The 57,671-nt window shown below is 68.9% G+C and carries 50 protein-coding genes and 1 tRNA gene (2 of these 51 running past the window's edge); 31 read left to right on the forward strand and 20 right to left on the reverse strand.

Features of this window, described 5'->3' with window-relative positions; all coding sequences use genetic code 11:
* Positions 1-366 carry the 3' end of an ABC transporter permease gene (locus tag EV668_RS10595; RefSeq protein ID WP_133769705.1) on the forward strand. Its footprint begins 528 nt before the window's first position, so the window shows 366 of its 894 coding nt (coding positions 529-894); its start codon lies beyond the left edge, outside the window; its stop codon occupies positions 364-366.
* Positions 367-374: 8 nt separating this feature from the next.
* On the opposite strand, the gene paaX is transcribed toward EV668_RS10595, so the two are convergent.
* Entirely contained in the window at positions 375-1,235 is an 861-nt protein-coding gene (gene paaX / locus EV668_RS10600) for a phenylacetic acid degradation operon negative regulatory protein PaaX (protein WP_133769706.1), read from the reverse strand.
* Positions 1,236-1,519: 284 nt separating this feature from the next.
* On the opposite strand from paaX, the gene EV668_RS25585 reads away from it, so the two are divergent.
* Together EV668_RS25585 and EV668_RS10610 are read left to right on the forward strand one after the other, a co-directional pair.
* On the forward strand, positions 1,520-4,180 hold the full coding sequence (locus EV668_RS25585; RefSeq protein ID WP_133769707.1) for a M10 family metallopeptidase: 2,661 nt from the start codon (positions 1,520-1,522) through the stop codon (positions 4,178-4,180).
* A gap of 185 nt (positions 4,181-4,365) precedes the next feature.
* A complete protein-coding gene (locus tag EV668_RS10610) occupies positions 4,366-7,068 on the forward strand; it encodes a M10 family metallopeptidase (RefSeq protein ID WP_133769708.1) in 2,703 nt (900 codons plus the stop codon).
* Positions 7,069-7,100: 32 nt separating this feature from the next.
* On the opposite strand, the gene EV668_RS10615 is transcribed toward EV668_RS10610, so the two are convergent.
* Positions 7,101-7,177: transfer RNA gene (locus EV668_RS10615), tRNA-Arg, on the reverse strand.
* A gap of 518 nt (positions 7,178-7,695) precedes the next feature.
* On the opposite strand from EV668_RS10615, the gene EV668_RS10620 reads away from it, so the two are divergent.
* The gene (locus tag EV668_RS10620) at positions 7,696-8,736 is read left to right on the forward strand and encodes a DUF4167 domain-containing protein (RefSeq protein ID WP_133770172.1); all 1,041 of its coding nucleotides are present in this window, start codon (positions 7,696-7,698) and stop codon (positions 8,734-8,736) included.
* A gap of 107 nt (positions 8,737-8,843) precedes the next feature.
* On the opposite strand, the gene EV668_RS10625 is transcribed toward EV668_RS10620, so the two are convergent.
* Positions 8,844-9,344, reverse strand: a complete 501-nt coding sequence (locus tag EV668_RS10625) for a hypothetical protein (protein WP_133769709.1) — start codon at positions 9,342-9,344, stop codon at positions 8,844-8,846.
* A 208-nt stretch (positions 9,345-9,552) separates the two neighbouring features.
* The gene (locus tag EV668_RS10630) at positions 9,553-10,218 is read right to left on the reverse strand and encodes a glutathione S-transferase family protein (protein ID WP_133769710.1); all 666 of its coding nucleotides are present in this window, start codon (positions 10,216-10,218) and stop codon (positions 9,553-9,555) included.
* A 113-nt stretch (positions 10,219-10,331) separates the two neighbouring features.
* Between EV668_RS10630 and EV668_RS10635 the strand changes: the two genes are divergently transcribed.
* Positions 10,332-14,435 (forward strand): nSTAND1 domain-containing NTPase, encoded by a 4,104-nt coding sequence (locus tag EV668_RS10635; protein ID WP_133769711.1) that lies wholly within the window; start codon positions 10,332-10,334, stop codon positions 14,433-14,435.
* Positions 14,436-14,481: 46 nt separating this feature from the next.
* On the opposite strand, the gene thpR is transcribed toward EV668_RS10635, so the two are convergent.
* Positions 14,482-15,054 carry an RNA 2',3'-cyclic phosphodiesterase gene (gene thpR, locus EV668_RS10640; RefSeq protein WP_133769712.1) on the reverse strand — a complete coding sequence of 191 codons (573 nt, stop codon included), beginning with the start codon at positions 15,052-15,054 and terminating at the stop codon, positions 14,482-14,484.
* A gap of 134 nt (positions 15,055-15,188) precedes the next feature.
* Here thpR and EV668_RS10645 point away from each other — a divergent pair, with 134 nt between their 5' ends.
* The 4 genes from EV668_RS10645 (at position 15,189) to EV668_RS10660 (ending at position 20,940) form a co-directional block, all read left to right on the forward strand.
* Positions 15,189-15,623 carry a hypothetical protein gene (locus EV668_RS10645; protein ID WP_133769713.1) on the forward strand — a complete coding sequence of 145 codons (435 nt, stop codon included), beginning with the start codon at positions 15,189-15,191 and terminating at the stop codon, positions 15,621-15,623.
* Positions 15,624-15,697: 74 nt separating this feature from the next.
* Complete coding sequence (locus tag EV668_RS10650) at positions 15,698-17,386, forward strand: HlyD family efflux transporter periplasmic adaptor subunit (protein ID WP_133769714.1); 1,689 nt, start codon at positions 15,698-15,700, stop codon at positions 17,384-17,386.
* A gap of 7 nt (positions 17,387-17,393) precedes the next feature.
* On the forward strand, positions 17,394-20,510 hold the full coding sequence (locus tag EV668_RS10655) for an efflux RND transporter permease subunit (protein ID WP_133769715.1): 3,117 nt from the start codon (positions 17,394-17,396) through the stop codon (positions 20,508-20,510).
* Positions 20,511-20,532: 22 nt separating this feature from the next.
* Entirely contained in the window at positions 20,533-20,940 is a 408-nt protein-coding gene (locus EV668_RS10660; protein ID WP_133769716.1) for a hypothetical protein, read from the forward strand.
* A 15-nt stretch (positions 20,941-20,955) separates the two neighbouring features.
* Here EV668_RS10660 and EV668_RS10665 read toward each other — a convergent pair whose 3' ends face one another.
* From EV668_RS10665 to EV668_RS10675, 3 genes are all read right to left on the reverse strand, one after another.
* Positions 20,956-21,669, reverse strand: a complete 714-nt coding sequence (locus EV668_RS10665; RefSeq protein WP_133769717.1) for an LssY C-terminal domain-containing protein — start codon at positions 21,667-21,669, stop codon at positions 20,956-20,958.
* 223 nt (positions 21,670-21,892) lie between these two features.
* Positions 21,893-23,506 carry a phosphoenolpyruvate carboxykinase gene (locus EV668_RS10670; protein ID WP_133769718.1) on the reverse strand — a complete coding sequence of 538 codons (1,614 nt, stop codon included), beginning with the start codon at positions 23,504-23,506 and terminating at the stop codon, positions 21,893-21,895.
* A 108-nt stretch (positions 23,507-23,614) separates the two neighbouring features.
* Positions 23,615-24,415: a HugZ family pyridoxamine 5'-phosphate oxidase gene (locus EV668_RS10675; RefSeq protein WP_133769719.1), complete on the reverse strand. Its 801-nt coding sequence runs from the start codon at positions 24,413-24,415 to the stop codon at positions 23,615-23,617.
* Between the two features lie 220 nt (positions 24,416-24,635).
* Here EV668_RS10675 and EV668_RS10680 point away from each other — a divergent pair, with 220 nt between their 5' ends.
* The 13 genes from EV668_RS10680 to EV668_RS10740 all read left to right on the forward strand — a co-directional run bounded on the left by EV668_RS10680 (position 24,636) and on the right by EV668_RS10740 (position 35,505).
* Positions 24,636-25,334 (forward strand): response regulator transcription factor, encoded by a 699-nt coding sequence (locus EV668_RS10680; RefSeq protein WP_133769720.1) that lies wholly within the window; start codon positions 24,636-24,638, stop codon positions 25,332-25,334.
* 139 nt (positions 25,335-25,473) lie between these two features.
* On the forward strand, positions 25,474-27,204 hold the full coding sequence (locus tag EV668_RS10685) for a stimulus-sensing domain-containing protein (protein WP_133770174.1): 1,731 nt from the start codon (positions 25,474-25,476) through the stop codon (positions 27,202-27,204).
* Positions 27,201-27,686 carry an HPr kinase/phosphorylase gene (locus EV668_RS10690; RefSeq protein ID WP_133769721.1) on the forward strand — a complete coding sequence of 162 codons (486 nt, stop codon included), beginning with the start codon at positions 27,201-27,203 and terminating at the stop codon, positions 27,684-27,686. Before EV668_RS10685 ends, EV668_RS10690 begins: the two co-directional genes overlap by 4 nt.
* A 74-nt stretch (positions 27,687-27,760) precedes the next feature.
* Entirely contained in the window at positions 27,761-28,162 is a 402-nt protein-coding gene (locus EV668_RS10695) for a PTS sugar transporter subunit IIA (protein ID WP_133769722.1), read from the forward strand.
* Positions 28,163-28,173: 11 nt separating this feature from the next.
* A complete protein-coding gene (locus EV668_RS10700; protein ID WP_133769723.1) occupies positions 28,174-28,485 on the forward strand; it encodes an HPr family phosphocarrier protein in 312 nt (103 codons plus the stop codon).
* A 48-nt stretch (positions 28,486-28,533) separates the two neighbouring features.
* A complete protein-coding gene (locus EV668_RS10705; protein WP_133769724.1) occupies positions 28,534-29,181 on the forward strand; it encodes a MarC family protein in 648 nt (215 codons plus the stop codon).
* A 78-nt stretch (positions 29,182-29,259) separates the two neighbouring features.
* Positions 29,260-29,964 carry a peroxidase-related enzyme gene (locus EV668_RS10710; protein ID WP_133769725.1) on the forward strand — a complete coding sequence of 235 codons (705 nt, stop codon included), beginning with the start codon at positions 29,260-29,262 and terminating at the stop codon, positions 29,962-29,964.
* A gap of 72 nt (positions 29,965-30,036) precedes the next feature.
* Positions 30,037-31,050, forward strand: coding sequence for an ABC transporter substrate-binding protein (locus EV668_RS10715; RefSeq protein WP_133769726.1), 1,014 nt, complete (start codon positions 30,037-30,039; stop codon positions 31,048-31,050).
* 164 nt (positions 31,051-31,214) lie between these two features.
* Positions 31,215-31,967, forward strand: coding sequence for an ABC transporter permease (locus tag EV668_RS10720; RefSeq protein ID WP_133769727.1), 753 nt, complete (start codon positions 31,215-31,217; stop codon positions 31,965-31,967).
* Positions 31,964-32,761, forward strand: a complete 798-nt coding sequence (locus EV668_RS10725) for an ABC transporter ATP-binding protein (protein ID WP_133769728.1) — start codon at positions 31,964-31,966, stop codon at positions 32,759-32,761. The genes EV668_RS10720 and EV668_RS10725 overlap by 4 nt, the downstream gene beginning before the upstream one ends.
* Before the next feature lie 100 nt (positions 32,762-32,861).
* Positions 32,862-33,344 carry a VOC family protein gene (locus EV668_RS10730; protein ID WP_133769729.1) on the forward strand — a complete coding sequence of 161 codons (483 nt, stop codon included), beginning with the start codon at positions 32,862-32,864 and terminating at the stop codon, positions 33,342-33,344.
* Between the two features lie 318 nt (positions 33,345-33,662).
* Positions 33,663-34,001: a P-II family nitrogen regulator gene (locus EV668_RS10735; RefSeq protein WP_133769730.1), complete on the forward strand. Its 339-nt coding sequence runs from the start codon at positions 33,663-33,665 to the stop codon at positions 33,999-34,001.
* A 37-nt stretch (positions 34,002-34,038) separates the two neighbouring features.
* Complete coding sequence (locus EV668_RS10740) at positions 34,039-35,505, forward strand: ammonium transporter (RefSeq protein WP_133769731.1); 1,467 nt, start codon at positions 34,039-34,041, stop codon at positions 35,503-35,505.
* Positions 35,506-35,582: 77 nt separating this feature from the next.
* Here EV668_RS10740 and EV668_RS10745 read toward each other — a convergent pair whose 3' ends face one another.
* Positions 35,583-35,921, reverse strand: coding sequence for a type II toxin-antitoxin system PemK/MazF family toxin (locus EV668_RS10745; RefSeq protein WP_133769732.1), 339 nt, complete (start codon positions 35,919-35,921; stop codon positions 35,583-35,585).
* The gene (locus EV668_RS10750; protein ID WP_133769733.1) at positions 35,918-36,175 is read right to left on the reverse strand and encodes an AbrB/MazE/SpoVT family DNA-binding domain-containing protein; all 258 of its coding nucleotides are present in this window, start codon (positions 36,173-36,175) and stop codon (positions 35,918-35,920) included. The genes EV668_RS10745 and EV668_RS10750 overlap by 4 nt, the downstream gene beginning before the upstream one ends.
* Before the next feature lie 276 nt (positions 36,176-36,451).
* Between EV668_RS10750 and acnA the strand changes: the two genes are divergently transcribed.
* Complete coding sequence (gene acnA, locus EV668_RS10755) at positions 36,452-39,154, forward strand: aconitate hydratase AcnA (RefSeq protein ID WP_133769734.1); 2,703 nt, start codon at positions 36,452-36,454, stop codon at positions 39,152-39,154.
* Positions 39,155-39,348: 194 nt separating this feature from the next.
* Positions 39,349-40,335, forward strand: a complete 987-nt coding sequence (locus EV668_RS10760) for a DUF3829 domain-containing protein (RefSeq protein WP_133769735.1) — start codon at positions 39,349-39,351, stop codon at positions 40,333-40,335.
* 34 nt (positions 40,336-40,369) lie between these two features.
* Here EV668_RS10760 and EV668_RS10765 read toward each other — a convergent pair whose 3' ends face one another.
* Entirely contained in the window at positions 40,370-41,083 is a 714-nt protein-coding gene (locus EV668_RS10765) for an alanyl-tRNA editing protein (RefSeq protein ID WP_133769736.1), read from the reverse strand.
* 221 nt (positions 41,084-41,304) lie between these two features.
* On the reverse strand, positions 41,305-42,153 hold the full coding sequence (locus tag EV668_RS10770) for a fumarylacetoacetate hydrolase family protein (RefSeq protein ID WP_133769737.1): 849 nt from the start codon (positions 42,151-42,153) through the stop codon (positions 41,305-41,307).
* Between the two features lie 128 nt (positions 42,154-42,281).
* Here EV668_RS10770 and EV668_RS10775 point away from each other — a divergent pair, with 128 nt between their 5' ends.
* The 3 genes from EV668_RS10775 (at position 42,282) to EV668_RS10785 (ending at position 45,808) form a co-directional block, all read left to right on the forward strand.
* A complete protein-coding gene (locus EV668_RS10775) occupies positions 42,282-43,913 on the forward strand; it encodes an acyl-CoA synthetase (RefSeq protein WP_133769738.1) in 1,632 nt (543 codons plus the stop codon).
* 69 nt (positions 43,914-43,982) lie between these two features.
* On the forward strand, positions 43,983-45,143 hold the full coding sequence (locus tag EV668_RS10780; protein WP_133769739.1) for an ABC transporter substrate-binding protein: 1,161 nt from the start codon (positions 43,983-43,985) through the stop codon (positions 45,141-45,143).
* 194 nt (positions 45,144-45,337) lie between these two features.
* On the forward strand, positions 45,338-45,808 hold the full coding sequence (locus EV668_RS10785) for a hypothetical protein (RefSeq protein WP_133769740.1): 471 nt from the start codon (positions 45,338-45,340) through the stop codon (positions 45,806-45,808).
* A gap of 47 nt (positions 45,809-45,855) precedes the next feature.
* Here the strand turns inward: EV668_RS10785 and EV668_RS10790 are convergent, their stop codons facing one another.
* Positions 45,856-47,073: an LL-diaminopimelate aminotransferase gene (locus EV668_RS10790; protein ID WP_133769741.1), complete on the reverse strand. Its 1,218-nt coding sequence runs from the start codon at positions 47,071-47,073 to the stop codon at positions 45,856-45,858.
* 74 nt (positions 47,074-47,147) lie between these two features.
* A complete protein-coding gene (locus EV668_RS10795; protein WP_133769742.1) occupies positions 47,148-47,411 on the reverse strand; it encodes a hypothetical protein in 264 nt (87 codons plus the stop codon).
* 162 nt (positions 47,412-47,573) lie between these two features.
* On the opposite strand from EV668_RS10795, the gene EV668_RS10800 reads away from it, so the two are divergent.
* On the forward strand, positions 47,574-49,415 hold the full coding sequence (locus tag EV668_RS10800; RefSeq protein ID WP_133769743.1) for a PHA/PHB synthase family protein: 1,842 nt from the start codon (positions 47,574-47,576) through the stop codon (positions 49,413-49,415).
* Between the two features lie 13 nt (positions 49,416-49,428).
* On the opposite strand, the gene EV668_RS10805 is transcribed toward EV668_RS10800, so the two are convergent.
* The gene (locus tag EV668_RS10805) at positions 49,429-50,178 is read right to left on the reverse strand and encodes a glutamine amidotransferase (RefSeq protein WP_133769744.1); all 750 of its coding nucleotides are present in this window, start codon (positions 50,176-50,178) and stop codon (positions 49,429-49,431) included.
* A gap of 335 nt (positions 50,179-50,513) precedes the next feature.
* On the opposite strand from EV668_RS10805, the gene EV668_RS10810 reads away from it, so the two are divergent.
* Positions 50,514-50,909, forward strand: coding sequence for a response regulator (locus EV668_RS10810; RefSeq protein WP_133769745.1), 396 nt, complete (start codon positions 50,514-50,516; stop codon positions 50,907-50,909).
* A gap of 29 nt (positions 50,910-50,938) precedes the next feature.
* Here EV668_RS10810 and EV668_RS10815 read toward each other — a convergent pair whose 3' ends face one another.
* Complete coding sequence (locus EV668_RS10815; RefSeq protein WP_425359601.1) at positions 50,939-53,101, reverse strand: adenylate/guanylate cyclase domain-containing protein; 2,163 nt, start codon at positions 53,099-53,101, stop codon at positions 50,939-50,941.
* A gap of 128 nt (positions 53,102-53,229) precedes the next feature.
* Between EV668_RS10815 and EV668_RS10820 the strand changes: the two genes are divergently transcribed.
* The gene (locus EV668_RS10820; RefSeq protein ID WP_133769746.1) at positions 53,230-54,096 is read left to right on the forward strand and encodes an EcsC family protein; all 867 of its coding nucleotides are present in this window, start codon (positions 53,230-53,232) and stop codon (positions 54,094-54,096) included.
* 6 nt (positions 54,097-54,102) lie between these two features.
* Here EV668_RS10820 and EV668_RS10825 read toward each other — a convergent pair whose 3' ends face one another.
* From EV668_RS10825 to efp, 4 genes are read right to left on the reverse strand one after another with little or no spacing between them, the layout of a single operon-like run.
* On the reverse strand, positions 54,103-55,275 hold the full coding sequence (locus EV668_RS10825) for an aminotransferase (protein ID WP_133769747.1): 1,173 nt from the start codon (positions 55,273-55,275) through the stop codon (positions 54,103-54,105).
* Position 55,276: 1 nt separating this feature from the next.
* On the reverse strand, positions 55,277-55,660 hold the full coding sequence (locus EV668_RS10830) for a hypothetical protein (RefSeq protein ID WP_133769748.1): 384 nt from the start codon (positions 55,658-55,660) through the stop codon (positions 55,277-55,279).
* 39 nt (positions 55,661-55,699) lie between these two features.
* A complete protein-coding gene (locus EV668_RS10835; protein ID WP_133769749.1) occupies positions 55,700-56,011 on the reverse strand; it encodes a hypothetical protein in 312 nt (103 codons plus the stop codon).
* A gap of 21 nt (positions 56,012-56,032) precedes the next feature.
* Positions 56,033-56,599 carry an elongation factor P gene (efp, locus tag EV668_RS10840; RefSeq protein ID WP_133769750.1) on the reverse strand — a complete coding sequence of 189 codons (567 nt, stop codon included), beginning with the start codon at positions 56,597-56,599 and terminating at the stop codon, positions 56,033-56,035.
* Between the two features lie 122 nt (positions 56,600-56,721).
* Between efp and epmA the strand changes: the two genes are divergently transcribed.
* Positions 56,722-57,671 carry the 5' portion of an EF-P lysine aminoacylase EpmA gene (gene epmA, locus EV668_RS10845; protein ID WP_133769751.1) on the forward strand. It continues 88 nt past the right edge of the window, so the window shows 950 of its 1,038 coding nt (coding positions 1-950); its start codon is at positions 56,722-56,724; its stop codon lies off the right edge, out of view.

Here is a 57,671-nt window from a genome sequence, read left to right on the forward strand (position 1 = left end):
CGCGGCTCGGCGCTCGTGGAATCGCGGCGCGAATACATCCAGGCGGCGCGCTGCCTCGCCCTGCCGAGGGGCCGCATCGTGTTCCGCCATCTCCTGCCGAACTGCCTCGGCCCGCTCATCGTGGTCGCCACCGTCCAGATCGCCCACGCCATCGCGCTCGAGGCGACGCTGTCCTTCCTCGGCGTCGGCGTGCCGGTCACGGAGCCCTCGCTCGGGCTCCTGATCGCGCATGGCTACAACTATCTGCTGTCCGGCAAGTACTGGATCTCGGTCTTCCCGGGCGTCGCGCTCGTGATTGCGATCGTCGCGATCAACCTCGCCGGCGACCGGCTGCGCGAGGTGCTGAACCCGCGCGGCGCGCGGTAGGCCCTCCGCTATTCCTCCTGGAACCGCCGGCGCAGCACGTCGCCCGCCGGAGGAAGCGGTCCGTTCTCGTCGAGCCCGTTCTCGTCGAGCCAGGCTTCGGAGGGCTCCAGCACCATCGCATAGAGCTCGGCCGAAAGCCGCCTCGCCAATTCTCCGGGCCAGTGCTCGGGCAGGAGGTCGAGAGGCAGGCCCGGATCGCGCAGGATCACCCGGCGATAGAAATGGATCGTCAGGATCCGCGCCGCGAAGGCCTCGGACGGCGTCAGCACGAGCCCGGCCGCGATCTCGTCGCGCAGAGGGGCGAACATGTCGAGGAATCGGCGGTAGGAGGCCGCCATCCGGTCGACGGGCCAGGCCTCGGCAGCAAGGCGCCGCCGGGCCGCCGCATCGACCCTCGCCTCCAGGCGGATCGCGGCGGATGCCGCCTCCGGCACCGGCGGCGTCCCGGGCGCGATCCAGAGGCCGGGGACGGCCTGGCCGAAACCCGTCTCGCCCAAAGCCGCCCCGGCCTCGCGATCGGAGACGACGAGGCAGGTGAGGCGGCCATCCCAGACCGGATGGCGAGGCACGTAGATCTGCCGCGTCGCGGCCTCGAAAGTGGCCCGGCCATGCGAGGCTAGGCGATAGAAGCTGTTCCGCCCCGCCCGCCGCCGTTCGAGCCAGCCATCCGCCGTGAGCCGCGACATCGCCGTGCGGACGGCACCGTCCTCGATCGCGACACCGCGGAAGAAGGCGAGCAGCGTGCCGAGCCAGACCGATCCACCACGGGGCGCGATGGCATCGCCGAAGATCGTCACCACGAGCGAGCCCGTGCGGGAGGGCTCGCGGCGCAGCCCCGCCATGATCCCGTCGAGGGCGACCGAAGCCATCAGGCGGGGCTCCTTGGCCCGGGCGGTCTCGTCATCCAGCCGTCGCTCCGTGCGGCGGGATGACGGCCCCGCCTCTTGCGCCATCTACCGTCCCGATGCGCCCGACGCGAGAGGGCCGGCCCGCGCGGGCCGGTCCGTCACCGGACGGAAAAAAGAAGCCGCACGCCATCATCTCGAAACACGCGCATCTGAACCATCCGTCATCTTCGCTCGACTGATGTCCGACTGTATTGAACCGCAAAGGCGCGCAGCATCGCGGCGCCTGTTCCGGGAGGCCTGATGCCATGGCGACGCTCTCGATCACCCCGCAGCAGATCGATAACGGGCTTCTCTACCCGAACTTCTACTGGCCGGCCGGCACGATTACCTACAGTGTCCCCGACGGCGACACGCTCTGGGCCTCGAATTACGGCTCGTCCGAACCGACGACCGGCTATTCGGAGTTCAACGCCGCCCAGGCGGCCCAGTTCGTCGCCGCGATCGAGCTGTGGGACAGCTACATCGCCAATTCCATGGTCCGGGTCGATGACGGTGCGACCTATGGCGATATCCGGGGCGCCTTCACCGACATCGCCGATCCGCAGGTCGGCGGCCAAGCCAACGCGCCGCCCTTCCAGGGCAACCGCTCCTCCGCCCGCGAGGGCGACGTCTGGATCGACACGACCAGGACCGGATCGGGCTTCGCCACCGGCACGCAGGATTTCCAGCTCCTCCTGCACGAGATCGGGCACGCGCTCGGGCTGAAGCATCCGTTCGAGACGCCGACACTGCCGGCCGAATACGACAACCACGCCTATACGGTGATGAGCTACACGCCGGCCGACCACCGGATCATCTTCAGCGGGGGCGGCGGCAGCATCTTCTGGTCGCAGGCGCCGACCGCCGACAAGACGCCGATGGTGCTCGACATCGCGGCGATCCAGAGCCGCTACGGGGCCGATACGCAGACGGGCGCAGGCTCCACGACCTACGCCTTCACCGATGCCGATCTCGAAGCCCGGCAGGCCATCTACGATGCGAGCGGCAACGACACGATCGACCTCTCGGCCCTGAGCCGTGGCTCGACGCTGGACCTTCGCCCCGGCTCCTATTCGGACCTCGCCTATTACGCCAAGGCCGACCAGATCGCCGACACGAAGGCGCGCTTTCCCGGCTTCGAGTCCTTCATCGAGAACGGCTTCAACCAGCCGGGCGTCGCGGTCTACGAATGGACGCGCAATGTCGGCATCGCCTTCTCGACCGTGATCGAGAACGCCATGGGGAGCGCCTTCGCCGACACGATCATCGGCAACAGCGCCGCGAACCGGATCGGCGGCGGCCTCGGCCGCGACGTGCTGACGGGCGGTGGCGGCAGCGACAATTTCCACGGCACCGCCGCCGCCCTCGCGGGCGACCGCATCACCGATCTGTCGAACGGCGAGACCATCACGCTCGACGGCTCGACGGCCTCGATCACCGCCGTCTCGCTCGCCTCCGGCACGCTGACGGTCTCGTATCGGGCGAGCGCCGGCGGCTCGGTGCAGTCCTTCGCCATGACCGTCTCGGGCGGCGTCAGCGGCGTCTCCTTCTCGGGCCGCACCATCACCTTCGGCGAGGCCGACCGGAACGACACCTTCGTCGGCCAGGCCGGGAACCAGACCTATGACGGCGGGGCCGGGATCGACACGGTCAATTACGCGGCCGCCTCCGGCGCGCTCACGGTCGATCTCGCGCTGACGGGTTTCCAGAGCGTCGGCGGCGGCTTCGGCAGCGACCGCCTGCTCTCGATCGAGAACCTGCGCGGCGGGACCGGCAGTGACAGGCTGTCGGGCAGCGCCTCCGCCAACACGATCTGGGGCGGCGCCGGCAACGACACCATCCTCGGCCGCAACGGCGCCGACATCCTGTGGGGCGAGGCGGGCAACGACATCCTGGACGGCGGCGCGGGCGCCGACCGGATGTTCGGCGGGGCGGGCAACGACACCTACATCGTCGATGCCGCCAGCGATTCCGTCCGCGAGGACAGGATCGCCGGGACCGATGATGGCGGCATCGATCTCGTGAAGGCGAGCGTCACCCATACGCTCCGGGCTTTCGTCGAGAACCTCACCCTCACGGGCTCCGGCGCCATCTTCGGCACCGGCAACGCCCTCGCCAACACGATCATCGGCAACGATGCCGCGAACCGCCTCTACGGCAAGGATGGCAACGACAGGCTCGACGGCCGCGCCGGCAACGATCTGCTGCGCGGCGGCAACGGAAACGACACCCTGACGGGCGGCGCGGGCGCCGACGACATGGATGGCGAGAACGGCTCCGACACCTATTACGTCGATGCGAGCGACACCGTTCGCGACAGGGGCGCGAGCGGCATCGACACCGTGATCGCGAGTTCGACCTTCTCGCTGAAGGGCGGCGACGGCATCGAGAACCTCCGGCTCGCGACGAATGCGACGTCGGGAAACCTCACCGGCAACGAACTCGGCAACGCCATCACCGCCTATGGCGGCAACAACGTGCTCCTGGGCCTCGCCGGCAACGACACCATTCGGGCCGGAGCCGGCAACGACACCCTCCGCGGGGGCCTCGGGGCGGACAGGCTCTACGGCGAGGCCGGGGCGGACACCTTCGTCTTCGCCAAGGGCGAAAGCCTCGCCGTGGCGGGGGCCACCGACATCATCCACGACTTCACGACGCGGGTCGACCACATCGACCTCGCGATCGTCAGCGGCTCGGCCGCGGCGGCGTTCTACACCGAGGTGAAGGTGGCGTCGGACAGCTTCACCGCCCTCAAGAACGCCGCCGAGGCCGCCATGTCGGGCTCGCAGCGCATCGTCTTCGTCGCCGGCACGACAGACGGCTGGCTGTTCTGGAGCACGAACGGCTCGGACGGCACCGTCGAGGAGGCCGTGCGCCTCACGGGCCGGAACAGCCTCGCGGGGTTCGATCGCGCGGATCTGATCTGACGATCCCGCGCGCAGCGCGGCAGCGACCAACGATTGTGTCCTTTGGGCGACTCGTCGGATCCATGACGCATGTCCACGACCACAGCGCTTTCGAAGTCGATGACGGAGGAATACTGACAATTCGACACGCTCTCCGGGCGCCCCGAGCGTGATCGCGCCGACTTCAGCGCCCGGGACTGCCGCATATGGTCCTCCCCGACATCACGCAGAGCCTCATCGACCGAGGCCTGCTCTATTCGGACTACTACTGGAGCGGCAGCGTCATCACCTACAGCATCCCGAATGGCGGGACCTCGTGGATCCCCGGCTACGAGGAGGCTGCCGCGGGCGCATCCTATTCGGAGTTCACGGCAGCCCAGGCGGCACGGTTCGTCAGCGCCATCGAATTGTGGGATAGCTACATCGCCACGTCCCTGGTGCAGGTCGATGACGGCAGCACCTACGGCGACATCCGCATCGCCTATACCGACATCGCCGATGTGAGAACCTGGGGCTACGCCTATATCCCGCCCTATGCCGGAGGTAGCTCGGTCAAGCCCGGAGACATCTGGGTCGATACGGCCAACAAGGGATCGCTCTACGCGGAAGGCAGCTACGATTACATGGCCCTCCTGCACGAGATCGGCCATACGCTCGGTCTCAAGCACCCGCACGAGTGGCCGGTCTTGTCGGCTGAGTTCGACAGCACGGCCTATACGCTGATGAGCTACAACAGCTCGTTCGAATGGCGGGTCTCCTTCAGCGCCACCGGCTATTCCTACGGCAGGGTGGACTCAGCGACGCCCATGGTGCTCGACATCGCCGCGATCCAGAGCCGATACGGCGCAGACCTCGCCACGGCCGCGGGCACCAACATCTACCGCATCACCGACGAGATGACCCTCAGCCGGCGCGCGATCTACGATGCGGGCGGCACCGATACGATCGACCTCTCGGCCCTGAGCCGCGGCTCGCGCCTGGACATGCGCCCCGGAGCTTCCTCGGACCTCGGCTATTTCTCGAAGGCCGACCAGATCGCGGCGGCTAAGGCTGCCTATCCGGGCATGTCGTCCCGCTTCATCGAACAGGCCTTCGACAACCAGAAGTATCTTCCCTACGAATGGACCAACAATCTCGGCATCGCCTTCTCGACCCTGATCGAGAAGGCGGTCGGCAGCCGGTTCAACGATAGGATCTTCGGCAACGAAGCCGCCAACACGATCGATGGCGGCCTCGGCGCCGACATTCTCTACGGTCGTCAAGGTCTCGACTGGTTCCACGGAACGATCGCGGCGCTCGACAACACGACCTTCGGGGATATCGCGCCGGGCGAGACGATCACCTTCAACGATCGTGGCGCGACGGTCACGCGAATCCGGCAGTCCGACCCCTTCACCGAGGGCGACGTCTTCACCGAAATCTATGTCCGTACGTCGCCGAACGGTCCCGAGCAGAAGGTGAAGCTCTTTGGCCTCGACACGGCCACGCTCTTCTTCGAGGGCGCGACCGTGACGGTAGGCGGCACGGCGGACGACGAGATCTTCGTCGGCCGGGTCGGCAACGATCTCTATTCGGGCGGCGGCGGCGGCGACACGGTCGATTATAGCGCGGCGAGAGGCGGCCTGCGCGTCGATCTCGGCTCGACGGCCGCCCAGAGCGTCGGCGGCGGCTTCGGCGTGGACAAGCTCCTCTCGATCTGGAACCTGATCGGCGGCGCAGGCGCCGACCGCCTGACCGGCAGCGACGCCTGGAACGAGATCAGCGGCGGAGACGGCGCCGACCTCATCGCGGGACGCGGCGGCAACGACACCCTCATCGGCGGAGCCGGCAACGATACGCTCGACGGGGGGACCGGAGCGGACGCGATGTTCGGCGGAGCCGGCAACGACATCTATGTTGTCGACGACATCAGCACGGATACCCCCTTCTTCGGCATCGTCGGGGACACCGTCCGCGAGGACACCGTGGCCGGGATCGACGACGGCGGCAGGGATCTCGTCCAGGCGAGCGTGAGCTTCACGCTCGGACGGTTCGTCGAGAATCTGACCCTGACCGGAACGGCCGCGATCGACGGCAGCGGGAACGAACTCGCCAATGTGATCATCGGCAACCGGGGCGCCAATCACCTGTTCGGGTTCGACGGGGACGACATCCTCGATGGCGGTGCCGGCGACGATACGCTTCGTGGCGGCGCCGGCCGCGACAGCCTCACGGGCGGTGCCGGCAAGGACGATCTGGACGGCGGCGAGGATGGCGACACCTACTACGTCGACGGCGCCGACATCGTGATGGATAGCGGCCAGAGCGGGATCGATCTCGTCGTGTCCCGAGGCGGATTCGTGCTCAAGACGGGCAGCGGCATCGAGAATCTGCGGTCGGTCGAGACGGCGGCGAACGCCAACCTGACGGGCAACGAGCTCGACAACGCGATCACGGCCTACGGCGCCAACAACCTGCTCTACGGGGCAGCCGGCAACGACACGATCCGGGCCGGAGCCGGCGATGACGTCCTACGCGGCGGCCTCGGCTCGGACAGGCTCTGGGGTGAGCAGGGCGCCGATACTTTCCTGTTCGTGCGAGGCGAAAGCCTCGCCATCACGGGGCGAGACGGGGCCGACGCGATCTTCGACTTCGCCACGGGCGAGGATCGGATCGACCTCAACATCTTCAGCGGCAGTGCGCCGGAAGCAGCCTATGCAGAGGTCGAATTTGCGTCCTCCGGCTTCACCGCCCTGAAGAAGGCCGCGGAAGCCGCGATGACGGGAGGCGTGAAGGCGGTCTTCGTCGCCGGCACGACCGACGGCTGGCTGTTCTGGAGCACGAACGGCTCGGACGGGACGGCCGACGAGGCCGTGCGGCTCATGGGGCTGAACAGCATCGCGGGGTTCGATCGCGCAGATCTGATCTGAGAGCGCGCGGAGGATCGTCGATCCTGGCGAGATGGCGCACCCGGCACGATTCGAACGTGCGACCCCCGGACTCGAATTCCGGTGCTCTATCCAACTAAGCTACGGGTGCCTTCCCCATGGGGTAGGCCGGCAGAGGCGGTTTGGTCAATCCGGACCGCACCGCCGATGCGCGCGACGGCGCCTTGCGACTCGCGCGGCGAAGCACCATTTTCCCGAAGTCAGGCAGCCGCATCCGGCCGCATCGTACGATTTGCAGCATCGGTGTCGCGCCACTGCGACGAGAAATCCAATGCATTTCCGAGGGCTAGGCTCAAAAATCGCTTGTTGCCCGCCCGGCGAGCCGCTAGTTTACAGCCTGTCAACGACAATGCTTCAGGTTCACGGCGGCGCTCCGAGCGGGAAGCCGAGGCCGTCGGGGGTATGTTTGCGGTCAAGCCGAGAGACGGGATGTCCGGCATGACCATTCGAATCCGACACTGATGGGCGATCGTGGGCCGGAACGGCTGATCGGCGCAGAGGTGGACAGGACAGCGCGGTCGGCGAGTCCGGACCGCGTGACGGCTCGCGCTTGCGAGAGCAACCAGCGAAGGTCTGAAGAGATCGATGAGACCAGGTCAGAACAGGCGGATGCGCGGACGCAGCCGCAGCAAGGGTCCGAATCCGCTCACACGGAGCTACGAATCGAACGGACCAGACGTGAAGATCCGCGGCACCGCGCAGCACGTCGCCGATAAATACGCCCAACTCGCGCGCGACGCCCAGGCCAGCGGCGATCCGGTCGCGGCGGAGAACTATTTCCAGCACGCCGAGCATTACTACCGACTCATCGCCGCCGCGCAGGAGCAGTATCGCCAGCAATTCGGAGGCGGGCTGCGTGACGAGGACGGCGAGGAAGGCGACGAGGACGGCGGATTCGGCGCTCCCGGCGGCCCCGGCGACGAGTTCGGCGAGCCCGGCGGCTTCCCGGGGGGACAGGGCTTCGATCAACGCCAGGGCGGCGACCGGCAGGGCCAGCCATCCCGCTACGACCGCGGCGACCGTCAGAACCAGAGCCGCCAGCGCTTCGACCGGAACGGCGAGCGCTACGACCGCAACACGCAGAACGGCTCCGGCGAGCGCCAGGGCGGGTATGACCGCCAGGGCGGTGGATACGAGCGTCAGGGCGGCGGCTACGACCGTCAGAACGGCTACGATCGCCAGGGCGGAGACCGTCCCCCGCATCAGGACCGGCGCGATCGCCAGGCCCGGGACGACCGCGGGCCGCGCGACGACCGGCCTCGGGAAGAGCGCGCGCCGCGCGAAGACCGCGCACCCCGGGAAGAGCGGGCTCCGCGTGACGAGCGAGGCTCTCAGGAGGGCTATGCGCCTCGCGAGGCGCGTCCGCCCCGCGAGGGCCGGGCCGAACGCCGCGAGCGCGAGCCGCGCTACGAGGATGCCGCGGGCGGCGACGAGGATCAGGCGGGCACGAACCTGCCGGCCTTCCTGACGAATCCCGTCCGGCCGCCGATCAGCGTCGACGAGGTCGCCGAGAGCGCCGGCCTCGCCCCCCCTCCCCCTCCGGCGGAGGCCGCCGAAGGCGAGGCCACGGGGATCAAGCCGCGCCGCCGGCGCACGCGCAAGGCGGAACCGACCGCCGAGGCGGCGGAGCAGACGGCCGACGGGGCCTGATCCCGGACATCTCCAGCGCAACGAAAAAGGGCCGGCGGCAACGCTGGCCCTTTTCACATGAGGCGAGGCTTTTGGGGCGAGGCTTTCGCCCGGCTGCGCGGCGCCGATTACTTCGGCGGCCCGAGGCTGCGCAGGATCTTGCCGAAGGCCGCGTCATGCGCCTTGTCGCCGTCCGGCGAGGCCCAATAGGAGATGAGGACGAGGTTGCCCGACGGCAGCCCCGGATTGATCGCAAGATACCGGAGCACGGTCGGATCGCCTTTCCAGGTCGCCGGGAAGGCCGTCGCCTGGACCTTGACCCCTCCCTCCTCGCTCCGCGAGATCGTGGGCTCGCCCGTCACCTTCACGCCCTGCTTGGCAAAATAGCGCTCGTGTTCACCCGAGACGGCGGCCTGGTCGGCCGGCAGGTAGACCTCGATCCAGAAGAAGACCTCCTCGTCGGGGCTGCGGACCTCGACCCCGCGCCTGGTGGCGCTGGTCTTCCAATCGCCCGGGATGTCGACCCCCGCGATCGGATTGCCAGACGGCAGATTGACCTGCCGCGCCCAGGCCGGTCCCGCGAGAACGGCGACAAGCAGCAAAGCCGGACCTGACAGCAACCAGCGCATCGAGACCCCCTTCGACATGGAGGAGCAAGCTATGGCACGGGCGACGGCGTCGGCAAAGCGAATACTTGCCATCTCAGACCATCGACTATCATGATCTACAGATTCGAGGCCGATACTCGGATCAACACCCCATCTCGAAGTCGATCCTGAGATCTTCCGAAGATTGCCCGAGCTACACCGGAAGCGCCCGCGAGCGTCGGCGGGCCTCTCAGCCGGCTCGCAGGTCGGTCGCCGCGACGCCCTGTTCGCGCCCGGCCCTGTCCTGCGCCTCGCGCGCGGCGCGATAGGCCGGGCGCCCCGCAAGGCGTTCCCAATAGGCCGCGACACCCGGCGTGAAGCCGGCGGCGAGACCGGTGATATCGGCGAGCAGCAGGGCATAGCCGACCGACACGTCCGCCATCGTGAAGCGGTCGCCGCACAGGGTCTCGCGCCCGTCGCCGAGAGCGCTCTCGACCGCCCGCAGCCGCGCCGTGAACCAGCGGCCGTAATCGGCGACGGCCTGAGGCAGGCGCCGCTCCGAGGGCTCGAACCGGCCGTAGCGGAGCACGATCGCCTGCGGGAAGGTGAGCGTCGCCTCGCCGAAATGGAGCCAGTTCAGGTAGGCGCCGTAATCGGCCTCGACCGGATCGAGCGCGAGCGGGCTCTGCCCGTCGCGCGTCGCGAGATAGTGGCAGATCGCCGCCGACTCGGTCATCCGGACGTGGCCGTCGACGAGAAGCGGCACGGTGCCGAGCGGGTTCTCGTCGAGATAGGCGCGCGCCAGGGCGCGCGGCGGGAAGGGCAGCATCCGCAGCTCGTAGGGCAGGCCGAGCTCTTCCAGCGCCCAGAGGACGCGGAACGAGCGCGTATCGGTCGCGTGGTGGAGGGTGATCACGGGCGCCTGCCTCGTCTCATGGCCGCAACGTCGAGGACTCACACGAGCAATGCAGGCACAGTAGAGAGGGAGCCGGACGGGGTCGAGCGCGTGGAAGATCGTCGGCGAAGAGAATGAGCGAGCGCGTCTTCCGCCTCTTCCTGTCCTCGCCCGGCGACGTCGCGATCGAGCGCCGGCGCATCGCGGGCGTGGTGAGCCGCCTCAACGGCGAATGCGCCGGCCGCGCGCGGATCGACGTGATCCGCTGGGAGACCGAGACCTATCAGGCCCACGCGACCTTCCAGGCGCAGATCCCGCAATCGGTCGAATGCGACCTCGTCCTGACGTTGTTCAAGTGGCGGCTCGGCACGGAGCTGCCTCCCGATTTCGAGCGGATGCCGACGGGCGAGACCTATCCCAGCGGCACGGCCTACGAGCTCCTCACCGCGATGGAGGCCCGCAGGCAGGGCGCGGAGACGCCGGACGTCTTCGTCTACCGCTACACCGGCTCGGCGCCTCGCCCCGCCATCGACGATCCCGACCGGGAGCGGGTCGAGCAGGAATGGCGGCGCCTGCAAGGCTTCTTCGAGCGCTGGTTCCTGACGCCGGAGGGACATTTCCGGGCGGCCTTCCAGACCTATGCCACGGAAGACGATCTCGACGACCAGATCGAGCACCTGCTGCGTCGCTGGCTGACCGAGAAGGTCGCCGCGGGACGCATCCTCGCCTGGCCGGACGCGATCAAGGGCTCGCCCTTCCCCGGCCTCGAATCCTACGGCCGGCGTCATGCCGCCGTGTTCTTCGGCCGCGGCCGCGATGTCGCGCGCGCCGTCGAGCAATGGCGCGACGTGGCCGAGCGGGGCCACCCCGTCCTGCTCGTCGTCGGCGCGAGCGGCTCGGGCAAGTCCTCGCTCGCGAAGGCGGGCCTCCTGCCTCGCGTGACGACGCCGGGCGTCATCGAGAGCGTCGATCTGTGGCGGGCGGCCTCGTTCCGGCCGGGCGACAGCCCCGACGGCCCGCTCACGGCGCTCGCCGCGAGCCTTCTCACCGATGTGCGGGACCTGCCGGCCGCCGAGGAGGGACGCGGCCCCGCCCTGCCCGAACTCGCCGCCGGCGGCCTCGGCGACGCGACGGCTCTCGCCTCCCTCCTCGCGTCGGATCCGGCCGCGGGCGCGGCGGCCGTCGTCGATGCACTCGATGCCATCGGAGCCGCCGAACAGGCCCGGGAGAAGCGGGCTCGCCCCGTCAGGGCCGATCTCGTCGTCGTCCTGGACCAGCTCGACGAAGTCTTCGCGCCGAGCCTCGATCCCGCCTCGCGCGACGATTTCGTCGCCGCGCTCACGGCGCTCGCCGCGACGGGCCGGGTCTGGATCGTGGCGACCCTGCGGGCCGACCTCTACGCCGCGATGCTCGAGCATCCCGGCCTCAAGGCGCTGAAGGAGGCGGGCGCGACCTACGATCTCGCCCCGCCCGGTCCCGCGGAACTCGCCGAGATCGTGCGGCGCCCGGCCGAGGCCGCCGACCTCGTCTTCGGCACGGACCCCGCCACCGGAGAAAGCGTCGACGAGCGCCTCCTCGCGGAAGCCGACCGACCGGACATGCTGCCGCTCGTCCAGCTCGCCCTCGCTCGCCTCTACGAAGGGCGGCGAGAGGAGGCGAATCCGGAGGGCGAGCGGACCGTCCTTCCCTTCGACGTCTATGCCGGGCTCGGCGGCCTCACGGGCATCATCGACGAGGTGGGTGAACGCGCCCTGGCGGGCCTGTCGCCGGCAGCCGTGAGGAGCCTGCCGCAACTGACGCGCTCGCTCGCGCGGCTCGAGACCGAGGGCGGCCTCGCCGGCACCCTCACCGTGACGCCGAGGCCTCTCGCCGAGATCGCGCCCGACGAGGCGCGCCGGGCGCTCGTCGCGGCCCTCGTCGGCGCCCGCCTGCTCACGCTGTCCGATACCGGCGACGGCAGCCTCGTTCGCCTCGCCCATCAGCGGGTGCTGACCGACTGGGGCCGAACGCGCGAGATCGTCCAGGGCAGCGCCGATTTCTACCGCATCCACGGCGAGATCGAGCGGCGGCGCCTGCGCTGGGAGGAGAACCGGCGCGCCGACCTTCTGCTGCCGCGCGGTCTGCCGCTGGCGGAAGCGGAGGACGTGGTCGCCCGTTACGGAGAGGAGATCGCGCCCGAGACCCGGGCCTTCGTCCGCGCCTCGCGCGCCCGCGCCGGCCGGGCACAGATGCTGACCGGCGCCGCGGCCGTGATCTTCGCCCTCGTCGCCATCGGCGCCCTGTTCCAATGGACGATCGCGCGGCAGCAGACGCAGCTCGCCCAGACCAATTTCGGCGTCGCGCGCGAGGCCGTGCGCGGCGTCGTCTTCGATGTGGTCCAGGGCCTGTCCGACGTCTCCGGCATGCGGCTCGATTCGCTCCGCACCATCCTTTCGACGGTGCGGAAGGCGGCCGACAAGCTCGCCGGCACGTCGCCGGGCGATCCGGACCTGCTGCGCACGCGGGCGGCGATGTTCGACAACTTCGCCCGCATGTATGCCGGAATCGGCGACATCCCGGCCGCTCGCACCAGTGCGGACGACGCTGTCGCCATCCTGCGCGACCTCGCCAAGACGCGGCCCGAGGACGTCCGCGTCGAAAGCGACCTCGGCATCGTCATCGTGACCCGCGGCACGATCGACGCGCAGAGCGGCGACGTCTCACGCGCCCGCCAGCATTTCGAGGAGGCGCTCCGGCTCGCTCGGATCGGAGCGCAGCGCGGGGCCGCCGACCCGGAACTGCGCAAACGCGTCATGGTCCCGCTCGACAGGCTCGGCGACGCCCGGCTGACCCTCGGCGATTATCGCGGCGCACGAGACGCGTATCGGGAGCAGGTCGAGGTCGCCCGCCGCGAACTCGGGATCGACCCGACATCGGCGGCGCTCCGCGACGGCCTCGCGAAGGCGCTGTTCAATCTCGGCTATCTCGGGATGGAGAGCGGCGATCTCGACCTCGCGGCGACGTCCTACGAGGAGGCCGCACGGATCGCCCGCGCGCTGGCCGACGAGTTTCCGGCGAGCCCCGGCATGCAGCGCGGCCTGTCATCGATGCTCGGCAATCTCGGCAAGCTCGATGCGCGGCTCGGCCGGGCGAGGGAGGCCATCGCGCGCTACGACGAGTCGGTCGCGATCGAGCGCCGCCTCGTCCGTGAAGACCCGCAGAACGCCGAGCGGCAGCGCACGCTCGCCATCTCCCTCGAATTCCGCGGCGAGGGTGCGAGCGCGCTGTCGGATTGGCCGACCGCTCTGAAGGTCCATTCCGAGCAGCTCGAGATCTTCCGCGGGCTGGTCGCCCGGAACTCGCTCGATCTGCGCAACCAGCGCTCGCTGGCCATCGCGCTCGCCGAGATCGGGGCCGTGCGGCGCGAGATGGGCGAGGAGCCCGCGGCGCGGGCCGCCTTCGAGGAGCGGCTCGCCATCACGCGGCGGCTCGCGGAAACCCAGCCCGACAATGCGGAGGCCAAGACCGACCTCACCATCGCCCTGCGGGACATGGCCGAGACCCGCGAGCGGGCCGGCGAGGCCGCAGGGGGGCTCGCCCTGCGCCAGGAGGGCCTCGTCCTCGCGCGCGCCCTGGCGAAGCTCGACCCCGACAACGTCAAGCCGATGCAGCTCCTTCAGGAATTGCTGCGGGCGCTCGCGCAGATCCAGACCGAAGCCGGCGACGACGCGGGCACGCTCGCCTCCTTCGAGGAAGAGGCGGGCGTCCTTCGCCGGATGATCGTGCTCCGTCCCGGCGAGGCGAATCTCCGCGCGCTCCTGGGCACCGCGCTCCTTCAGATCGGTGCCCATAAGGGCGGGCTCGACGACCGCGCGGGGACGTTCGCGGCGCTCGACGAATCGGTGTCCGTGCTGCGCGACCTCGTCGCCATGGGCGATCCGCGCGGCCCGCGCTTTCTCGATTACGTCCTGGACGTCAGCGCGCGGATGGGTGCTGCGTTCGGGGACACGGCCCGGTCGCTCGACGCCTATCGCGCGCTCCTCGCCCTCCGGCGCGAGCGGCTTGCCCGCGAAGGCGGCCCGCAGCGCCGCATCGAGCTCGCCGGAGCGGCCATCGCCGTCGCCAAGCTGGCGCCTGACGACGCATTGCTGCGGGAGGCCGTCGCACTCCTCGACGGGCTTCCGGAGGCCGACCGGACGGACGACAGCCGCAAGCTCCGGGCGGAGGCGGACACCCTGCTGGACAAGGCGCCGGGCTGAGGCGCCGGGCTGAGGCGCCCGGCCGACGACGGCGAGCCGGTCGCCGCTACCAGGCCGGAGCCGCGGCCATCGCAGGCTGAACCGAATCGAACGGATACGCCGCCTCGATCACGTAGGGGCCGCCGCCGACCGAATCCCGGGAGGAGAGCAGGACGAAGCGCTCCGCCGTGAAGCGCAGCGTCGGGAAGAACCCGGCCCGTGCGATGAAGGTGGCGACCTCGGCGGCCCTCACGTCGCGCAGGCGCGCCAAGGTGACGTGCGGCGTGTATTTCCGGCCCTCGGGCTCGAGCCCGGCCTGCCGTGCCAGCTTTTCCTGTGCCGTCTGGAAGCGGGCGAGATCGGTGCTGGGGGCGACCCGGGCGAACAGGGACCGGGGCCTGTCCCCGCCGAAGCTGCCGAGAGCGTCGAGGGTCACGTCGATCGGCCCGCGCCGCCGCGATTCGGCGAGAAGCGCGAAGAGATCGCGCGCGGTGGCTCCGTCCACATCGCCGAAGAAGCGCAAGGTGACGTGATAGTTCTCTCGGTCGATCCAGCGCGCACCCGGCAGGCCGCCGCGCAGCATCGTCAGCGCGTCCGCCGCAGCGTCGGGGATTTCGAGGGCGGTGAACAGGCGCGGCATGGCATCCTCCGGGGCTGATCCCGCCTATCGGACCTGCAAAAGACGCCCGCAAGACGGCGTCGGGGTGAGCGGGCGCACGTGCCGCAGATGACGGCCGTGGCGGAAATCTCCCGAATCCCGTATCGCATGTCCTCATGGCATGGTCCGGGCAGATGCGGCTTGCGACGGCGCGACTTCTCGCGCTGGTCTCGGCCGTCATGCTCGCCCTCGCTCCGATCGGAAGCGCCTACGCGCATGCCGGTCACGACCATGCCGGTCCGGGCCACGCCTCCCATGTCCGGGACGCGGCGCCGCCCGCCGGATCGATCTCCGCCCATGCGGGTTGCGAGACGCTCGCCGCCGCCGACAGCGGGGCCGATCTCTCCGCGTCGCCCGACGGATCGGGCCCCTCGACGCCGGCAGCCCATCCCGATTGCTGCTGGACCTGGCACGTCTCCGCCATCCCAGCCGCCACCGGCCTCGCGACCAAGCTCCCTCTTCGCGGCTCTCCGATCATCGCCGCTGACCGTACCGCTCCGCCGGACGCGGTGCGCGAGCGCCTGCCCGAGCCCCCGAGACCCTCCGCCTGACGAACGGGGCGCCCCGTGCGCCCCATGCCGCCGCACGTGCCGCGGCGGTTCCGGTCCAGGTGGAGATGGTTTCGATGCGATTTCTCGTCCGCGCCGCCCTGATGGCGGCCGTTTTGGCCACCGCCCCGTTCGGCGGGGGTGGCGCGCATGCCCATGAGGGGCACGATCACGGCGACCAGCCGGCGACGGCGACCCCGATCGCGCCTCGTGGCTCGTCCGTCACCGACACGCTCGAACTCGTCGCCGTCGCCCGTTCGGGCACGCTGACGATCCATCTCGACCGCTTCGCCACCAACGAGCCGGTCTCCGGCGCGACCGTCGAGGTCGAGGCCCCGGACGGTTCGACCGGCACCGCCAGCGCGACCGAGCCGGGCAGCTACCGGATCGCCGCGCCGTGGAGCGAGAAGGCAGGCGAGCACGAGATCACCATCGTCGTGACGGCGGACGGCTCGACCGACGTCTTCCCCGTCATGCTCGATATCCACGAGCCCGAGGGCGCCGCCGCTCCCACCGCGAAGACGTCGTGGTTCACGACGCCCGCCTTCGCGACCGAGATCGGGAAGCGGGTCGGGCAGGACGGCGTGCTCGCCGTCGCCATCGGCAGCTTCCTCGCCGGCATCGTCGTCGCCCTCCTGCTGCGCCGCCGCTCGCGCTCCGCCGCGGCCCTCGTCGCCGTCCTCGCCCTCGCCACCCCCGTCACGCTCGTGCGGGCCCACGGCAATCACGAGGCCGCGACGCCCGCATCGGGGCCGAAGCTCGGCTCGCGCGATCAGGCCCAGCGGATGCAGGACGGCAATCTCTTCGTCCCGAAGCCGACGCAGCACCTCCTGGCGGTGCGCACCCTCGTGACGGAGGAGGCGACCCATCGCACCGCCGTCGAACTGCCCGGCCGCATCATCGCCGATCCGAACGGCAGCGGGCTCGTCCAGTCCGCCCAGGGCGGGCGCCTCAGCGCGCCGCCCGACGGCTTTCCCCGGCTCGGAGCGCCGGTGAAGAAGGGCGACATCCTCGCCTACGCGACGCCGCCCGTGCAGCTCGTGGACAGCTCCGACATGATGCAGCGGCAGGGCGAGCTCGACCAGCAGATCGCCATCCTCGAGAAGCGCGTCGTGCGCTTCCAGGCCCTCGCGAAGAGCAACATCGTCAGCCAGGTCCAGCTCGACGAGGCGCGGGAGGAACTGCGCGGCCTGCGCGAGCGCCGGGAAGGCCTCGACCGGATCCGGACGGCGCCGGAAGCGCTGATCTCGCCGATCGACGGCATCGTCGCCGAGGTGAATGCAGTCGCCGGCCAGATCGCCCAGCCCAGCGCGATCGTCTTCCAGGTCATCGATCCGAAGCGGCTCCTGGTGGAGGCCCTGAGCTTCGAGGCCCCCTCCGAACTCGGCGATGCGACCGGACGCCTGGCGACGGGGGATGCCTTCAAGCTGCGCCTGCTCGGCGCGGGGCTCGCCGACCGAAACCAGGCCGTCCCGGTCCATTTCGCGATCGAGGGCGACGCCTCCGGCCTGCGGATCGGCAAGTTCGTCACCGTCACCGCCAGCCGCGCCGACGGCAAGGCGGGCATCGCCGTCCCGCGGGCGAGCATCGTGCGCGGCGGGAACGGCCAGAGCCTCGTCTTCGAGAAGACCGCACCCGAAACGTTCGAGCCACGCGAGGTGCGGATCGACCCGCTGGACGGCGAGCGGGTCATCGTCGCGGCCGGCATCGGGGCGGGCAAGCGCGTCGTGACCGACGGCGCCGAACTGCTCAATCAGGTCCGGTGAACGCGCCATGTTCACCTTCCTCGTCACCCAATCGCTCCGGAACCGCCTCCTCGTCTGCGCGCTCTCCGGCGCGCTGGTGCTGCTCGGCCTGTTCTCGGTCACGAAGCTGCCCGTCGACGTCCTGCCGGACCTCAACCGTCCGACCGTGACCATCATGACCGAGGCCGAAGGCCTCGCGCCGCAGGAGGTCGAGCAACTCGTCAGCTTCCCGATCGAATCGCAGATGAACGGCCTGCCGGGCGTCACGCGCGTCCGTTCGGTCTCCGGCGTCGGCCTCTCGATCGTCTATGTCGAGTTCGGCTGGGACACGGAGATCTACCGGAACCGCCAGCAGGTCGCCGAACGCCTCGCGATGCTGAGGTCGCAGCTGCCGCCGACGGTCAGCCCGAGCATGGGACCGGTCTCGTCCCTGATGGGCCAGATCCTTCTCGTCGCCCTGACCTCGGACACGCTCTCGCCGATGGAGTTGCGGGACATCGCCGATTTCACGATCCGGCCGCGCCTCCTCTCCATCCCGGGCGTCGCACAGGTCATCCCGATGGGCGGCGAGGTGCGTCAGTACCGGATCGCTCCGCAGCCGGCGGCGCTCCGCGCGCTCGGCGTCACCTATCCGCAGGTCGAGCAGGCCCTCGCCTCCTTCGGCGCCAATGCGGGCGGCGGCTTCACGGACCAGCATTCGCGCGAATACCTGATCCGCAATATCGGCCGGACGCTCAGCCTCGACGATCTGCGCGGCCTCGTGGTCGCGCGCACGGCGACCGGCCCCGTCTATCTGCACCAGGTCGCGACGGTCGATTTCGGCGCCCGGACGAAGCGCGGCGATTCCGGGTTCATGGGCCGCCCCGCGGTCACGATCTCCGTCGAGAAGCAGCCATCGGTCGACACGATCAAGCTGACCGAGGAGGTCGAGCAGGCGCTCCGCGAGATCAGCGCCACGCTGCCCGCCGGCACGAAGACCGACCAGATCATGTTCCGGCAGGCGAACTTCATCGAGAGCTCGATCTCGAATGTCGAGCGCGTGCTGGTCGAGGCGGTGGTGGTCGTCGCCATCATCCTGTTCGCGTTCCTGCTGAACGTCCGGACGACGGCGATCTCGCTGACCGCGATCCCGGTCTCGGTCCTCGCCACCGCGGTGATCTTCTATTTCGCGGGCCTGTCCATCAACACGATGACGCTCGGCGGCCTCGCCATCGCGGTCGGCGAACTCGTCGACGACGCCGTGGTCGACGTCGAGAACATCTTCCGGCGGCTGCGGGAGAACCGCGAGCGCGAGAAGCCCGAACCCGTCTTCGACATCGTCGTGCGCGCTTCACAGGAGGTGCGGTCCGGCATCGTCTACGCGACGATGATCGTGGTCCTCGTCTTCGTGCCGCTCTTCGCGCTGTCGGGGATCGAGGGGCGGCTCTTCGCGCCGCTCGGGCAGGCCTACATCATCTCGATCCTGGCCAGCCTCGTCGTCTCCATCACCCTCACGCCGGTGATGGCCTATTACCTCCTGCCGAGCATCCTCCATAAGCACCGCGAGGAGAGCCGCTTCATCGCCTGGCTGAAGCGCGGCAACCGCGCGCTGCTGGAAGCCGTCTTCGGCATGCCGAAGCGGGTGATCGGCCTCGCCGCCGCGGCGGTGGTCGTCGCGGCGATCGGCGCCGTCTTCCTGCCGCGCGCCTTCCTGCCGCCCTTCAACGAGGGCACGCTCACGATCAACGTCACCTTCCAGCCGGGCATCTCGCTCGCCGAATCGAGCCGCGTCGCCGCCATCGCCGAGAAGCTGATCGCGGAGATGCCGGACGTGACGACGGTCGGCCGCCGCACGGGGCGCGCCGAGCTCGACGAGCATGCCGAAGGCGTCCACGTCTCCGAGATCGAGGTGAACCTCAAACCGGGAGCGAGGCCGAAGGTCGAGTTCATCGCCGATGTCCGCGACCGGCTCTCCTCCCTCCCGGTCGCGATGAATGTCGGCCAGCCGATCTCCCACCGGCTCGACCACATGCTCTCGGGCGTCCGGGCGGAGATCGCCCTCAAGATCTTCGGCGAGGACCTCGACACCCTGCGCTCCCTCGCCGAAAGCCTGCGCGCGAAGATGGCCGGCATTCCCGGCATCACGGACCTTCAGGTCGAGCGTCAGGTTCGCATCCCGCAGCTCGAGATCCGGGTCGATTACGGCCGGGCCTCGCTCTACGGCATCCAGCCGGCCGTCGTCGTCGACCAGTTGAGCCGCCTGTCGAACGGCAGCGTCGTCTCGCGCGTCGTCGATGGCTTCCGGCGCTACGACGTCGTGATGCGGCTGCCGGATTCGGAGCGCACCACCCAGCGCCTCGGCGACCTCCTGATCGAGACGCCGACCGGATGGGTGCCGGCCCGGCAGGTCGCCGAGTTCCGCGAGACGGACGGGCCGAACCAGATCCTGCGCGAGAACTCGCGCCGCCGGATCGCCGTCCAGGCCAACAGCGACGGCAAGACCGACATGGCGAAGATCGTGGCCGACATCCGCGGCGCGATCGCCGAGACGACGCTCCCGGCCGGCTACGCCGTCGCGCTGGAGGGCAACTTCCAGGCCCAGGAGGAGGCGAGCCGGACGATCGGCGTCCTCTCCCTCCTGTCCTTCGGGCTGATCTTCGCGATCCTCTACAGCCGCTTCAAATCGGCCGTCTACGCGCTGATCATCCTCTGCAGCGTCCCTCTCGCGCTGATCGGGGCCGTCGCCGCGCTCTGGATCGTCGGCCAGCCGCTCTCCGTCGCCTCCATGGTCGGCTTCATTACGCTGACCGGCATCGCGGCGCGGAACGGCATCCTGAAGGTCGCCCACTACATCAACCTGCATCTGCAGGAAGGCATGCCCTTCGGCCGCGAACTCGTCATCCGGGGCTCGCTGGAACGGCTGACGCCGGTCCTGATGACGGCGCTCTCGGCCGGCGTCGCGCTCGTGCCCCTCCTCATCGGGGCCGACGAGCCGGGGAAGGAGATCCTGCACCCGGTCGCGGTCACGATCTTCGGCGGCCTCATCAGCGCGACCCTGCTCGACACCGTGCTGACGCCGATCCTGTTCCTGCTGTTCGGACGCAAGTCGCTCGAGCGGCTCGCCGAGAGCCGGGCCGCCGGCCTCACCCCGGCCGAAGCCTTCTGACGATCATCCCAAGGAGAGAACCATGCGCTTCCCGATCCTGACCCTCGCGGCCGCTCTTGCGGTCGCAACGCCGCTCGCGGCCCTCGCCCACGGTCCCGCGAAGGGCGGCAAGACCGTCGCCCTCCCCGCGACCGGCCCCAATGGCGGCGCGATGGCCTCGGCCGACGGCCACCCGATCGAGATGGTCGCCTCCGATACGGAACTGACCTTCTACATCCAGGACGAGGACGGAAAGCCCATGGCGACCAAGGGGCTCACCGGCCGAGCCATCGTCACGCAGGGGGGCAAGAACGCGACGGTGAGCCTCGCCGCTTCCGAGCCGAACCAGCTCAAGGGGCCGCTCGCGGCTCCGCTCGCCGCCGGCGCGAAGATCGTGTTCTCGGCCCGCATCCACGGCCACGGCATGCAGGCCCGTTTCGAGAAGAAATAGGCCCGGAGCCATCCCTCACGGATAGGGCTTCAGGACCGCGATCTTCGCCTCTCCATCGGTGAAGTAGCGGTCCCCGCCGCCGTTGCGGCGGTCCTGCGTCGCGCCCGAGCCGGGGATCTCGTAGCTGCGCTCGACCGCCCCGGCGGCGGTCAGGTCGGCGATGACGAGATCGCGCTCGGCATCGACGTCCGGCCCGATATGGTGCGTGATCTGCCCCGTATCGTGGCTGACGCCCGATCCGACATCGAGGCTCGCCGAGCCGAGCCAGGTGTCGCGCCCGTCCTGCTTGTCGGGCATCAGCCAGAACCGCACGTGGTGACGGCGGTTCGGGCTCGTGCCGATCTCCTTCTCGAAGGTCAGCGTCTGCGGGCGCCCTTGAAACAGGAGGGTCGAGACCGGCGCGTCGGGAAAGGGCTTTCGGAAGAGGACGTCGAGCCCGATCTCGACCGAGGTCGCGAGCGTGATCGGATCGGCCGTGTCCCAGCCCGCCTCGGCGAAGGCGCGGATCACCGCGGCCTTGTCCCCGACGAGCCCGACATTGATCGGATCGCCCGGAATGCCGGCCGTCGTCTGCGTCAGCATCGGGTTCTGTGCGCCGCCCCAGAAGCGCTCCGCCGTCTTCCACAGCTCCGGCGCGACGAGATAGGCGGCGAAGCCGTAGGCGAGGAAGATGATCCCCAGGAGGCGCGTCCTGCGAAAGCGCCTCGCCCTCTCCCGGCTATCGCTCATCGCCGCCACCCTGAAGGCGACGCGGGGGAAACATAACGTTCCTCATGCCGAGGCGGCGACCGACGGTCGCCCTCGCGGCACGCATCCGATCGTCGGTCGGTCGAGGCTCGGCACCCAAGTCGACCGTTGCCGGCTTGGGTGCCCTTCGGAGCGCATCTCGGGAACACCCGGGGTGCGGGCCGAGCGACTCAGGATGAGGAGGGAGAATGTCTCCCTCCCCGCGTCAGGCCGCGATGGACATGTGCGGCTCGGCCGCCCGGACGTCCGCGTCGACATGGTCGGCGAAGCGCTTGAAGTTCTGCTGGAACATCTCGAGCAACTGCTTGGCGGTCTCGGCGAAGGCCGCTTTGTCCTGCCAGGTCTTGACCGGGTAGAGGATGTGCGGCTCGACGCCCGGCACCGAGGTGGGAACGGCGAAGCCGAAATAGGGGTCGCGCCGGAAATCGGCCTTGGCGAGAGAGCCGTCGAGGGCCGCCGTCAGCAGCCGCCGCGTCACGCGGATCGGCATGCGGCGGCCGCCCGTCGCGACACCACCGCCCGTCCAGCCCGTGTTCACGAGCCAGCAATCGACGTGGTGCCGGCCGATCAGCTCGCGCAGCAGGTTGCCGTAGACGGAGGGATGGCGCGGCATGAAGGGAGCGCCGAAACAGGTCGAGAAGGTGGCTTCCGGTCCCTTCAGGCCCTTCTCGGTGCCGGCGACCTTCGCCGTGTAGCCGGAGAGGAAGTGATACATCGCCTCGGCGGGCGTCAGCTTCGCGATGGGAGGCAGCACGCCGAAGGCGTCGGCCGTCAGCATCACGATGTTCTTCGGATGGCCCGCGCGGCCGGTCTCCGAGGCATTCGCGATGAAGTGGATCGGATAGGCGCAGCGCGTGTTCTCGGTCTTCGAGGCGTCGTCGAAATCCGGAACGCGGGTCACGGGATCGAAGACCACGTTCTCGAGCACCGTGCCGAAGCGCTCCGTCGTCCCGAAGATCTCGGGCTCGGCCTCGCGCGAGAGGCGGATGGTCTTCGCGTAGCAGCCGCCCTCGAAATTGAAGATGCCGGCATTGCTCCAGCCGTGCTCGTCGTCGCCGATGAGCGGGCGGTTGGGGTCGTTCGAGAGCGTCGTCTTGCCGGTGCCGGAGAGGCCGAAGAAGATGGCGGAGGAGCCGTCCTCGGCCTTGTTGGCCGAGCAATGCATCGGCATCACCTTCTTCGTCGGCAGGGTGTAGTTCAGATAGGTGAAGACCGACTTCTTCATCTCGCCGGCATAGGAGGTGCCGCCGATCAGGACGATGTTGTTGGTGAAGTCGCAGGCGATCACCGTCTCGGAGCGGCAGCCGTGGCGGGCGGGATCAGCCTTGAAGCTCGGGAAGTCGACGATCGTCAGCGTCGGCTTGAAATCGGGCAGGTCGGCGGCGTCGGGCCGGATCAGAAGATTGCGGATGAAGAGGGAGTGCCAAGCATATTCGGTATAGACCCGCGTCTTGACGCGGTGGGCCGGATCGGCCCCGCCGTGCAGGTCCTGCGCGAAGAGGTCCCTGCCCTCGGCATGCTTGCGGAAATCGGCGAGGAGCAGGTCGAACTGCTCGCGGGTGATGGCGCCGTTATTCTCCCACCATACCTCGCTCTCGGTGTCGGCATCGCGGACGATGAACTTGTCCTTCGGCGACCGGCCGGTGTGGATCCCGGTCTCCGCGGCGAGCGCGCCGCCGTGAATGAGGCTCGCCTCTCGCCGGGCGAGGGCTTGCTCGACGAGCGCGGGCGCCTCCAGGTTCCAGGAGACGGATTTCAGGCCGCGGAAGCCGAAGCTGTCCGAGCCCGAACCCGCATTGTAGACGCCGATATTCTCCAACTGCGTTCCCTCCGGATGGAGTCCATGACCATTCGGACCTTCGCCCGAGCTTGGGACCAGCCTTTAGCCGGCTACCCCCCCTGTCTTCAAGGGAACGTCACACGACATTCAACGCAGAGGCTCATTCTCGGTCTTCCCCCTCGCCTTCCCGGCGAGGGCCACGAGGCTCCGGCGCAGCGCTCCGGGATCACGCACCGGCTCAGGAAAAAGCAGCCTCGCCGTCTCCTGACCGCAGACGAGGTCCATCCCTTCCGGATCGACCCCGCTCGCCCGCCAGGGGCCGGGTGCCTGACCGAGCAGCGCCGTCGCGTAGAGCGACAGGGCGTCGGCGTGGTCGGCGTTCATATGCTCGACCGCTCCCGACTCGGCCTCGATCAGCGCCTCCGCACCCGCGAGGTCGAGCAGCACGTCGGTGAGAGGACCCTGTGCGGCCCTGGCGAAGCCGCCATTCGGATGGATGGATTCGACGGCGAGGCGGAAGAAGGAGAAATCGGGGAAATCCGCATAGAGCGCCGCCTTCGGATGGCGGGCGAGGAAGCGCCGCCGCACTCTCGGATCGTCGGTCCGCACGGCCTTCCCGACCACGCTGACGCGGGCCGAGGCCGCCATGGGATCGCCCTTGCCGAGCGTCGCGAAGAGGACGGACGCCCTCGGATCGGCGTCGATATTCCGTGTGTGCAGCGACAGCGTCGAGGCGAGGAAGATCGGCGTGCCGTCGACGTCGGTCGCGATGTTGATCAGGGTTGCGAGCGGATACCCGCTTTGCGGATCGAGCGTCGCGAGCGCGGCGGTGCGGCCGCGGCGAAGCGTCTCGCGCGAGACGGCGACGGGGTCGAAATCCGCGGGCGCCGAGCCGCCCAGTTCGACGCCCCGCGGCGTGATGGCCGGGGAACCCGCCTCTTTGCTCATCGATCCTTCTCCCGAAATCCGCTACAGGGGCCAGCGCCCTGACGGACTCGTTTCGACAAGAAGCCGTGGAACATCAAGCGGCGGCGCGATTTGGCAAGCTCGTTTCACTGGCCTATGGAGCGCAGGCAAATCGCGTGTGGACAAGAACGGCACCGCGAGACGCCGTGCCTTCCCTGCGCCATTCTGGCCACTCGCGCTCGAATTGGTTCGAGGTTCCCCAATGCCCACGATCGCCCTGGTCGACGACGACCGCAACATCCTCGCTTCCGTGTCGATCGCGCTGGAAGCCGAGGGCTACCGGATCCAGACCTACACCGACGGCGCCTCCGCCTTCGACGGGCTGCGCCAATCCCCGGCCGACCTCGCCATCCTCGACATCAAGATGCCGCGCATGGACGGGATGGAGCTGCTCCGGCGCCTGCGCCAGAAGTCGGACATGCCGGTGATCTTCCTGACCTCGAAGGACGAGGAGATCGACGAGCTGTTCGGCCTCAAGATGGGCGCCGACGACTTCATCCGGAAGCCCTTCTCGCAACGCCTCCTGGTCGAGCGGGTGAAGGCCGTCCTCCGCCGCGGCGCCCCGAAGGACGCCTCCGCGCCGAAGGAGACCGGCGCGACGGCGCTGGAACGGGGCCATCTCAAGATGGACCCCGAGCGGCATACCTGCACCTGGAAGGACGAGCCCGTCACGCTGACCGTGACCGAGTTCCTGATCCTCCAGGCCCTCGCTCAGCGTCCGGGCGTGGTAAAGAGCCGCAACGCCCTGATGGATGCGGCCTATGACGATCAGGTCTATGTCGACGACCGCACGATCGACAGCCACATCAAACGGCTCCGCAAGAAGTTCAAAGTGACCGATTCCGCTTTCGACATGATCGAGACGCTGTACGGTGTCGGTTATCGCTTCAAGGAGGCCTGAGCCGGATCAGGCCTCGGCGGAGCGGGAGGAGCCGGCGGCGGACGACCGTTCCGAGCTCTTCGCCGATCCCGCGCCCGATCGGTTCGCGCCGGACGACCGCGACGACGAGCCCGAGGAACGCGGGGCGTCGCACGGGCGCGTGCAAGCCGACGAACCCGTGGCCGAGGGGCGCTCATGGCTGAGGCAGGTGGGTTCGGCCCTGGCCCGCCAGGCCTCGTCGAGCCTCACGCGGCGCATCGTCGTCCTCAATCTCGCGGGTCTCGCGGCGCTGCTGCTGAGCGTGATGACGCTCAACACCTTCCGGCAGGGGCTGATCGACACGCGCGTCCAGAGCCTCCTGGTCCAGGGCGAGATCATCGCCGGCGCGATCGCCTCCTCGGCCACCGTCGATTCGGGGACCGTCGTGACCGATCCCGACCGCCTGCTCCAGCAGCAGGCCGGCGACCCCGTGGCACCGGCCGAGGAACTCCCCTCCCCGCTCGAATTCTCGATCAATCCCGAGCGGGTCGCGCCGCTGCTGCGCCATCTCGTCGGGCCGACCGGCACGCGGGCGCGGATCTACGACCGCGACGGCATCCTCACGCTCGATTCGCGCAATCTCTACTCGCGCGGCGACTTCTCGAGGCCGGAGCGCCCGCCCGCGACCTCCGCGGATCCGACCACGATCGAGCGCATCTGGCGGAGGCTGGTCCGCACCTTCCGGCGCGAGCGGCAGCGCTACGACGATATCGGCCCCTCCGACGCCAAGACCCTGCCCGAGGTTCAGCGAGCCCTGTCCGGAAGCCCGGGCGAGAGCGTGCGGCTCAACAATCGCGGCGAGACGATCGTGTCCGTGGCGGTGCCGATCAAGCGGCAGCGCGGCGTCCGGGGGGCCCTTCTCCTCTCGACGCAGGGTGGGGACATCGACTCGATCATCGCCTCGGAGCGTTTCGCCCTGCTGCAGATGTTCCTGGTGGCGGCGGTGATCCTGATCGGGCTGTCGCTGTTCCTGGCCGGCACGATCGCGGGGCCCGTCCGGCGCCTGGCGGAAGCGGCCGAGCGCGTTCGCCACGGCATCAAGGCGCGGCAGGAGATCCCGGACTTCACGCGCCGCCCCGACGAGATCGGCCACCTGTCGGGCGCCCTCCGCGACATGACCGAGGCGCTCTACAGCCGCATCGATTCGATCGAATCCTTCGCGGCCGACGTCGCGCACGAGCTGAAGAACCCGCTCACGTCTCTGCGCAGCGCCGTCGAGACGCTCCCCCTCGTGCGGGACGACAATGCCCGTGCCCGGCTTCTCTCCATCATCCAGCACGACGTCCGGCGGCTCGACCGGCTCATCAGCGACATCTCCGACGCCTCGCGCCTCGATGCCGAGCTGGCACGGGCCGATTACGGCCCGATCGACATGCACCTCCTCGTGCAGACGCTCGTCAGCATCGCCAACGAACGCAGGCGCCCCCACGATGCGACGATCGAACTGGCGCCCCTGCCCCGTCACACGAGCGGCCCGCAGGACTACACCGTCGAGGGCCACGACAGCCGGCTCGGACAGGTGCTCAGCAACCTGATCGACAATGCCCGCTCGTTCTCCCCGCCCGATGGGACCGTCCGGGTCGGCCTGAGGCGCGACAAGGAGGAGATCGAGGTCACGGTCGAGGATGACGGTCCCGGCATCCCCCCTCACGCGCTGGAGCGCATCTTCGAGCGCTTCTACACCGATCGCCCCGATCACGGCTTCGGCCAGAATTCGGGCCTCGGCCTGTCGATCTCCCGGCAGATCGTCGAGGCCCATCGCGGAACGATTCGGGCCGCGAACCGGCGGACGGAAGGGCCCCGGCGGGGTGCCAGGTTCACGGTGCGTCTACCTGCCGCACGGGCGTCATGAACGGCCCGGCCGGCCGCGATTCCGCCGTCTCGCTGCATGCCGGCTGCGTCGTCCTGGGCGAAGCGGGGCTGCTCATCCGGGGTCCGTCCGGCGCGGGGAAATCGAGCCTGGGCCGGCGGATCGTCGCCCTCCATCGGGCCGCGGGAGGCTTCGCCCGCATCGTCGCCGACGACCGCGTTCTGGTCACTTTGCGCCATGGCAGACTGATCGGACGGCCCGATCCCGCTCTTGCAGGCGTCGAGGAGATCCGCGGCCTCGGCATTCGCGCCGTCGATCACGAGCCGGCCGCGGTGCTTCGCCTGATCGTCGACCTCGTGGCCGAGCCCCCGAGTCGGATGCCGGAGGCTGCGGACCTGACGGCCAATGTGCTGGGAATCCCCCTCCCCCGCATCGCGGTCCGGCTCTCGGATGCGGCCGACGTTGTGAACGCGACACTTTCGTGGCAAGCACGACACGGTGATGACCTAACTTTGAGCATTTAGTCGCATCGCCCTTGCGCCGCGGGTTGCGCTGCACAAAAATGCTTCTCTCGCCTGCGGGTGTGGAACACGCTTTCATGATCGGTATGGTGCTCGTTACCCACGGGCAACTGGCGACGGAATTCAGATCCGCGCTGGAGCATGTGGTCGGTCCCCAGGATCAGCTCGAGACCGTCACGATCGGTCCCGAGGATGACATGGAAAGCCGTCGCCAGGACATCATGGCGGCGGTCTGCCGGGTCAATTCCGGCGAAGGGGTCGTCGTCCTGACGGACATGTTCGGCGGCACGCCGTCGAACCTTGCCTTGTCCTGCATGAACGGCAGCTCCGTCGAGGTTGTCGCCGGCATCAATCTGCCCATGCTCATCAAGCTCGCCTCGGTGCGGGACGAGGAGGTCCTCAAGGACGCCGCGCTCCAGGCCCAGGAAGCGGGCCGCAAATACATCAACGTCGCCTCGCGCGTCCTCGCCGGAAAGTAGTCGTCGCGACGATGGAGACCTGCCCCTCCCCGGAGGACGAAGTGCCCGACGGCCTCGCCTACCGGCGTCTCCTCATCGTCAACAAGAAGGGCCTGCATGCCCGCGCTTCGGCGAAGTTCGTGCAGGTGGTCGACCAGTTCGACGCGAACGTCACCGTCACCCGTCACGGGGAAACGGTCGGCGGCCGATCCATCATGGGGCTGCTGACGCTCGGAGCCGCCAAGGGCACGACGATCACCGTGACGGCCGAGGGAACCGAAGCGGAGGCCAGCCTCGCCGCCATCGAGAACCTCGTCGCGACCCGCTTCGGCGAGGACGAGTAACCGCCCGGCGTCTCGGGCCGCCTGCCCCGCCATTACCCGAGGGCCAGGATGCACGACGCGGCTCAGAACTTCCTCCTCGCCTTCTCCGCGCTGTTCTCGATCGTCAACCCGATCGGCGGCGCGCTGATCTACGCCCAGATCACCGCCGACCGCTCGCATCAGGACCGTGTCCGGCTGGCGCGGCGCATCGGCCTCTATTCCGCTTTCGTCATGCTCGGCGCGCTCTGGGCAGGCGCCTGGATCCTCGGCTTCTTCGGCGTGACGCTGGCAGCCCTGCGGCTAGCCGGCGGGCTCGTCGTCGCCTTCTTCGCCTGGCAATTGCTGCAGGCGCCCGAGGAGCGCGAAGAGAAGAAGCAGGAACAGGCGCTCGCGGCGCAGGGCGTCGAGGACGTCGCCTTCTTCCCGCTGACGATGCCGTTCACCACCGGTCCCGGGACGATCTCGGTCGCGGTCGCTCTCGGCTCGAACCTGCCGTCCGGCAAGCTCGACCACATCCCTCATGTGCTCGGCGCCTCGGCGGCGGCGGTCGCCATGGCCGTCATCATCGCGCTGGCCTATGCCTCCGCCGACCGCATCGTCGCGCTGCTCGGGCAGTCCGGCGCACGGGTCGTCGCCCGGCTCGCAGCCTTCATCCTGCTCTGCGTCGGCGTCCAGATCATGCTCAGCGGCGCCGCCGACTTCGTGAAAGGCCTCTGACCCCGGCGCGGCCTCGACAGCCGGGCCGGTTCCGGGCGATGATTCCTCAAGGGAGCGGACGCACCGCAGGAGCCATCCATGGCCAAACGCAAGACCTCATCGGCCGTCGCAGCGGTTAAGCCGCCCGGCACGGCGACCACGAGCAAGGGAACGCCCGCCAAAGGTCCCGCCAAAGGTGCCGCCAAGAGGCCGGACGTCGGCCTCAAGCCCGCGTCCCAGGTCGACACCCGAGTGACCGCGCTCGATCTGCCGCGCGCCGAACTCTCGCCTGCGATGCAGGCCTATTTCGACAAATGCGACGAGAAGCTCGGCTTCGTACCGAACGTCCTGGCAGCCTATGCGCTCGACAACGCCAAGCTCGAGGCGTTCGCGGCCCTCTACAACGACCTGATGCTCGCGCCGTCGGGCCTGTCGAAGCTGGAGCGCGAGATGATCGCCGTCGTCGTCTCCAGCCACAACCGTTGCTATTACTGCCTCACCGCGCATGGCGCGGCCGTCCGGCAATTGTCGGGCGATCCCGTCCTCGGCGAATTGATGGTGATGAACTACCGCGCGGCCGAGCTCGCACCGCGCCACAGGGCCATGCTCGATTTCGCCGCCAAGCTGACCACCGCGCCCGAGACGATCGAGGAGGCCGACCGCGAGGCGCTGAGGAAGGCGGGTTTCGACGAGCGCGGCATCTGGGACATCGGCGCGGTGACGGCCTTCTTCAACATGTCGAACCGCATGGCCTCCGCGGTCGACATGCGGCCGAACGCCGAATACCACGCGCAGAGCCGCTAATTACATTTATTTATTGTAGTATATCCGATATCCCACAGCATGCTAGGTAATTCTCGCTTACGGGAATTCGTCATGCTGTTCACTCGGCTTCTCGCGGCCACGCTCACGGTGGCCGCAACCTTCGCTTCGCTCTCCGCCGCCGCGCAGACGCCGGTGCGGGTCGGCGTGATCCCGATCGTCGGTGCCTCGCCCCTCTTCGTCGCCAACGGCTCGGGCGCGCTCAAGGCGGCCGGCATGGATGTCAGGGTCACGACCTTCGAATCCGGCCCGAACATGATCCAGGCGCTCGCCTCGGGCACGATCGACGTCTACGTCGCGGGGATCATGCCGCTCGCCGTCGCCAACTCGAAGGGCGTCAGGTCGAAGGTCGTCACCGCGACGGCGGTCGAGGAAATGGTCTTCGTCGCCGGGCCGAAGCTCGCGCCGTACTTCAAGGACGGCGTGCCCCCGGCGGAAGCGCTCAAGGCCTATCGCGCCAAGGAGGGCAAGGCCGCACGCCTTGCTGCCCAGCCCCCGGGCTCCGTGCCCAACACGACGCTCCAGCACTGGCTGTGGGAGGTCGCGAAGGCGGACAAGGCGGATGCCGACATCGTGTCGATGGGAATCGACGCGACGCAACAAGCCGTCCTCGTCGGCGCGGTCGAAGGGGCGGCCATCCGGGAACCGGCGCTGACCATCGTCCAGGGGCGCAATCCCAACATCAAGCTGATCGCCACGGGCGGCCAGATGTTCCCGTCCCAGCCGGGCACGGTCGTCGCCGTCACGCCGGCCTTCGCCGCTGCGCATCCCGCCGCCGTCCAGGCTCTCGTCACCGCGCTCGTCCAGGCGGAGAGGACGCTGAAGGAGAAGCCATCGGAGGCGGCACCGCATGTCGCGGCGGCGCTCGGCAAGGGCATCGTCGATCCCGCGACGATCGCCAAGGCGCTGACCTCGCCCGCCTCGCGCTTCATCAGCGACCCGCGCGCCATCGTCGAGGCCACCGCCAAGATGCAGGCCTATCAGGTCTCGATCGGCACGCTCGACAAGGAGGCCCCGCTCGACGGCTTGTTCGAGCCGAAATACTACCTCGAAGCCGTGAAGAAGTGAGGTTCGGCACCTTTCCCAGAGTAATGTCTTGCGCAACCGTCATTGCGAGCGAAGCGAAGCAACCCAGCCTTGGCGCAGGCGGCCGCTAGGTTGCTTCGTCGGCTGCGCCTCCTCGCAATGACGGTCCCGCAAATCCCTCCGCAAGAGGCAGGGCACCGTTTTCCATGACCCGCCTGACCCGCACCGCGCTCGCTGCGGCCGGCCTCGCCGTCTTCCTGGCCGTCTGGGAGGCGCTCCCGCGGCTCGGGCTCCTCAACGAGACGCTGGTGCCGCCGCCCTCCGCCATCCCGGCCGCCTTCCTCCGGGAGGTGCGCTCCGGCGCGTGGCTGGCGGCCGTCCTGTCGAGCCTGTCCCATTACCTGACCGGCCTCGCGGTCGGGGCCGGTCTCGGCGTCGGCCTCGGGATCCTCAGCGGCATGTTCCGCCTCTTCGAGGACGTCACCGCCTGGATCGTCCGCCTCCTGCGGCCGATCCCCGGCCTCGCATGGGTTCCCTTCGCCATCATCTGGTTCGGCGTCGAGCCGGCGGCGGCCGTGTTCATTATCGCGATCGGCGTCTTCTGGATCGTCTTCTTCGCCACGCAGGGAGCGATCCGGGGCGTCGACCGCGACATGATCGAGGTCGCCCAGGCCTTCGGCTTCCGGTCCGCTTTCGCGAGGCTCGTCAAGATCCTGCTTCCGGCGGCGACGCCCGGCATCCTTGTCGGCGTGCGGACCGCCTTGGGCCAGGCCTGGATGGCGGTCGTGGCCGCCGAGATTTTCGGCGTCTACGGCGTCGGCCAGCGCATGATGCAGGCTTCGAGCCTGCTCGCGAGCGATATCGTGCTCGTCTACATGCTCACGATGGCCGGCCTCTATGGCCTGATCGACGCCGGTTTCGTCGCCCTGCAGAACTGGCTGTTGAGGTGGCGCGCATGACCGCGACCGTCGAGCGCGGCGCCGCACCGGTGGTCGGCATCCGCGGCCTGAGCCTGACCTACGAGCGCGGCGGCTCGCGCACGGAGGTTCTGCGCAACCTCGATCTGGCCGTGCATCCGGGGGAGTTCGTGGCGATCGTCGGCGAATCCGGCGTCGGCAAGTCGACCCTGTTGCGCGTGATCATGAACCTCGCCTCCCCGAGCGCGGGGACGGTCACGATCCACGCGCCGCCCGACGACGGGCGGGCCGGCGGCGGGCGGCCCGAAAGCGCTCTCGTCTTCCAGGATGCGCGGCTCCTGCCCTGGCGCAGCGTGCTGGACAACGTCACCTTCGGCCTCGAGTGGCGCGGCGTCTCACGGGCCGAGCGCCGCCGACGCGGGGAGGCGATGCTGGCTCTGGTCGGGCTCTCCGAGCTCGCGGCGCGCTGGCCGCACCAGCTTTCCGGAGGGCAGCGTCAGCGCGTCTCCCTGGCCCGCGCCCTCGCGGTCGAACCCGCGGTGCTCCTGATGGACGAGCCGTTCTCGGCGCTGGACAGCTTCACGCGAGAGGGCCTGCAGGACGAGTTGCTGCGCATCCGCGCCGCGACCGGCCGCACCGTGCTTTTCGTCACGCACGACATCGACGAGGCGGTGTATCTCGCCGACCGGGTCGTGGTTCTGGCCGGGCAGCCCGCCGGCATTGCCGCCGAGATCCGGGTCGACACGGCGCAACCGCGCCGCCGCGCCGATCCGGTCCTCTCGGCATTCGCGCACCAACTCAGGCTTGAATTGTCGCGTCGCTCGTCCGACCTTTGAAATCGACGTTCCACGGTCGCGCGTCGCGATCGGCGAGCCGGTATCGGCATTCACCTGCGCGGATCTCGGGTTCCGCCGCATTCTCCGGAAAGGTCCCGCCGTGACGCAACCGATCGATCCCGGTGTCCGCATCGGCCATGTCCATCTCAAGGTGGCCGATCTCGAGCGCGCGCTCGGGTTCTACCGCGACGTGCTCGGCTTCGACGTCACCCAGCGCTACGGCCGGCAGGCCGCCTTCCTCTCGGCCGGGGGCTATCACCACCATATCGCGCTCAACATCTGGGAAAGCGCCGGAGGCCCCCCTCCCCCTCCAGGGACGACGGGCCTCTACCACCTCGCCATCCTCTATCCGACCCGCGCGGCCCTGGCGGATGCGCTGCTGCGGCTCGACCGGGCGGGCATCGCTCTGGACGGCGCGAGCGATCACGGGGTGAGCGAAGCGCTCTACCTGCGCGACCCGGACGGGAACGGCGTCGAACTCTACCGCGACCGGCCCGAGGCGGAATGGCCGCGCGACGCGGAGGGAGGCCTTGCGATGGACACCCGGCGGCTGGATCTCGCGGCCTTGCGGGCCGCAGCCTGAGCGGCGGGGTCCCTGCGGCCGGACCGGCCCGGATTGCCCACGAAATAGGCACAATGCCCAATCCCTGACCTCGAAGGGTCGCAAGCCCGGAGCGCCCGGCGGGACGATCTAAGTTACTGGGCATTCATTCGTTGTCGATGTCGGGGATCGTGGTCCGCCGCCCCCGTCGCACCGGCGGTTGTGTTCCGCCTGACGGACCGGGTTGTGCCTGTGACCCATCTGGCACGAGCCTTGATTTGGCCCCTCCCAAGCCGAGCCGTCCTTCGACGGAGATCGGCCTCCGGCGCCTGGCCCGGAGCAGCGTGGGGGCAGACATCCATGAAAATCGTGATGGCCATCATCAAGCCATTCAAGCTTGAGGAGGTTCGGGACGCGCTGACCGCCATCGGCGTCCACGGACTGACCGTGACCGAGGTCAAGGGTTACGGGCGTCAGAAGGGACATACCGAAATCTACCGCGGCGCCGAATACGCCGTGAGCTTCCTGCCGAAGCTGAAGATCGAGGTCGCGGTCGCGTCCGAATTCGTCTCGCAGGCGATCGAGGCGATCGCCTCCGCCGCCCGCACCGGGCAGATCGGCGACGGCAAGATCTTCGTCACGCCCATCGAGCACGCCGTCCGCATCCGGACCGGCGAAACCGATACCGATGCCCTCTGAGATCCCGACCCACTCCCGATCAACCGGAGCTTCCTCGATGACGTCCCGTACTCGATTGGCCGCCTGCCTGACGGCAGCCGCGGCATTCTCACTTCCAGCCTTGCCAGCCCTGGCCCAGGCGACCGCGGCACCCGTGCCGGTCAAGGGCGACACCGCCTGGATGCTCGTTTCCGCCCTGCTCGTGCTGATGATGTCGGTGCCGGGCCTCGCCCTGTTCTACGGCGGCCTCGTGCGCACCAAGAACATGCTGTCGGTGATGACCCAGGTCTTCACGATCGTCGCGATCGCCGGGATCATCTGGATCACCTACGGCTATTCGCTCGCCTTCACCAACGGCGGGGGCCTGAACTCCTTCGTCGGCGGCTTCTCGAAGATGTTCCTGTCGGGCGTGAACCTCGAGAGCACGGTCGGGACCTTCTCGAACGGCGTCGTCATTCCGGAATACGTCTATCTGTGCTTCCAGATGACCTTCGCCATGATCACCCCGGCGCTGATCGTCGGCTCGCTGGTCGAGCGTGTCCGGTTCTCGGCCCTCATCCTGTTCGTCGTGCTGTGGCTGACCTTCATCTACTTCCCGATGGCACACATGGTCTGGTACTGGGCCGGCCCCGACGCGCTCGCTGAAGCCGCCAAGGCCGTCGCGGCCAATGCCGGCGACGCCGCCGCCAAGGCCAAGCTCGACGCGGTCACGGCCGATGCCGGCATGCTCTTCTCCTGGGGCGCGCTCGACTTCGCCGGCGGCACCGTGGTGCACATCAACGCGGGTATCGCCGGCCTCGTCGGCTGCCTGATCCTCGGCAAGCGCATCGGTTACGGCCGCGACCTCCTCGCGCCGCACTCGCTGACCATGACGATGATCGGCGCCGCTCTGCTGTGGGTCGGCTGGTTCGGCTTCAATGCCGGCTCGAACCTCGAAGCGAACGGCGCGGCGGCCCTCGCCATGCTGAACACCTTCGTCGCGACCTGCGCGGCGGCCCTCTCCTGGCTGTTCGTGGAATGGGCGGCCAAGGGCAAGCCTTCGCTGCTCGGTCTCGTCTCGGGCGTCGTCGCCGGCCTCGTCGCCGTCACGCCGGCGGCGGGCTTCGCGGGTCCGATCGGCTCGGTGGTCCTCGGCCTCGTCGCGGGCGCCGTGTGCTTCGTCTTCTGCTCGACGGTCAAGAACGCCTTCGGCTACGACGACTCGCTCGACGTCTTCGGCATCCACTGCGTGGGCGGCATCGTCGGCGCCATCGGCACCGGCATCCTGGTCGCTCCGGCGCTCGGCGGTGCGGGGCTCGTGGACTACGTCGCCAATCCCGGCACGGCGGCCCCCGGCACCTACGAGCTGGGCACGCAGGTCTGGGCCCAGATCAAGGCGGTGCTCTTCACCCTGGTCTTCTCGGGCGTCGGCTCGGCGATCCTCTTCAAGGTGGTCGACGTGGTCATCGGCCTGCGCGTCACGCAGGAGGAGGAGCGCGAGGGCCTCGACGTCACCGACCACGGCGAGCGCGCCTACAACTACTGAAAGGTGGCGGGCCTCGGCCCGCCCCCGCCAGCGATCACGGGCCTCGGCGAAAGCCGGGGCCTTATTCGTCGACGGTCCTACACGCCGATCAGCGCGGCGAGCTTTCTGCGAACGTCGTCCAGCACGGGGGCGGGCACCGCGGTGCCGACCGGACGAACAGGGCGCGCGAGAGCGTCGATGCTCCGCACCGCGCTGAGCAGGATCTCGCCCGCGACGGGTAGGCCGTCCGGCAGCACGACACTCGTCGGGAACGGTCTGACGCGGGAACTGATCGGACAGACGATCAGGAAGCCGGTCGCGTCGTTGAAGGGCCGGACCGATACGACGAGCGCAGGCCGCCGGCCCGACTGCTCGCGCCCGGCGATGGGATCGAAGTCCGTCCAGATGAGATCGCCCGGCTCGAGCACGGGGATCATTCCTCCGTCACCTCGCGCCCCACATCCGGGCCCCAATCGTAGGATCCGCGATAAAGAGCCCGCCACTCCTCGGCCGAACGCCCCTCGAACAGCGTGTCGACGTCGATGGGGATCTGCGTCGGGCGGATGACGATCTCGCCATCGACGGCCACGAGTTCGATCCTCTGGCCCTCGCTCAGCCCTGCCTCGGCCGCGAGTTCGACGGGCAGCCTGACGGCGAGGCTACGCCCCCACCGGCCGATGATCGCACGCATGTCGACCTCCTTGCGATATCCGGAAGATATCCCACTTCCGCCGTCGCCGCCATTTTAGAATGACCCCAAACCACTGGCGCTTTCCCGCCGTCCGCACTATATAAGTCCCGGCTGCGCCGCGTGCATGAGCGTCCAATCCGCTCCGCACGCTGTTGAGGCGTCCGGGCACCCCCGAGCGGCGCGCGCTGAGAAGCGCATCGGCCGAACACTCCGTCTGCGCAGGACGACTGCGCGTGTTCGATCCTGCCCGCAAGGGCAAGCCAGGGGACCTCTTCGATGAGCCATCCGAATTCCTTCGGCGCCCGCCGGACTCTCACGGTCGGCGACAAGGCCTATACCTATTTCTCCATCGCCGAGGCCGAGAAGGCCGGTCTCGACGGCGTCTCCCGACTGCCCTTCTCGATGAAGGTGCTGCTCGAGAACCTGCTCCGCTTCGAAGACGGACGGACCGTCAAGAAGGCGGATGTCGAAGCCTGCAACGGCTGGCTCGCGAACAGGGGCAAGGACGAGGTCGAGATCGCCTATCGCCCGGCGCGCGTCCTGATGCAGGACTTCACGGGCGTCCCCGCCGTCGTCGATCTCGCGGCCATGCGCGATGCGATGGTCGCGCTCGGCGGCGATCCGGAGAAGATCAACCCGCTGATCCCGGTCGATCTCGTCATCGACCACTCGGTCATCGTCGACGAGTTCGGCACCCCGCGGGCCTTCGCCAGGAACGTCGAGCTCGAATACGAGCGCAACGCCGAGCGCTACAAGTTCCTCAAATGGGGCCAGAGCGGCTTCAAGAACTTCTCCGTCGTGCCCCCCGGCACCGGCATCTGCCACCAGGTCAATCTCGAGTTCCTCTCGCAGGCTGTCTGGACGCGGAAGGAGGCCGACGGCTCCGAGACCGCCTATCCCGACACGCTGGTCGGCACCGATTCCCACACCACCATGGTCAACGGGATGGCGGTGCTGGGCTGGGGCGTCGGCGGCATCGAGGCCGAGGCCGCGATGCTCGGCCAGCCCGTGTCCATGCTCATCCCCGAGGTGATCGGGTTCAAGCTCACCGGCCGGCTGCGCGAGGGCATGACGGCGACCGACCTCGTCCTCACCGTCACCCAGATGCTGCGCAAGAAGGGCGTCGTCGGCAAGTTCGTCGAGTTCTTCGGCCCGGGCCTCGCCGACCTTTCCGTCGCCGACCGGGCCACGATCGGCAACATGGCGCCCGAATACGGCGCGACCTGCGGCTTCTTCCCGATCGACGAGAAGACGATCGGCTACATGCGGACCTCCGGCCGCAGCGAGGAGCGCCTCGCGCTGGTCGAAGCCTATGCCAAGGCGCAGGGCATGTGGCGCGATGCCGACACCCCGGACCCGGTCTTCACGGATACGCTCGAACTCAACCTCGACACCGTCGTGCCCTCGATGGCCGGCCCGAAGCGCCCGCAGGACCGCGTCGAGCTCGACCACGTCAAGCGCGAATTCGCGGTCGCGATGGACAAGGAGTTCAAGAAGGCCGCGGAGGCCTCCAAGCGCTACAAGGTGGAAGGGGCCAATTTCGACCTCGGCCACGGCGACGTCGTGATCGCGGCCATCACCTCCTGCACCAACACCTCCAATCCCTCGGTGATGATCGGCGCGGGCCTCCTCGCCCGCAATGCCGTCGCCAAGGGGCTGACGGTGAAGCCCTGGGTGAAGACCTCGCTCGCGCCCGGCTCTCAGGTGGTGGAGGAGTACTTCAACAAGGCGGGCCTGCAGGTCTTCCTCGACAAGCTCGGCTTCAACCTCGTCGGCTTCGGCTGCACGACCTGCATCGGCAATTCCGGCCCGCTGCCGGAGGCGATCTCGAAGGCGATCAACGACAACGACATCGTCGCCGGCGCCGTCATCTCCGGGAACCGGAACTTCGAGGGCCGGGTCAATCCGGACGTGAAGGCGAACTATCTCGCCTCCCCGCCGCTGGTCGTGGCCTATGCCCTGGCCGGTTCGCTGCAGATCGACCTCGCCACCGAGCCGCTCGGCACGGGCTCGGACGGACAGCCGGTCTACCTCAAGGATATCTGGCCCTCGACGCAGGAGATCGCCGATTTCGTCGACCGGACGATCACCTCGGAGCTCTTCACGTCGCGCTACTCGGACGTCTTCACGGGTGACGAGCACTGGAAGGCGGTGCCCGTCACCGCCAGCCAGACCTATGCTTGGCCGGCCGGCTCGACCTACATCCAGAACCCTCCCTATTTCGAGGGCATGAAGAAGGAGCCGGCGCCGCTCACCGACATCGTGAACGCGCGCGTCCTCGGCCTCTTCCTCGATTCCATCACCACCGACCACATCTCGCCCGCCGGCAACATCCGGGCGGCGTCGCCCGCCGGCGAGTATCTGCTCTCGCATCAGGTCCGCGTCGCCGATTTCAACCAGTACGGAACGAGGCGCGGCAGCCATGAGGTGATGATGCGGGGGACCTTCGCCAATATCCGCATCAAGAACCAGATGGTGCGCGACGAGGCGGGGAACGTCGTCGAGGGCGGCTACACCATCCATCAGCCCTCCGGCGAGCGGATGTTCATCTACGACGCCGCCGAGAGGTACAAGGCGGAGGGCGTGCCGCTCGTCATCCTCGCGGGCAAGGAATACGGCACCGGCTCATCGCGCGACTGGGCGGCGAAGGGAACGAACCTGCTCGGCGTGCGGGCCGTCGTGACCGAGAGCTTCGAGCGCATCCACCGCTCGAACCTCGTCGGGATGGGCGTCATGCCGCTCGTCTTCGAAGGCTCGGACGGCTGGGCCTCGCTCGGTCTCAAGGGAGACGAGACCATCACGATCCGCGGGATCGCCGAGGCGCTGACGCCGCGCAAGAAGATGATCATGGAAGTGACGTCGGCGGACGGCTCGGTGAAGGAGGTCCCGCTCCTCTGCCGCATCGATACGCTCGACGAGCTCGAATATTTCAAGAACGGCGGCATCCTGCCCTACGTCCTGCGTCAGCTCGCCGCCTGACAGGCCAGCAGGTCCGCCGGCCATGCCGGCCGGCCCCGACGATCGGACGCCGCGGATGATCTCCGCGGCGTTCCCTTTTGTCGCATGTCGACCCGGGATCGGGGCGGTCCGACCGGACCGACGGACCCGCAAAGGTTGACTTCGCCCGGCCCGCCCGCTCCAAACCGGTTGCCGCACGACGCGCGGCGGATGCCATGGAGCTCACGTTGACGGCAGCAAGGGCGATCGCGACGATCGGATGGTGGGGCGCCGTGGCGCTTGTCCTCGGCCCGGCAGGAGCGCAGGCGGGGCCACGCGACGCGCCGATCGTCCTCGCCCAGAGCGTCACGAGCATCACGACGCGCGCGCCGAACCTTCTGCGACAGGACACCCAGTATCTCGACGTCGCGAAGCGGCTGCGCAGCCAGTGCGAGAACGCCGCCTGGACGCTCTGGAAATCCAATTCCTACGATCGCTGGCGCAACCGCAAATCGTCCATGATGACGATGCATTACATGAGCAGCTCCTACCCGAAGCTGCCGGAGCCGCCGCAGGACTGGCCGGAGCCGGCCCGCTCGGAACTCGGTGCCGCCGTGAACAAGGCGAACGACCTCGTCAAGGAGGCCGGCACCACCTTCAAGTCCCTCGCTGACTACATCAACGCGAAGGATTACGAGGACGACAAGTTCAAGAAGGGCGACGAATTGAACGCCCGGCTTCTCGAGATCGGCGAGACCTGCCACCGCCTCTTCAGCGAGATGACGGGGTTGTACACGACGATCGCCGAGCGGCTGATCGAGGCGCGCAAGAGCGGCGCGGCCCATCCCGAGACCGTCGGGACGATGGTGTCCGACTGGAAGGTCGCGCGCGGTCTTTCACAGGAGCTCGCCCTGCACGAGAAGGCGGATCCGGCCAAGGTCGACGCTCTGGTCAAGGAGATCTCGACCCTCGTCGACGAGCGCAAGGCGAACTTCGCGCCGCTCAAGGACAATCCCGATTCGGCGCTGAAGGGCTTCTACGAGAGGACCTACAACGACCAGGTCGCCGTGAAGATGCGGCGCTTCCTGCGCGACGCCAAGTCGCCGAAGGGCTTCAAGGACGGCGCCGAGGACCGGCCTCGCTCGACCTTCTGGAGCATCCGCGGCGAGATCGACGTCGCCATGCCCGACGCGATCCTGCGCTACATCCAGAGCGCGAAGTAAGTCCTGGCGCCGCCCCGAGACCGGGCGGCGCCCCTCAGACGAGCCTGATCCGCACCCGGCGGTTCTGCTTGCCCTTCTTCTCGATGTCGGTGACGGCGACCGCGCCGATCTCGCCCGTGCGGCACACATGCGTGCCGCCGCATGGTTGCAGGTCGATGCCGTCGATCCGGACGAGCCGCACCCGGCCGGATCCGCGCGGCGGCTTCACCGACATCGTCTTCACGAGGCCGGGATTGGCGTCGAGCTCCTCGTCCGTGATCCAGAGCGTATCGACGGCGGCATCCTTGGCGACGAGGTCGGCGAGCTTCGCGGTCAGATCCGCCTTGTCCAGCCCCGCCTCCTGGATGTCGAAATCGAGCCGGCCCTCGCCATCGCCAATGGACCCGCCCGTGACGGGATAGGGCAGGACGACGCTGAGAAGATGCAGCGCGGTGTGCACGCGCATCCGCGGCCAGCGCCTGCCCCAGTCGAGCCGGAGCGTGACGGGCTCCCCGATCGACGGTGTCTCGCCGCCCGGTGAGGCCGGGACATGGACGATCGCCTGGCGGTCGGGTCCGTAGACGCTGTTCGCGATCGCGATCTCGGCACCGTCGGCCCGCACGATCGTGCCGGCATCGCCCGGCTGGCCGCCGCCCTGGGCGTACAGCACGGTCCGATCGAGCACGATGCCGCCCTCGGGCGTGACGGCCGTGACGACGGCCGTGGCCTCGCGCAGATAGGCGTCCTCGCGGAAGAGCGGTTCGGTCATCTATCACTCCTCAAAGCTTGGCCGAAAACGGGAAATCCCCTCCCGTCCTCATGCTGAGGTGCTCGGCACGCATCTCGGGTGTTCCCGAGATGCGCTCCGAAGGATACCCAAGCCGGCAACAGCCGGCTTGGGTGCCGAGCCTCGAAGCACGCTCAACCGTCATGCGTCCTTCGAGGCCTCGCTCCGCGAGGCGCCTCAGGATGAGGAGGGAGTGGCCCCTCCTACCCCCGATAGGCCACGACCTTCTGGCGCTGCTCGCCGAGGCCGTCGATGCCGAGCGCCATCGTGTCGCCGGCCTTGAGGAAGCGCGGCGGCTTGAAGCCGAGGCCGACGCCGGGCGGCGTGCCCGTGGTGATGACGTCGCCGGGCTCGAGGATCATGAACTGCGAGGCGTAGGAGACGATCTTGCGGATGTCGAAGATCATCGTCTGCGTCGACCCGTTCTGGACGCGCTCGCCGTTCACGTCGAGCCACATGCCGAGCCGGCCGACATCCCCGATCTCGTCCGGGGTGACGAGCCACGGACCGAGCGGCCCGAAGGTCGGGCAGCCCTTGCCCTTCATCCACTGACCGCCGCGCTCGATCTGCCATTCGCGCTCGGAGACGTCGTTGCAGACGCAGAAGCCGGCGACGTAATCGAGCGCCTCGCTTTCGGACACGTAGCTGGCACGCTTGCCGATGACGAAGGCGAGCTCGACCTCCCAGTCCGACTTCGTCGACCCCTTCGGGATGATCACGTCGTCGTTCGGGCCGACGATGCAGGAGGGCGCCTTGTTGAACAGGATGGGCTCGGCCGGGATCGGCGAGCCGGTCTCCTTGGCGTGATCGGCGAAGTTGAGGCCGACCGCGATGAAGTTCCGCACGCCCGCGACGGGCGGACCGAACCGGCTGCCCTCGGGCGCGCGCGGCAGGGATTCGACGTCGAGCTTGGCGACGGCGTCGAGACCGCCCGAGGCGAAGAAGGCGCCATCGAAATCCGTGACGCTCCCGGACAGGTCGCGGATCGCGCCGCTCCCGTCGAGGATGCCGGGTTTCTCCTGGCCGGGCTGGCCGAACCGCACGAGCTTCATCTTGGACCTCCCTGAGACGGCCCAGTGTTGAGCCTATCGCAGGGCCGGCCGCAAGCCCGTTCGACAGAGCCATTTCCCCTCGGCGCCGGCGGCCCTACACTTCGGCCGATAAGAATCCGGGAGGACACGTGCTCAAGGCCGGCTCGACCTATGACGAGGTGCGCGACCGCTTCCGCTGGGAAGTGCCGGAGCACTACAATATCGGCACCGATGTCTGCGACCGCTGGGCGGAGGCGGACCCGGATCGCCTCGCCCTGATCGAGGCGCGGGCCGACGGTTCGGCGCGTGAGGTCTCCTTCCGCGAGTTGCGCGGGCTCTCGAACCGCTTCGCCAATCTTCTGCGCAGCCACGGGATCGGCCCCGGGGAGCGTGTCGGCATCCTCCTGCCCCAGGCCGTCGAAACCGCCGTCGCGCATATCGGCACCTACAAGGCCGGCTCGATCGCCATCCCGCTCTTCGGCCTGTTCGGCCCGGAGGCCCTCGCCTTCCGGCTCGCCGATTCCGGCGCGAAGGCCGTCGTGACCGACGCCGCGGGCGCGGCGAAGCTCGCGACCATCCGCGACGAGGTGCCGGCGCTGCGCGTCGTGTTCTCCGTCGACGGTGCCGGCGACGGTGCGCTCGGCCTCGCGGCGGAGATGGGGGGCGAGCCGGACAGCTTCACCCCGGTCCGGACGCGGGCAGACGATCCGGCGCTCATCGTCTACACCTCCGGCACGACCGGCCAGCCGAAGGGCGCGCTCCACGCCCACCGCGTGCTGCTGGGCCATCTGCCCGGCGTCGAGATGAGCCACGACCTCCTGCCACAGCCTGGCGACCGGCTCTGGACCCCGGCCGACTGGGCCTGGGTCGGCGGCCTGATCGACGTGCTGCTGCCCGGCCTGCATCACGGGGTGACGGTCGTCGCCCGGCGGTTCGAGAAATTCTCGGCCGAGGCGGCCTTCCAGCTCATGCAGGATTTCCGCATCCGCAACACCTTCCTGCCGCCGACGGCGCTCAAGCTCATGCGCGCCTTGCCGGACGCGGAGCGGCGCTACCGGCTCGACCTGCGCACGGTCGCCTCGGGCGGCGAGACGCTCGGCACCGAGCTCCTCGATTGGGGCCGGCGGGTGCTGGGCGTCACGATCAACGAGTTCTACGGCCAGACCGAATGCAACATGGTCGTCTCGTCGGCCGGCTCGCTGATGGAGGCCCGGCCCGGCTGGATGGGCCGCGCCGTGCCCGGCCACGAGGTCGCGATCGTCGACGAGGACGGCACGGTCCTCGGCCCCGGGGAACTCGGCTCGGTCGCGGTCCGGGCGCCGAACCCGGTGATGTTCCTGAAGTACTGGAACAACGAGGGCGCGACCTCGGCCAAGTTCCGAGGGGATTGGCTGGTCACGGGCGATCTCGGGGAGCGCGACGAGGACGGCTGGCTTCGTTTCGTCGGGCGCGACGACGACGTCATCACCTCCTCGGGCTACCGGATCGGACCCGGTGAGATCGAGGATTGCCTCCTTCGCCATCCGGCCATCGGCATGGCGGGCGTCGTCGGCAAGCCGGACCCCGAGCGCACCGAGATCGTGATGGCCTTCATCGTGCTGAAGGACGGGTTCGCGCCCTCCCCCGCCCTCGCCCGCGAGATCCAGGAGCATGTGAAGTCGCGCCTCGCGGCGCACGAATACCCGCGCGAGGTCGAGTTCGTGGAGGATCTGCCGATGACGACGACCGGGAAGGTCATCCGGCGGGCCTTGCGCGACCGGGCCTCTGCGCCGAAGGGTTGAGCCTGCATCCGCTCGACACGGTCTGACGACGCGTTACAAGAGCGGTCAAGGTTCCAGGGAGGAAGTAACATGAGACTCTTGACAGCGGCCTGCGCGCTCGGCGCGCTGGCCTTCGCGACGGGCGTGTCGGCCCAGACGGTGAAGGTGGGCATGACGGTCTCGACGACGGGCCCGGCCGCCTCGCTCGGCATCCCGGAGGCGAATACCGCCAAGCTCTACGCGAAGGAGATCGGCGGAGTGCCGGTCGAGGTCGTGGTGCTCGACGACGGGTCCGACACGACGAAGGGCGTCGCCAATACCCGGAAGCTCCTGACCGACGACAAGGCCGACGTCATCATCGGCTCGTCCACGACGCCCGTCTCCCTCGCGATGATCGAGGTCGTGAGCGACATCAAGGCGCCGATGATCTCGCTCGCGGCCTCCGCCGCCATCGTCTCGCCGATGGACGAGAAGCGCCGGTGGGTCTTCAAGACGCCGCAGAACGACCGCCTCATGGCGGATGCCATCGCCGACCACATGAAGGGGGCCGGCGTGAAGAAGGTGGCCTTCATCGGCTTCAACGACGCCTATGGCGACGGCTGGCTCAACGTGTTCGGCCCGGCCGCGAAAAGCCGCGGCATCGAACTCGTCGCCACCGAGCGCTATGCGCGGTCGGATACGAGCGTCACCGGGCCGATCCTCAAGGTGATGGCCGCGAAGCCCGACGTCGTGCTGGTGGCGGGCTCCGGCACGCCGGCCGCATTGCCGCAGAAGACGCTGAAGGAGCGCGGCTTCAAGGGCGTGATCTACCAGACGCACGGCGCCGCCAATGGCGACTTCCTCCGCGTCGGCGGCAAGGACGTCGAGGGCACGATCCTGCCGGCCGGCCCCGTTCTCGTCGCCGCGCAGCTGCCGGATTCGAACCCGACCAAGAAGGCGGGCCTCGAATACACCAAGCAATACGAAGCCATGTTCGGCGCGGGCACGACGAACACCTTCGGCGCCCACGCGAACGACGCCTTCGCCCTGCTCGCCGCGGCGCTGCCCGTCGCGACCAAGACGGCGAAGCCCGGCACGCCCGAATTCCGTGCCGCCCTGCGCGACGCGCTCGAGGGCCTCAAGGACGTCGTCTACAGCCAGGGCGTCGTGACCATGACCAAGGACGACCATGTCGGCCAGGACAAGCGCGCCCGCGTCATGGTGACGATCGAGAACGGCGCCTGGAAGCTGCTGCCCGAAGCGACGCAGTAGTAAAACGACGGGTTGCCGGGGGCGCTCCCCCGGCGACCCTTTCACCGAGCGGGTCGCATCGACGTCGACACCGGACCTGGCTGGATCAGCGGGCCTCGAAGCGCCGACGCGGTCCAAACTGCACTCTCACCGCAACAACGTCCCGGATCGGCTGACGCTCCCGCGTGGTCGCGTCCCATGCCTAGGAGCGTCCCGTGTCCGTTCGTGTCGTTCTCGCCGTCGTTCTTCTATCGTCCGCTCTCGGCGCCTGCGTCGCCGGCTCGCAGAGCGGCACCGCGCCTCAGGCGACGCTCACGCCGCAACAGCAGGCCGTTCAGGACAGGACGGCACGCGAAATGTTCGCGAGGCTCATTTCGCGACATCGCAAATACGGCGCGACGAACTTGTTCAGCGGTCGGCGGCAATATGTGAACGCTCTCGTGAGCGGGCCCGCCCTCGAAGAGAATGCCCTGACCGGCCCGACCCGGCGGATCTGCGCCAAGGTTCTGATCAAGAACGCGTTCGCCGGTATCGACCGGCAGGTGGAGTTGTCCGCCTCCGTTGTCGACGGACCGCAAGGCCTGACCCTCAGCATGGGCCCCGACGAGGATCTCCTCGGAGCTCGGTGCAAGGGGCCCTACGTCCCGTTCCCCGAACTCGAGGCGATCACCCGTCAGGCGTCCTGACGACCTGTCGGGACTGCCCGGCGCGGGGCGCGAAGCGATCCCCGCCCCTACCCGGCCTTCGCCAGCGGCACGACGTTGTGCAGCGTCCGGTCGGCATCGTCGAAGAAGCGCCGGATGCCGCGGGCGGCCTGTCGGATGCGCTGCTCGTTCTCGACGAGGGCGATGCGGACGTAATCGTCGCCGTGCTCGCCGAAGCCGATGCCCGGCGCGACCGCGACATCCGCCTTCTCGATCAAGAGCTTCGAGAAGGCGAGCGAGCCGAGCGGTTTGAACCTCTCCGGGATCGGCACCCAGGCGAACATCGAGGCGGAGGGCGCCGGGATGTCCCAGCCGGCCTTGCCGAAGGCGTCGACCAGCACGTCGCGGCGCTTGCGATAGGTGCGGCGCATCTCCTCGATGCAATCCTGCGGACCGTTCAGCGCCGCCGTCGCCGCGACCTGGACGGGCGTGAAGGCGCCGTAATCGAGATAGGACTTCACGCGGGCCAGCGCCGCGAGCAGCCGCTCGTTGCCGACGGCGAAGCCCATGCGCCAGCCCGCCATCGAGAACGTCTTCGACATCGAGGTGAACTCGACCGTGACGTCCATCGCGCCCGGCACCTGAAGCACGGAGGGCGGCGGCGCGCCGTCGAAATAGACCTCGGAATAGGCGAGGTCCGACAGGACGATCAGTTCGTGCTTCTTCGCGAAGGCGACGAGGTCCCGGTAGAAATCGAGATCGGCGACATAGGCGGTCGGGTTGGCCGGGTAGCAGACGACGACCGCGATCGGCTTCGGGATCGAGTGCACGACCGCGCGTTCGAGCCCCTGGAAGAAGGCGGGGGTCGGCTCCGCCGGCACGGAGCGGATGGTGCCGCCCGCCATCAGGAAGCCGAAGGCATGGATCGGATAGGAGGGGTTCGGCACCAGCACGACGTCACCGGGCGCCGTGATCGCCTGTGCCATGTTGGCGAAGCCCTCCTTGGAGCCGAGCGTCGCGACGACCTGGGTGTCCGGGTTCAGCTTCACGCCGAAGCGGCGCTCGTAATAGGCGGCCTGGGCGCGGCGGAGGCCCGTGATGCCTTTCGAGGCCGAATAGCGATCCGAACGCGGCTTGCCGGCGGTCTCGCAGAGCTTGGCGACGACATGGGCGGGCGCGGCGAGATCCGGATTGCCCATGCCGAGATCGACGATATCGGCGCCTTCGCCGCGGGCCTTGGCCTTGGCGCGGTTGACCTCCTCGAAGACGTAAGGAGGAAGACGCTTGATGCGGTGGAACTCGGACATCGGATGAACCTCTGCGCCTCGCGGGCGCGTCGTCATAACGGCCATGGGTGCCGGACCGGAACGGCGTCTTTGGTCTATTGCAGCTGATTCCCCCGGGCCGTCGTCCCGGCGCGCGTCCGTTCAAGATCGGCCTCTGCGTCCCCGACCTCCGACGCCGTCTTCGAGCGGTATCGCCGCTGCGGGGCCGAGGTGCCGACCGGGATGTAGTCGAGATTCGCGCGCCGCGTGCGGGAGACGAAATCCGGAGCGGGCTTCGGCTCGCCGCCCGTGACGCCGGCCGCGATGGCGAGATCGCGCGCCGGGTTCCCGCCCGAACATCCCGCCAGCGCTCCGGCCATGGTCAGGCCAAGACAAAGGGCGCTAAAGGACCTGAGGGACATGGTGTTCCGCCTGGGATGGCTCGGCCTGAAGCCGCGATCTTGTCTTTCGTGACAACATGGCCACGTGATGGTCAAGCTCTTGCAATCGAAGGCCGCGAGAAGCCCGCCAGGGAGAGGACGATGAGCGACACGCAGACGAAGGCTTCCGGCAAGCCGGCGGGTTCGCCCGGCGACGCCGGCGCCACGGCGCCGCCTCCCGATTTCGATGCCCTTTCGCGGAACATGGCGCTGTTCGTGGAAGCGGCCGGGAAGGCGAGCACCGCCTATCTCAAGCCCTTCGAGACGCGCAACAAGACACCCGGCCTCGCCGACGAGGTCAGCGAGATCGTCAAGACGATCGGCGCGGTCGCCGAGACCTGGATGACCGATCCGCAGCGGGCGATGCAGGCCCAGGCCCGGCTCGGCGCGAGCTTCGTCGATCTGTGGTCCTCGACCATGCGCCGCCTCCAGGGCGAGGAAGCCGCGCCGGTCGCCTCGCCGACGGCCTCCGACAAGCGCTTCGCCGCGCCCGAATGGTCGAGCAACGCGGCCTTCGATTTCCTGAAACAGGCCTATCTCGTCACGACCCGCTGGGCCGACGCGATGGTCGAGGAGGCCGAGGGGCTCGACGACCATACCAAGGCGAAGGCCGCCTTCTACGTCCGCCAGCTCTCCTCGGCGCTGTCGCCGTCGAACTTCGTGCCGACCAATCCCGAGCTTCTGCGCGAGACGTTGCGCGAGAACGGCGCGAATCTCGTCCGCGGCATGACGATGCTGGCGGAGGATATCGAAGCGGGCGGCGGGGAGCTCAAGCTGCGCCAATCCGATGCGACCAAGTTCCGGGTGGGCGAGAACGTCGCCGTCAGCCCCGGCAAGGTCGTCTACCGCAACGACCTGATCGAGCTGATCCAGTACGCGCCGCTGACCGAGACCGTCCTCAAGCGGCCGCTCCTGATCGTGCCGCCCTGGATCAACAAGTTCTACATCCTCGATCTCAACCCCGATAAGAGCTTCATCCGCTGGGCGGTCTCGCAGGGCCTGACCGTGTTCTGCATCTCCTGGGTCAATCCCGACGCCCGCCAGGCCGAGAAGGGATTCGAGGCCTATATGAAGGAGGGCATCCTCTCGGCCGTCGACGCCATCGAGAAGGCGACGGGCGAGAAGGCGGTCACGACGATCGGCTATTGCGTCGGCGGCACCCTGCTCGCCGTCACCCTCGCCTATCTGGCGGCGCGGGGCGACAAGCGGATCGACAGCGCGACCTTCCTCACGACCCAGGTCGACTTCACCCATGCCGGCGATCTCAAGGTCTTCGTCGACGAGGCGCAGGTCCAGGCCGTCGAGGCCGTCATGAAGACGCGAGGCTATCTCGAAGGCTCGCGCATGGCGAACGCCTTCAACATGCTTCGCCCGAACGACCTGATCTGGCCCTATGTCGTGAACGTCTATCTGAAGGGACAGGCGCCCTTCCCATTCGATCTTCTCTACTGGAATTCGGACGCGACGCGGATGCCGGCGGCGAACCACTCCTTCTATCTTCGCAACTGCTACCTCGACAACAAGCTGAGCCGCGGGGAGATGGTGGTCGACAACGTCAAGCTCGACCTCGGCCAGGTGACGATTCCGATCTTCAACCTCGCGACGCGCGAGGACCACATCGCGCCCGCGAAATCGGTTCATCTCGGCTCGAAGAGCTTCGGCGGCCCCGTGGACTTCGTCGTCGCGGGATCGGGGCACATCGCCGGCGTGGTCAACCCGCCGGCCAAGCCGAAATACGGCTACCGCACGGGGGCGCTCGATCCGGACGGCTCCTTCGAGGATTGGCTCGGCGCAGCCGAGGAGCATGCGGGATCGTGGTGGCCGTATTGGCTCTCCTGGATCGAGAGCCAGGCCCCCGAGCGCGTCCCGGCGCGGGAGCCGGGAGCGGGCAAGCTGAAGCCGCTCTGCGACGCGCCCGGAACCTACGTGCTGGAGAAATCCTGACGGCCGGCCGCGCCTATTCGGCCGCGATGGCGCAGGCCGCCCCGCCGGAGCTGCCGGCGAGCCAGTGATCGAGGAAGGCGTTCAGCCAGATGCGGACCGCGGGGTCGTGCTGGAAGCGCCCCTCGATCTGCCGGCTGCGATCCTGCGCGCCCGGCGCATCCAGGCGGGCCGCGCCCCGGACCGTCCAGCGGCACAGCATCGCGTGCGTGACCTCCGGGTGGAATTGCAGGCCGTAGGCCGCCCGGCCGACCCTCATCGCCTGGGTCGGGAAATCGTCGCCCGTCGCGAGAACCCGCGAACAGGGCGGGCAATCGAAGCCCTCGCGATGCCAATGATAGACATGGCCGGGCCAGGACGCGCCGAGTTCGGAGGACAGCGCCAATCCGTCGCTCGTCGGCAAGACGGGGTAGTAGCCGATCTCCGCGCGCCCCTCCGGATGCGCATAGACGCGCGCACCGAGATGACGGGCCATCATCTGCGCCCCGAGGCAAAGGCCCAGCAGGGGCTTCTCCTCCTTCAGCGCGACGCCAATCCAGTCGATCTCGCGGCGGATGAAGTCGTCGTCGTCATTCGCGCTCATCGGCCCGCCGAACACGACGGCGCCCGCATGCCCGGCCAGCGTCTCGGGCAGCGGATCGCCGAGACAGGGGCGGCGCAGGTCGAGGCGATGCCCTCGTTCGGCGAGAAGCCGGCCGACCCGGCCGGGGGTGGATGTCTCCTGATGCAGGACCATCAGGATCGGGAGAGGCGCGCTCATGGCCATGGTCAGATCCGGCCCTGCGAGATGGGACCCGTTCCGGACAATGCGCAGCGAATGGTGCCGATGGACGTCCGGACGCGCCGGCTCGTCGCCCTGTTGAGGAAAGACATGGAGGCGCTGGAGATAGTGTTGGGCCAGATGGTTAAATTTGCGTAGAGTTGAAATGCCTGCAACGGGCCTCGGCAAGATCGAGGCGCCGCCGCGGTCTGTGTTGCCGGATAGCCACAATTTATCCGCAGCCGCGCGTCACGTCCGGACAATGACCTTGTTCGCGGCTTGCATCGTCGAGAGAACTGCCGTTCTCTGCCTATTTCGAGCTCGGACAGGATCACGAGGGTATGAAGGACACGCCACGGCCGCCCCCCAACGGGTTCGCGGGCCTTCGCGTGCTTGTCGTCGAGGACGAGGTCGCGATTGCCTTGCTGCTCGAGGACATGCTGATGGATGTCGGCATCGAAGTGGTCGGGCCGGCGAGCAGGCTCGCTGAAGGCCGGGCGCTGGCCGAGCAGGAAAGGCTCGATGTCGCGATCCTCGATGTGAACGTCGCGGGCGAACCCGTCTATCCGATCGTCGACATCCTGGCCGCACGCGGCATCCGCTTCATCTTCTCGACCGGCTACGGGGCCGGCGGCATCGATCCCGCCTGGCGTGATCGGCCGGTCCTGCAGAAGCCGTTCTCTCAGGCCGAACTCGAAGCCGCCCTGGCTCAGACGGTCGCTGTCTCCGGCCCCTAGGGCCGGAAAGTTGGCCGAGACCAGCCTCCTCAAGGGCGCTTGAACGTGCGCACGGCGCTCTCGGATCCGTCCGCATAGACGAGCTGGATCTGAACGACCTCGGTGCCGTTCGGCAAGCTGACGAGCGAGGCGTTGGATGGCAGCGCGGCCGAACCCGAGGGGTCGCAGGCAGGCAGCGGCAATTGGCTTCGCGGCGGCTCGTCCCCGAACCCGATCATCACCCGCGACAGGGCACATCGGTTGCTGATGAGGCCGGCGAAGGACAGAACGCCCGGAAGGTCCTCGCGGAAACTCACCCAGCTCTCAGGGAACCGCTCGAGCGCGGCCCGCCCCGATTCGACGGTCGCGGCACCCGGATCGAAGGAGAGCGGGAACGGCCCCGCCTCGCGGCCGGAGCGGTCCTGATACGTAACGTACAGCGTCACCCGGCCCGTGCCCGGCGGCAGCTCGAACTCGACATTCGGCATGGGCTTGCCGGTCCGCGAATCCAGCGTCGCGGAAGAGCCCGTCGAGGTGAAGGGGCCCTGCTCCCCGATCCGCACCGCGATGGCGCTCGCGGGTTCGGGCAGGCTCAGGCGCGTCAGCCATCCCGTCGACGAGCGGGAGAAAGCCGCGGTCGGCCGGGTGCGCGCGGAGGAGAAGAACCGCTCGATCTCTCCACGCCGCCTGCGGGCCATGTCGAGCCAGCCGTCGAGGAAGGTCCGGTCGACGAAGCGACTGCTCAGGTCTCCCGACGCCGCAGCGTCGAGGAACCGTTCCGTGGCGTCGAAAGCGAGACGACGCTCGGTCAGGGTCGGGCCTCCGTCGCGCTGATCGAGCAGCGCATCCGCCATCAGATTATCCGCCGCCGCGACGCCGGGATGTGACGCGACGAAGGCCTCGAGGCGCTCCCGCCGGTCGTCCGTCTCCGAGCCGAAGGCCATCATCAGTTCGGCCGCGACGCTGGGATTGGTCCGTATCAAGGCAGCATAGGCCTGACGCACAGCCGCCGGCCCCCTGACCATCCGCAGCAGCGAGGCATAGCGGAAATGGACGTCGATCGCCTCGCCGGCGAGAGGGGCCGCCGCCGCATAGGCCGCGAGCGCGCCCGTGCGATCGCCCTTGGCCTCGAGGAAGCGGGCGTTGTGATAGAATTCCGGAAGCGAGCGCGCATCGGCGATGAGCCCCTCGCGTGCCAGCCCGGCATAGACTGTGGCGGGATCGCCGGTGCGATCCGGGCGCGCGGTCTCGGGCCGTGCCGGCTCGGGCTTCGGAGCCGGCGGCTTCGCGGGAGGACGCTCGGCGCGCGGACGCGCCGGCCTTTCGGGCTGCGCCGGCTTCTCTGTCTGAGCAGGCTTTTCGGGCTGGGGCGGCTTCTCCGGCTGTGCGCTTTCGCCGGGAGGAGCCGTGGCCTGCGGCTTGGGCGTACCCGCCTCCCCGTCAGGCGCCTGCTGCGCCGGCGGATGGAGATAGGGGTCGAGGATCGTATGCGCGAGCTGGAGGGCCGGGAGCGCGAAATAGACCATCCCCAGGATCGCCGCGAGCATGACGATGCGGCGGAGGAACCGCCGCAGGCCCGGCTCGCGCCGATCCGGGCGGGCCACGCTGCCGTCACGACGGGCGACCAGCGGCTCGGCTGCGACCATCATCTCGCCGGGCGAGCCGACGAGGTAGGCATGGACCGGCTGCGGGATGTTCTTGACCTGCCGGGGCCCGAGTTCCTTGAACCCGACGGACAGCTTGTTCGCGACAGCCTCATGGACCGAGCGCGACACGCAGATGCCGCCCGGAGGGGCGAGGCTTTCGAGGCGGGCCGCGATGTTGACCCCGTCCCCGAGGAGATCGCCGTCGCGCTCGACGACGTCCCCGATCGTGAGCCCCATCCGGAATTCGAGGCGCCGCTTCGGCTCGAGATCCAGGTTGCGGGTCTTCATCGCCTCCTGGATGTCGACCGCCGCCCGCACCGCCTCGACGGCCGAATCGAACTCGACCATGATCGAATCGCCGGCCGTGTTGAAGATCCGGCCGCCGACCCGCGCCACGAGCGCGTCGAAGATGTCCCTCGCCGCCGCAAGCTCGGTGAGGGTGCGCTCCTCGTCCTCCGCCACCAGCCGCGAATAGCCGGCGACGTCCGCGGCGAGGATCGCCGCGATCTTGCGCTTCATCGTGAAGGGGGGCGGGGTGCGAAGCGCGGCCGCGGTGGAGGCGTTCATGTCACCTGACTTGTGCATTGCGGCGCGGCAAGATGAAGGCAAAGTTGGTCTTCAGCCCATGTTTCCGCCGTTGTCGAGATGAACTGTTGCCCCACCTGGGCGGTTGAAGGCCGTCAGAGGAAGGAGCCATGACGACTCAACTCGCTGTCCGGGACGTCCCGAGCCACGAATCGCTGCCCGCCGAGGCAGCCGGATTGCCCCCCGAGGATGCCGCCGCCTTGCGCCTCGCGGTGCGGGCGCTCGAGCGCTCGACCCTGACCGGCCGCCTCAGCGCCATGGCGGGCAAGCCCCTCGAGATGATCGGCTACGCCCTGCCCGAACAGGCGCGTGCCATCGTCGGCGACGCGGTCGAGCGCGCACTCCGCACGGCTCTCGCCCTCGCGCTGAAGAGCCTGCCGGAGATGTCGAATGCGTCCGACCGGCCTCAGCGCCGCAGCGGACGGCGCGATACGACGCTCGCCGCCGCGAGCGGGGCGATCGGCGGGGCTCTCGGCCTCGTCTCGCTGCCCGTGGAGCTGCCCGTCTCGACGACGCTCGTCCTGCGGTCGATCGCCGAGATCGCCCGCGAGGAGGGCGAAGACCTCGCCGATCCCGAGACGGCCTTCGCCTGCCTTCAGGTGTTTGCGCTCGGCTCGCGGACCGAGTCGGACGACCTCGCCTCCAGCGGCTATTTCGCCGTCCGCACCGCTCTCGCGCGATCGGTCACCGAGGCCTCGCGGCTCGCGGGCGGTCGCACCATCGCCGACAGCGCGCCCTCCGTCGTTCGCTTCCTCGCCCAGATCGCCTCGCGATTCGGCATCGTCGTCTCGCAGAAGGTGGCGGCGACAGCCGTGCCGATCATCGGCGCCGTGGGGGGCGCCGCCGTGAATGCCGCCTTCATGCAGCATTTTAGGACGGTGGCGCGGGCCCATTTCACGGTCCGGCGCCTCGAGCGCACCTACGGCAAGGCCGCCGTGCGCGCGGCCTACGAGGAGATCAGGACGAACCTGACCTGAAAACGCTCAGCCCGGGGTGAAATCCCGGAGCCGGGTCGCGGCCTCTTCGAGCCGCGCCTCGTCGCAATTGGCGAAGGCCAGCCGGATGTAATCCTCCTGCCCCGGTCCGAAGGCGCTGCCCGGCAGCGTCAGCACGCCGCGGCGGGCCGCCATCTCCTCGCTGACCTTCGCCGAACCGACGCCATCGAACGGGTGGCGCAGATACGCGAAATAGGCGCCGAGGGCTCCGATCTCCCATCCCGGCAGCGCGGCGAAGACCGCCCGGCACGCCTCGGCACGGCCGTTCATCACGGCGCGGTTCGCCGCACGCCAGGCCCCGAGTTCCCAGATCGCCCAGGCCAATCCGGCCTGCCCGACCCGCGGCGCGCAGATCTGGACGCAATCGAGGATCTTGGCGATCTGCGGAATGAAACGCGGCCCGGCGATGACGGCGCCGGCCCGGAAGCCCGGCACGCAATAGCTCTTCGAGAAGCTGCACAGGCCGATCAGATGATCCCGCCAGGAGCCGGCGAAAAGATCGTGCGCCCGCCCGAGACCCGCCGGGAGGAAATCGCGATAGGTCTCGTCGAGCACAAGCACGATGCCGCGCCGCCTGCAGAGGTCGGCGAAGCCCGCGATCACCTCCGGCGGGTAGACCGCGCCGGTCGGGTTGTTCGGCGATACGAGCATGATCGCCCGCACGCGATCGGTCAGCAGCGCCTCGGCCTCGCCCGGATCGGGCACGAAACCCGCCTCTGGCCGGCAGGGCAGCCCCACGGTCTCGATCCCGAGCAGACCGAGATTCATCTGATAATTGAAGTACCAGGGCACCGGCATCATCACCGCGTCCCCGGCCCGCGCGAGCGCCATCGTCACGGCGAAGGCGGCGAGATTGGCGCCGGAGGTGATCGCGACCTCGCCGGGCGCGATATCCCCTCCATAGAGGGCCGAAACCTCCCCGGCATACGCCTCGCGCAGGGCCGCATCGCCGACGATCTCGCCGTAGCCGAAGCTCGTCGGAGCACCGGCCGCTCCCGACAGCCTGTCCACGAGACCGGGATGGGCGGGATAGCCCGGCACCGCCTGGGTCAGGTCGATCGCCGGTCCGTGTCGGCCGTCATAGCGCGCCGCCCAAGCCCGCGCCTCCGGGATGGGCGGGGCCGAAACGGCGAGAACGTCGGGGTTGATCGAAGCGCGCATCTCAATCCGCCGCATGCTTACGCAGTTCCGCCCGCACGAGTTCGACACCCTCGTCCTCGTGCCCGCCTCCCCCGCCCGGGGACAATCGAAACCGCAAGACCGGGCCGTCCGGCCCCTGCTCGACCTCGTAGCGTCCCGTCGGAAAGACCGACCGCCACGCGAATGCCGCGCCCTTCGCGATCAGCAGGTCGCGCATCGTCGGATCCTCCACGATGCGCCCGTCGGGATCCTCGATCCGGCCGTTGCGGCGCATCGCGTAGACGATCCCGTCGTGCTCGACCGAGCGCTCCTCCCGGAGCTTGAGCAGGAGCACGACGAAGCCGGCAATGGCCGCGAGGATCAGACAGGCGCCGAGCAATCCAGCGAGGAAGGCGCCGAGGGTCATCGCGGGAAGCCGGCCGCCGCGGGATCCGATCGGGAGACGTCAGTCACCGTCACCGCCGCCACCCCCTCCATCTCCGCCGCCGTCGCCCGTGTCGCCGGCCGACGCGTCGCTCGAGGCCTCGGGTCCGACGCCGCCGAGATGCTCGGCATGGGCCGCGGCGAGGGCGCCGATCAGCACCGCCCCCGCGACCGGGGCGCCCGAGGCGGTCTCGAAGCCGCCGCCCGGAGAGCGCCGGAACATCCGGCCCTCATAGGCGAACTCCGCCGCCTTGCGCCGGCGGCGTGCCCGCCAGACGACAAAGGCCAGGGCGGCGATCATCGCGACGACGACGAGAGCGTCGAAGCCACCCATCGGCCGGCGGCCTCGTGCGGATCAGTCCTTGGCGCGCTCGACGTAGGAGCCGTCGACGGTCATCACGACGATGCGCGTGCCGCTCTGGACATGCGGCGGCACCATGGTGCGGACGCCGTTCGAGAGCATCGCAGGCTTGTAGGACGACGACGCCGTCTGGCCCTTCACGGTCGGCTCGGTCTCGGTGATCTCGAGCGTCACGCGCGCGGGCAGTTCGAGCGCGATCGCATTTCCCTCGTGGACCGAGAGCATGCAGGCCATGCCTTCCTGGAGGTAAGGCGCGCTGTCGCCGACGATATCCTTGGAGACCACGAGCTGGTCGTAGGTCTCGGGATTCATGAAATGGAATCCCTCGGCATCCTGATAGAGGAAGGTGTGCTCCCGATCCTCGACATAGGCACGTTCGACCTGCTCGGTCGTGCGGTAACGCTCGGACACCTTCACGCCGTCCGAGATGCGCCGCATGTCGAGCTGGGTCACGGGCGTGCCCTTGCCGGGATGGATGTTCTCGGCCGTCACGATCACATAGAGCTTGCCGTCGACGTCGACGACGTTGCCCTTGCGGAGGCTGGAGGCGATGACTTTCACTGAGACTGTCCTTGACGTTCGGATGCGCGGCCGCGGCGATAATCTTGCGTCCGCCGTAACCGATCTCGTGCGCGTCCGCCAGTGAAAGCCGCCGCCCGCCCGTGCGCGGCCCCTGCCCGCCCATGACCGCTTCTCCCTGGTGGCGCGCCGATATCCACGCCGACCGGCGGCCTCGCCTTCTCCTGCGCAACCGCATCGCGGCCGCTCTCCGCGCCTGGTTCGCCGCCCGCGATTTCGTCGAGATCGATCCCGCGGCCCTTCAGGTCTCGCCCGGCAACGAGACGCATCTCCACGCCTTCTCCACGGAGGAGATCGGGATCGGCGGCGGCCGGCGCGCCTTGCACCTCCATACATCGCCGGAATTCGCGCTGAAGAAGCTCGTCGCGGCGGGCGAGTTGCGGCCATTCTCGCTGGCGCATGTCTACCGGAACCGGGAGCGCAGCCCGCTGCACCATCCCGAATTCACGATGCTCGAATGGTACCGGACGGGCGAGCCCTACGACGCGGTGATCGCCGATTCCGTGGCGCTCGTCCGGCTCGCGGCGGAGATCGCGGGACGGGACGACTTCGCCTTTCGGGGACGCCTCTGCGACGCGGCGGCGGAGCCCGAGCGCCTTCCGGTCACGGAGGCCTTCGCACGGCTCGCAGGGATCGACCTCCTCGCGACGCTCAGCCCCACTGGCGAGCCCGACCGCGCGGCGCTCGCGGATGCCTGCGGCGAGGCCGGCATCCGGATCGCTCCGGACGACACCTGGTCGGACATGTTCAGCCGCGTCCTCGTCGAGAAGGTCGAGCCGCGCCTCGGCATCGGCCGGCCGACCATCCTCGACCGCTATCCGGTCCCCGAGGCCGCCCTCGCCCGCCCCTGCCCCGACGATCCGCGCCTCGCGGAGCGGTTCGAGCTCTATGTCTGCGGAGTGGAACTCGCGAACGGCTTCGGCGAATTGACCGACCCGGCCGAGCAGCGGCGCCGCTTCGAGGCCGACATGGAGGAGAAGGCGCGCCTCTACGGCGAGCGCTATCCGATCGACGACGAGTTCATCTCCGCCCTCGCCGCCATGCCCGATGCCTC

This window comes from Enterovirga rhinocerotis, from assembly GCF_004363955.1.
GTDB lineage: Bacteria > Pseudomonadota > Alphaproteobacteria > Rhizobiales > Beijerinckiaceae > Enterovirga > Enterovirga rhinocerotis.

Coding starts and splice junctions, on each gene's coding strand:
- EV668_RS25585 (WP_133769707.1), top strand. CDS start 1,520: ATGGCGACGCTCTCGATCACCCCGCAGCAGATCGATAACGGGCTTCTC.
- EV668_RS10710 (WP_133769725.1), top strand. CDS start 29,260: ATGGCCAAACGCAAGACCTCATCGGCCGTCGCAGCGGTTAAGCCGCCC.
- EV668_RS10830 (WP_133769748.1), bottom strand. CDS start 55,660: ATGACCCTCGGCGCCTTCCTCGCTGGATTGCTCGGCGCCTGTCTGATC.
- EV668_RS10650 (WP_133769714.1), top strand. CDS start 15,698: ATGCGATTTCTCGTCCGCGCCGCCCTGATGGCGGCCGTTTTGGCCACC.
- EV668_RS10715 (WP_133769726.1), top strand. CDS start 30,037: ATGCTGTTCACTCGGCTTCTCGCGGCCACGCTCACGGTGGCCGCAACC.
- EV668_RS10695 (WP_133769722.1), top strand. CDS start 27,761: ATGATCGGTATGGTGCTCGTTACCCACGGGCAACTGGCGACGGAATTC.
- EV668_RS10780 (WP_133769739.1), top strand. CDS start 43,983: ATGAGACTCTTGACAGCGGCCTGCGCGCTCGGCGCGCTGGCCTTCGCG.
- thpR (WP_133769712.1), bottom strand. CDS start 15,054: ATGCCGCGCCTGTTCACCGCCCTCGAAATCCCCGACGCTGCGGCGGAC.
- EV668_RS10705 (WP_133769724.1), top strand. CDS start 28,534: ATGCACGACGCGGCTCAGAACTTCCTCCTCGCCTTCTCCGCGCTGTTC.
- paaX (WP_133769706.1), bottom strand. CDS start 1,235: ATGGCTTCGGTCGCCCTCGACGGGATCATGGCGGGGCTGCGCCGCGAG.
- EV668_RS10720 (WP_133769727.1), top strand. CDS start 31,215: ATGACCCGCCTGACCCGCACCGCGCTCGCTGCGGCCGGCCTCGCCGTC.
- EV668_RS10665 (WP_133769717.1), bottom strand. CDS start 21,669: ATGAGCGATAGCCGGGAGAGGGCGAGGCGCTTTCGCAGGACGCGCCTC.
- EV668_RS10680 (WP_133769720.1), top strand. CDS start 24,636: ATGCCCACGATCGCCCTGGTCGACGACGACCGCAACATCCTCGCTTCC.
- EV668_RS10835 (WP_133769749.1), bottom strand. CDS start 56,011: ATGGGTGGCTTCGACGCTCTCGTCGTCGTCGCGATGATCGCCGCCCTG.
- EV668_RS10610 (WP_133769708.1), top strand. CDS start 4,366: ATGGTCCTCCCCGACATCACGCAGAGCCTCATCGACCGAGGCCTGCTC.
- EV668_RS10800 (WP_133769743.1), top strand. CDS start 47,574: ATGAGCGACACGCAGACGAAGGCTTCCGGCAAGCCGGCGGGTTCGCCC.
- EV668_RS10700 (WP_133769723.1), top strand. CDS start 28,174: ATGGAGACCTGCCCCTCCCCGGAGGACGAAGTGCCCGACGGCCTCGCC.
- EV668_RS10825 (WP_133769747.1), bottom strand. CDS start 55,275: ATGCGCGCTTCGATCAACCCCGACGTTCTCGCCGTTTCGGCCCCGCCC.
- EV668_RS10625 (WP_133769709.1), bottom strand. CDS start 9,344: ATGCGCTGGTTGCTGTCAGGTCCGGCTTTGCTGCTTGTCGCCGTTCTC.
- EV668_RS10790 (WP_133769741.1), bottom strand. CDS start 47,073: ATGTCCGAGTTCCACCGCATCAAGCGTCTTCCTCCTTACGTCTTCGAG.
- EV668_RS10815 (WP_425359601.1), bottom strand. CDS start 53,101: ATGAACGCCTCCACCGCGGCCGCGCTTCGCACCCCGCCCCCCTTCACG.
- EV668_RS10745 (WP_133769732.1), bottom strand. CDS start 35,921: ATGATCCCCGTGCTCGAGCCGGGCGATCTCATCTGGACGGACTTCGAT.
- EV668_RS10750 (WP_133769733.1), bottom strand. CDS start 36,175: ATGCGTGCGATCATCGGCCGGTGGGGGCGTAGCCTCGCCGTCAGGCTG.
- EV668_RS10805 (WP_133769744.1), bottom strand. CDS start 50,178: ATGGCCATGAGCGCGCCTCTCCCGATCCTGATGGTCCTGCATCAGGAG.
- acnA (WP_133769734.1), top strand. CDS start 36,452: ATGAGCCATCCGAATTCCTTCGGCGCCCGCCGGACTCTCACGGTCGGC.
- EV668_RS10735 (WP_133769730.1), top strand. CDS start 33,663: ATGAAAATCGTGATGGCCATCATCAAGCCATTCAAGCTTGAGGAGGTT.
- EV668_RS10760 (WP_133769735.1), top strand. CDS start 39,349: ATGGAGCTCACGTTGACGGCAGCAAGGGCGATCGCGACGATCGGATGG.
- EV668_RS10810 (WP_133769745.1), top strand. CDS start 50,514: ATGAAGGACACGCCACGGCCGCCCCCCAACGGGTTCGCGGGCCTTCGC.
- EV668_RS10725 (WP_133769728.1), top strand. CDS start 31,964: ATGACCGCGACCGTCGAGCGCGGCGCCGCACCGGTGGTCGGCATCCGC.
- EV668_RS10675 (WP_133769719.1), bottom strand. CDS start 24,415: ATGAGCAAAGAGGCGGGTTCCCCGGCCATCACGCCGCGGGGCGTCGAA.
- EV668_RS10740 (WP_133769731.1), top strand. CDS start 34,039: ATGACGTCCCGTACTCGATTGGCCGCCTGCCTGACGGCAGCCGCGGCA.
- EV668_RS10690 (WP_133769721.1), top strand. CDS start 27,201: ATGAACGGCCCGGCCGGCCGCGATTCCGCCGTCTCGCTGCATGCCGGC.
- EV668_RS10655 (WP_133769715.1), top strand. CDS start 17,394: ATGTTCACCTTCCTCGTCACCCAATCGCTCCGGAACCGCCTCCTCGTC.
- EV668_RS10635 (WP_133769711.1), top strand. CDS start 10,332: ATGAGCGAGCGCGTCTTCCGCCTCTTCCTGTCCTCGCCCGGCGACGTC.
- EV668_RS10765 (WP_133769736.1), bottom strand. CDS start 41,083: ATGACCGAACCGCTCTTCCGCGAGGACGCCTATCTGCGCGAGGCCACG.
- EV668_RS10660 (WP_133769716.1), top strand. CDS start 20,533: ATGCGCTTCCCGATCCTGACCCTCGCGGCCGCTCTTGCGGTCGCAACG.
- EV668_RS10795 (WP_133769742.1), bottom strand. CDS start 47,411: ATGGCCGGAGCGCTGGCGGGATGTTCGGGCGGGAACCCGGCGCGCGAT.
- EV668_RS10820 (WP_133769746.1), top strand. CDS start 53,230: ATGACGACTCAACTCGCTGTCCGGGACGTCCCGAGCCACGAATCGCTG.
- EV668_RS10770 (WP_133769737.1), bottom strand. CDS start 42,153: ATGAAGCTCGTGCGGTTCGGCCAGCCCGGCCAGGAGAAACCCGGCATC.
- EV668_RS10645 (WP_133769713.1), top strand. CDS start 15,189: ATGGCATGGTCCGGGCAGATGCGGCTTGCGACGGCGCGACTTCTCGCG.
- EV668_RS10620 (WP_133770172.1), top strand. CDS start 7,696: ATGCGCGGACGCAGCCGCAGCAAGGGTCCGAATCCGCTCACACGGAGC.